Source organism: Vibrio neptunius (assembly GCF_000967495.1).
In the GTDB taxonomy this organism is placed as follows: domain Bacteria; phylum Pseudomonadota; class Gammaproteobacteria; order Enterobacterales; family Vibrionaceae; genus Vibrio; species Vibrio neptunius.
The window spans coordinates 1-55,875 of record NZ_JXXU01000009.1; the positions used below are offsets into that span (position 1 = coordinate 1).

Below are 55,875 nucleotides of genomic sequence, written 5' to 3' on the forward strand. Positions count from 1 at the left end.
CAATGTGTCTCCTTGTCGAATACTGAGAAGGTAGCAATCATTCCAATAAGAGTTTGTAATCAGTCCCTCGAAAAGGGGGAAATCATACTTATTTAGTCCTTTTGGTGTGTGTCCTGAATTTAGAATTTATAGCTACTTATCGATTGCAAAAAAGTACGAACGTGCTAAAAATAATAAGAATAAATAAGTGAGAGTAAGATGAGCAAAGGTAAAGTAACCCGAGACAATATCTTGAGTAAGGCATTTGAACTGGCGAGTGAAAATGGGCTGGAAAGCCTGACGATCGGTGAATTAGCTAAGCAATGTGGGATGTCTAAAAGTGGTTTGTTTGCCCATTTTAACTCCAAAGATAACTTACAGATCGCGGTTTTGGAGCATGCGAACCTGATTTTTACCCAACGGGTGATTACGCCAGCGAGAGAGCAAAGTGCCCGTAGCCAAGAGCAGAAGATTCGGACCCTGTTGGATAACTGGCTGGGCTGGAATCATTCTTTTCAGGGCAGTTGCATGTTTTTGGATGCATGGAAAGAAACCAACTCAGAAACGAATCTAACGCAGAAAGCGCTGAAAAAAACCATCGCAACTTGGATAGAATACTTGCGAATTCAAGTGGCGAAAGGGGTCGAAAATGGTGAATTTCATCAGGATCTTGAACCCAAACAGGCCACTTTTGAATTGTATGGCTTGTATTTAAGTGCTCACCTGTTTTATTCAATACACGGGGAGCAGGAGAGCTATCAACATTTCTGGCAAGGCGTTGAACGCATGATAACAAGCTGGAAATAAGCATTTGCAGGCTGAGTTTAGGCTCAGCCAATAATTTAACTAAAAATAGCACGGTCGTTCGCTTTTGTAAGGCGGACCCGAAAAGGATAACGACCATGAGTGAGAAGATTTATTTTAATACCTCGAACAAGTTTAGTGTTAAGAAGAGTTTGGTTAACCTGACGACACGCTTACACCACACATTGGCACCAAGTCATGCAAAGCAAACGGCGCGTAAACTTCTATTAACACCTGCGAGAACCAAGCCAAAAAATGCTCAACCTCAAGGTTTAGTTATAGGTGAAGTCCAATCTAAAGAAGGACCACTTAAAACATATCAACTTGGTCAGGGCCCAGTTTGGGTACTGACTCACGGCTGGTCTGGTACGGCGAGCCAATTTTTTCCACTGATGGAACATATTGCGTCGCAGGGATACACCGCACTGGCTTACGATCATCCCGGGCATGGTGAAAGTGGTGGCTTGTACGGGCATATTCCGGCGTTTGTTCATGGCTTGGAGGCAATTCTTGATAGCGTGGATGAAGTGGCGGGTTTAGCGGGGCACAGTATGGGTACCGCTTCGGCGATTGAGTGTCACCATCAGAAACTGGTCGACAAGCCATTACTGCTTATTGCTCCGGTATTGGACTACCTGGATAACCTGTTTGGCAGTGTCGCCCGTTCTGGCTACTCGGTGCGTTTGTTCAGTGCGGTGGTGTCGGAAGTGGAAGAGCAATACCGCTATCCAATTCAGTCGATTGACCCTTACAGCAAGCTCAAGTTACGTCAATCGAAAACCATCATAGTGCATGACGAAGGAGACAAATTTACCAAGTTCTCTGTATCGCAGAAAGCGGCGCAGGAGATGGATAATGTCACCTTGGTGGCGACTCAGGGGCAAGGGCATGGGAGAGTAATGAAATGCGCTCAAGTCATGCAAAGTTTTGATGAGTTGATTGCGTAGTAGACAAATTGGTTATAAATAAAACTCCTTTTATTTCATTATGTTAAAAACCTTAACCATGTTTTTGATATGGTTAACAATTTAGAAATGAAAAGTATTTCCTCATGCATATCTGTGGGACCATTTGCATTGCCATCTGGCCCTCATGAGGAAATATAATAATGAATAGAAATGATAGTGTTCCATTGCCCACAAATACCCGGGAGTGGCTGTTAAACCGCAACAGTCTGATTGTTCTCGCCAATATTGTCTTATTTGCAACGCTTTACCTGACACTGCCCTTCGAACCTCAGGTCGTGCTTGGTCTTAGCATGCTAACGTTTGTTGCCATTCTTTGGCTGACTGAAGCGTTGCACGTTACCGTTACCGCTATTCTGGTGCCCGTTATGGCGGTTTTATTTGGTGTGTTTGATACTCAAACGGCCCTAAATAATTTTGCCAATTCCATCATCTTCTTGTTCCTTGGTGGTTTTGCATTAGCTGCGGCGATGCATCGTCAGGGGCTAGATAAAGTCATTGCTGATAAAGTGTTGATCATAGCTAAAGGCAAGATGAGCGTTGCCGTCTTTATGCTGTTTGGTGTGACGGCTGCGTTGTCCATGTGGATCAGTAATACGGCGACCACAGCGATGATGTTGCCGCTAGTGCTCGGTGTCTTGAGTAAAGTCAATTCCGAAAGTGGTCACAAAACTTATGTATTTGTCCTACTCGGAATCGCTTACAGCGCCAGTATCGGCGGTATCGCGACCATCGTTGGCAGCCCACCGAATGCTATTGCAGCGGCCGAAGTGGGGCTGAGTTTTACAGATTGGATGCGCTTTGGCCTGCCGACTGCCATCATCTTGCTGCCTATCGCTGTCGCAGTCTTGTTCTTGGTACTGAAGCCAGACCTGAACGGCCAATTTGAACTTAACGATGCTCCAGTCAACTGGGATAAAGGTAAAATTGTCACCTTAGGTATTTTTGCCGTAACGGTTTGCCTGTGGATTTTCAGTAAGCCAATCAATGCGTTGATTGGTGGTTACGCTAAGTTCGACACGGTTGTCGCTTTGGGTGCGATTGTCGCGGTTAACTTTGCTCGAGTAGTGCATTGGAAAGATATCGAGAAGACGGCAGACTGGGGAGTACTGTTGTTGTTTGGTGGCGGTATCTGTCTTAGCAACGTACTGAAGGCAACCGGCACTAGCGTATTCTTAGCCAACGGTTTGAGTGAATTGATTTCACACCTAGGCATCTTCTTTATTGTTGCGGTGATTGCTGTATTTGTGGTCTTTCTGACAGAGTTTGCTAGCAACACCGCCAGTGCGGCGCTGCTTATCCCCGTATTCGCCAGCGTGGCAGAAGCGTTCGGATTGTCGCCTGTGGTGCTTTCGGTATTGATCGCCGTGGCGGCCTCTTGTGCCTTTATGCTGCCCGTTGCTACTCCGCCCAATGCTATTGTATTTGGCTCGGGTCACGTTAAGCAAAGCGAAATGATGCGTGTTGGCCTGATCCTCAATATCGCGTGTATTGTCGTACTGACCTTTATCGCCATGACATTCTGGGCATAAGTCAACGAAGTACCTCTCTTAAAGCCTTGAGCGTATCTTGGCTAGGCTTTTCCCTTAAAAATCACTGCCTCTCGATAATAAGAGGCAGTGATTTATCTCCTTGATTGTATAAAGTTAGTGAATGCTCTGACTTATGTGATTCATGTCTTAGCTCTGACCAGAATGGATTGAAGATTGTTCAGTAAAAAGTAGCATGCGGCGTTTTGTAAAATAAAACGCTTAGTTGGTTTTGCAACAGCTAAACGTGTTACGAGCAAACTTAGGAACAACAGCATGTCTATGTACGATTTTTCCCAACATTATTTTCCAGAACGATTAAAAGAGTCTGGCGCGCTAGAAGGTCGCCCTCAGGACCTGATAGTTCAAGTACATCGCCGTATAGAGACGTTTAATTCATTAGGCAATGAACGATACCCTTTTGTTATGGAGCGTGTTGCCTACAAGTTGGTTGGGTATGCAGTTCAATGTGAAATCTTTGGTTGCGCACATCACCAAGTAAAGTGGCTACTGAAAGAGGCGGTTAATGCCTACCGTGCGCACTTTAATATGGAGCGTCTGCCGGGTAAGCAAGTCACTTTTGAACTGTTTGGTAAGACTCGCCGCGCTACCAGCGAAGAAAAGTCACACTATACACGTAATGCTCTATGGTTAAATGCCGTCTGTCTTGCTGAGTTGGTCGGCGATAAACCAGCCCTGGCAGATTTATTGGCTTACCCTACAGAGAACTTTCTAAACGTGGGCAGCATTTCGCCCGTTAAAACAACGGTTCATTTTGTCGACCTAGTTAAAACGTTTTTTGGCCGAGAGCAGGATACTCAAGTAAAAAGTGACGTTTTCAACCGCTATAATGCTCTGGCTCAGCCAGGTGTAATTACATCAATTGATACGGAATTGGCTGAAACTTATGCTTGGTTTATGAAGATACCGCTTTTTCAGCTGGTCGGTTATTTATGGGGTGCTCAGCAGGAATCGTTGGAGGACATCGTTCAAGCCGCGATGCAAGCTAACTACGATTACTTTAGCGAAATTGCACCAGAGCCTGGAGAATGTAAAGGAGAAGATTCCCTTGAGCTTAATGATCATTATGCACGATTGCATATTCATATACTGGCATTTTTACGTGTTATTTACCAACAGAAAGGGCAAGTCGTGGATATTAAATCACCATTCTTACCTTTGTGGTTAATTAAAGGCGAAGGCCCTAGCCTAGCAATGCTCAATCAAGAGCCACCTGTTTTCGACTTAGCTATGTTTCAGCATAAGTGAATAAGAATACCTGCCACCTAGAATATGGGCACTAGGTGACTGGTAGTGGGCCTGTTTATGGTTAGTTGCAGTAAGGTGTGTGTCCCAAATCTATTGTGTGTCCCAAATCTATTGGTGTGTCCCGAATCTAGAATCTTGGAATCTATTGGTGTGTGTCCCGAATCTATAGAATCTATAATCTATCAATTATTTCTTAATTATTTTGCCCTCTTCAACCTAACGTCCACTTTTAAGCCCTTTTGGCGGTAGAGAGTCGAGTTACAGAACTTAACGTCACCAGACATTTTTGCTATGGCGCTGGTGACGAAACTTAGCCCTAATCCATTGCCCTCTGTTGAGCGACTCGCTTCCTGTCTGAAGAACTTTTGCCCGAGCTTAGTTAAGCTTTGCGCTTCCACACCGCCACCCTGATCAGCAATGGATAAGATGATGTGATCATTGTCGGCATACGTAGTGATTTCAATGCATCCTTCTACTGGTGAGAACTTGGCAGCGTTATCGATAAGATTGCAAATCACCTGAAACAGCAGCTCATCGTTTGCCATAACTTGTAAATCGGGCCCTAGGTTTAGCGTCAGGTCGAGTTGTTTTTCTTCCATAACCGGCTCATAAAGCTCTTGGACACTATTGATGACGGTGCTGATATGATTGGTCTGGATGTCGAGTGTTTCACTACCTCGTTCAAGGCGGTTGATTCGCAGCAGTGTATTAAAGGTGTGAACCAGCTTTCCGAGTGTGATTTCCAAATCAATCAACTGAGGGTTTTCAGCCGCTAACCTTTGCACTTTGTTGTACACCGCGGTGATCGGAGTACGTAAATCATGGGCAATGTTATTTGCTTGCTCGCGTGTGGTATTGACCTGCTCTTCAATGCTATCTAGCATCAAGTTAATCTGTTGGCTGGTTTCTGCGAGTGGGCCACTAAGTTGATCAATTTCAATCCGTTGTTTAAGGCTGTTGGTCTGTTGAATTTTTTGGCTGGTGGCATTGATGTCGGTCAAGCGTGCTTTGATATTACGTAGCATCAGCATGGTGACCAGATAACCCACCACCAGAACGGCCCCTATGCTCATCAATAGTAAGTTGATCGTGTTGGTAAAAGAGTCGAAGTAGTCCAAATTGAGTGAGATATACATCACTTGCCATTGTGATTGGCTAGGTAGCAGTAGCATGATGGTCGTGTCATTATTGATCGGATGAGCAAGTGCAGGCTGCTCAACATCGGGGTTACTTCGCAGCAGTTCGAGCATTTTATGTTCGGCTTCTGCATCGTCTAAGCCGCTGAAGGTGATTCCAAAACGTACCTCAGATAATGAAAGTGCGTCGGCGTCTTGATCATCATGTGCAATCATGCCGAGCTCATCAAGTAGAGAGGCTTCACCTGCAGCCAGCTCCCAATCTTGTGGAAAGAACTCTTCACCGAGCACGTCGCTGAGTTGTTTATTGCTGACGATAGGACCAAGTTGATAATAAAACAGGGGGTTACCTTCCTGTCGAATCAGCTCTTTCAGCACGATCGATTGCCCTTCGTCATACCAGAGGTCTTCGACCATTCGAGCTTCTGACTCCAGCAAAGGATAGGCCCCCACATCGAGCACCCAGCTGCTGAGTTCTTTTTTGGCAAACAGAATGCTCAGAATTCCGGCCATCACCAGAACGCCATAAAAAGAGAGGAACTTTTTAAACGGATCAGTCAGGAACATCGTTTTTTACCTGAAGAATATAACCCGCGCCACGCACGGTATGGAGTAGGGGAGTGTGGCCATCAAGGTCGATTTTCTTTCTCAATCGACTGATATGAACATCGATGACATTGGTTTGCGGGTCAAAACTGAAGCTCCAGACTTTTTCCAGTAACATGGTTCGGGTGATGACTCTCCCTGCATTGCTCATCAAGTACTGGAGGATCTGAAATTCTCGATTGTTAAAGCTTATTTCTGTGTTGCCACGTTTTGCCTGACGGGATAACAAATCCAGCTCCAAATCGTCGATCACTAACACCCTGCGATCGGATTTGTCAGTCGTCGCTCCTGCTCTTATCGCAAGTAGCTCAACTCTAGCCAGTAGCTCTGAAAAAGCGAACGGCTTCACCAGATAATCGTCGCAGCCATTGCGTAGCCCGTTAACTCGTTCTTCAACACTGTCCAAGGCGCTGAGAATGAGGATAGGTGTCTCTTTACCGCTGGAACGAATCGCTTTCACCATTTGTAAGCCATCCACTTCCGGCATCATGCGGTCGGTGATGATGACATCGTAGTCAGACTGCATGACACTGATCAGGCCCAGCTTGCCATTTTCAACCACGTCGATCTGATGACCACTTTGGGTAAAGCTTTGACGCAAAAAATCGGCCTGTTCCTGATTGTCTTCAACGAGTAATAGTTTCATCTATGGGTTCACTCACTGCTTTGCCCTGACGGTGGTCAGGGCTTGAGATATCATCGACTTAATATACGCTGATGATCAAATAATCTTAAATTATAGTTCTGCCATGTTATGCATTTCGACATGCTCGTCATACATTTCCATGTCATCCCAAGACTCTGGGCTAATAGAAGTGACTTTGAGTGTGTTGGCGTCGATTTGGAGCATCGTTGCTTCCTCAGCGTAAGCTTTGTCCATGATCATCACTTGATAAACGACACCGACCGGCTGATATTCTTTAAACGCTTCGCCAATCTGTCCACGAAAGTTGTTCTCTACAAAGGTCAGAACGTCCAGCAGGTTGTATTTGGCGGAGCGGGTGTCGACCACCTGACTCGCACCGCCTTGGCCATCGAGTTTGACAAGCTTCGGCGGGTTGCTTTCCTCGACCTGAGCCACGTATTGGTCTTTGCCATTTTCATCGACCGCTAAAGCGATGTACTCATACTTAGCTGGGTGTTCACGTTTGATTTGCTGCAATGCTTCGACTGCGCTGACCGCAGGACCGTGTTGAATCTCGTTCGCCATCGCTGGCGTGATCATGGTGAGTGAAAGACAAATGAAAGCAATGGATGATTTGAACATAATGTAATCCTTGTTAGGTAGTGGATGTTGTGTAGACCGAAACAAGATTACGTTGCAGACCTTAACCCCTTCTAACCTGAACATTACAAATAATTCATCTAACTGATGATTTGTTGCAGGCTAGACAGTGAAAGAATAATTGCTCAACTTTTGACTTCGCTCAAAGTCTGTTATGGCGAAAAAGAGACGTGCTACTCATACTTAAGGGGTATAAATACGGAGTGCAAGTGATGAAAAATGAACTCGACCCGACCAAGATACTTCACGCGTATGAGACGGTGATGTCGAACGGGACGCCGACTGAATATGGCAAGATGTATGAAGGGATAGAAGCCTTCTCCGACTACGATGGGTACAGTGTGTATTTACGTGGTAACGGCGTTGAGCTTAAGATCGGCTTCCACAATACCTATCATTTGGATTACGATCAGGAGCATCTGCGTGACTCCTTCCTCAAGAAAGTCGCCACACTCGCAAAGTAATGTAGCAATGATACGGAAGGCCACGAAATTGAAGTGATCCATCAAGTGGGACAACTCGGTTAAGTGGCTTGTAAGGCCTGACTTCGATTCAATCGCAGTCAGGCTTTTTCGTTTTGCCATGAAGCGATTCGTCATTTTGGTGTGTGTCCCGAATCTATCGCCCGAATCTATCGGTGTGTGTCCTGAATCTATAGTGTCAATCTATCAAATCTAACAAAGTACTGATTTCTGAACAGTTAATCGGCCTGCGCGCTGAAAGCGTTGACTCTTCTGAACCCCAGCGATATCCTGCAAAAGCACTGGCAAAATCCAGTGCCAGGATTGAACCCCTGCAAAAAAACACTCAACACATAGTTGGCAATTGAAAGGTTGCCTATCGCTATGTGAGCTTCGGCACATCCGTCGAAACTCGAATTGCTTGCTTTTTGCGCAATTCGACGCGGTATTACGGTGGGCTGGGCGAGGCAGCTTCGGCTGGCCGTTTCTGAGTGTTGCGGTAGGTTCAACCTTGTTCAGTTCACCACCCTTTATTATGGGGTCTCTGTGTGGTGATGGAAATGTTTTCCTGTTGGAGGTTACCATGCCAAAGCTCACAGCTGATCATGTTCTGAAAGTCCTCAATTCTATTTGCTATCGCATTCACACCGAGCCTGAATCGATTCGCTCCCATATGCGTGATTTATCGACGCTGCTCAATGGTGCTGACCCTAAACAAGCGTCCAAATATAGCTGGCTCGAAGCGTTTATTAGACAAGCACAACTCAACCGCTTCACTGAGCACTGTTCCCCATCTCCTAGCACTCCCGATCTTTGTTTAATCAAGATGCAGAACCAAAATGCGTATAATTTATGTTTTACCCAAGATGTCGATCAATGTATTTGTCGTTTGCAGTCTTTGTGTGCACAACCGATTGAGCTGGTGGCGCATGGGAAGGCGAAACTGAGCCCAGATGTGCTGCTTGAGGTACTGTCTGAACCGCAGATCCAGAAGAACCGTTGGTTTCCATTGAGCGATAGTCAGCGAGACGGCATCGTGAAAACGCTTAAGCCAGAGCAAAGCCTTATCTCGCGTTGATTGGGTATCAACAAGGAGGTGTGGCATCATAGACTTGTGGAGAATTGTGGTGTGTGTCCTGAATTTAACTGCTGAATTTAGAGGAGAATTTGAACTTGAAAACAGTTTGCATTGCACTAAGTATGTTGCTTGTTTCTTCGTTTGCATCTGCAGCCAGCGTCCCTAGTTTTGAGGGGCATTATGAGCGATATCACAATGACCAATTGGATACTGACACAGCCTTTATTGATTTAACTAAGGTGGATTCGAACACATATGAACTATCAGGGACATCAGTTTGGGTCGGTGACTCTTCCTCCGGTCTTGTAAATTTTGGAGAAATCGACGGTGTCGCAACGTTAAAAGGCAATCAAATAGACTATGACGCTGACGGCTGTACTCTCCGCATTTTATTAGATCAAGAGACACTAGTAGTGAGCAAAGACAATGGTTGTGGCGGGTTAAATGTCTCCTTTAATGGGACCTATCTGAGGCTCTCAGAGAGTCAGTAGCTGTATAAAAAAACGTTCGTACTTGTGTGCGCTTGCCCAGGATAGGTTGCTTGCTTTTATAGGGTCTGTCTTTGGTGAGTGGAACCACACCGATAAGAGAAGCTGGCTTTTTGCTGGCGATATAACTGAACTCAGGAACGCTGCAAACCAGTTTTTTTGGTGTGTGTCCCTAATCTACTAATCTAGCTATTTTGGTGTGTGTCCCTAATCTAGATTCTATAAGGTTTTAGAACAGAGCTAGATGCTGGTCACTACTTAACGCGGCGTTAATCGCTATAATGTTTTGATTTTATGAGGAATATTATGATGTTAGGAAGTTGCCAATGTAAGTCGGTTCAGTTTAGAGTAACAGGTGATTTTAAGCGCATTGTAAATTGTCACTGTACATTGTGTCGAAAAATGAATGGTGCAGCATTCTCAACTTATGTTGCTGTATTGACGACTGATTTTGACCTGATTAGTGGCAATTTGGTCTCTTGTGATGTCACAGAGAATGCGCGTAAACATTTCTGTGGGCAATGTGGTACTCCAATTTTCAATTCAAACCCAAGATACGCCGGTTTAAACATTCTGCATTTAGGTAGTCTCGATACGGAGTCTCCGCAGGAACTTAAACCAGAGGTCAATATTTATGATGAGTCAAAAGTGAGCTGGTTAGACTATCTCTCTGATTTACCCGCGTTCAAAAAAGCAATGAGCTGAAGTATAAGCGCATTAAAGGCAACGTTCGTACCCCACGCGCGTTGGGTGCTCAGCCCAAAAACTCACTAAGGAAAACAGATGTATAAGGGAAGTTGTTTGTGCGGTTCAATCCAATTTGAACTTGATGGTAATGTAACGGATATTATTCACTGTCATTGCTCGTTGTGTCGCAAAGCAAGCGGAAGTGCTTACGCGACGAATGGTTTCATTAATGCTCAGGATCTGAAGTTAACAGACAGTGGTGAGACGCTTACCTTTTATGAGAGCAGCGAAGGGAAGCGAAAGTACTTTTGTAAAGCGTGTGGCGCCCCTATCTATAGTTCAAACGCTAAATCTCCTGAGTTATATCGTCTCCGTTTAGGGGCACTAGATAGTGAAATAGCAGAACGCCCTATCTCTCACAATTTTGTGACATCAAAAGCGAACTGGGAAGACCTAAGTGCGGAATTACCCCATTACGAGAGGCATGAGCCCGGGCGAAAGTAGAGTGTAAAAACTCGCCCCAAATTTAAGTCGTCTCTTAACACTTAGCAGTTTTGGTTTATATCAGTCTGAGTGCTTACGATTTAAATAAGGCGGTATACGCTAGAAAGGCGATATGTTAATCAAGGAAAGTTAAATATGAAGCTATTTAAGCTACTTGTTCCTTTACTGATGTTTCCATTTTCACCCTACGCTCAGTCATTTGAAGAAAAGTCAGTAGAGAATTTTTTAACCCTAAGTGAATTTTCATCTGTTGGTGAATTTGAACAATATATTGATACCTATGTACAAGATTGTTTAGATCATAGCTATGGTGGCTCCCTTTCGGTGAGATGTTTTATCCGTTACGAAGTTTGGGATCGGGAACTGAACAACTATTATCGACGCCTTTATAGAAGCTTAAGCGTAGATGGCAAAGAGCGTTTGAAAAATAGCCAGTTATCATGGTTAAAAACGAGGGATACGGTGATTGAGTTTAATAGCTTTTTACTGGATCAAAGATATAAAAACAAATCTGGTACTATGTACATCGCAATGAGAGCAGGGGATGCAGATCAAGCTATAAGTCCAATGATTAAACACAGAGCATTACTGCTTAAGTCTTGGTTAGCGGCCCAAAGTCAACATTAATACAACAAGCCATTGCAGTTGTTATTCAATACTTAGCGTATTTGGATTAGTTTAAATTTCGGTCTTTGGCCGCTGTATGGTTATTCAGCGAGAGTGCTTTCGTAACCTCATTGGTTGTCTAGCTCCCTGCACAAACGAATATATTATCAAAATAGTTAACTTATTGAGGAATTATAATGAATAAGAATGAAGTTAAATCTCGATATGAAATATCAACGCCGAGTTATGGTGATGGGTACAATGTGTCGTTGAAATTAGGCGGTGAGACCTTGTTGGTTGGGCTTATCCCTAATAAAGAAGACGCGGCGACAAGGATTGATCAGATTAGACAATTTGGTAGTGCTGAACTGAATTTCTATGTATTGGAAATGGAAGGTGAAGAGTGTTTTTATTTTAAGTTGAGCATGAGTGACAAGTTATATCGAGGGGATATTTTGGCTTCAAGTGATATGTTCGATTCTAGAAGTGACGTGGAAGCTTTAATTAAAAAGGTGATGCGTGAATCTCAAACCACGGTGATTATTGATTCTACTGAAGTTTGAAACGTCCATCAGCAATAAGCCAGCGTTTAGTATTGGCAATGACTGTTCACTGAAACCGTTGTGCTGCGGTTGGAGCTGGCGATATGTTCTAGGAGAAAATTGATGATTAGGGAAATCAAAAAAGCAGACTTTGAGCAATTTTGGCCAACATTTTCAGCGGTGATTCAGGCTCAAGAGACCTACGCTTTCGACCCAGATATGACGCTAGAACAGGCATTTATCCTCTGGTGTGAAACGCCATTAAAAGCCTTTGCGTTCGTAGAGAATGACGTCGTTCTGGGCACGTATTACATCAAACAAAATGCAATGGGTCCAAGCAGTCATATATGTAATTGTGGGTACATGGTTTCAAGTCAAGCGAGAGGTAAGGGCATTGCTCGCCTTATGTGCGAACACTCTCAGGAAATGGCGTTGGAGCTAGGTTTTGACGCAATGCAATTTAACAGCGTCGTTTCGACAAATGAAGTCGCCGTGAAGCTTTGGCAGAAACTAGGGTTCCGTATCATCGGCACCATACCACACGCTTATAAACATGCCCTTCTGGGTTTGGTTGATAGTTATGTTATGTATAAATGGCTACGTGCATAACAAGTCAGAGGACTCGCAATGCGAGGCATTCTATTGATGCAAGGCTCTATTGGAGCATGAAAGGCGGCCAATAATTATTGGCCGCCAGTTGAGATGCCTCGACTGTTAGTCTTCTTCAGCTAGGCTGACATCTTCAGAATAGTCTTCAGTGGCGTCTGGCTTACTGCGACCATTGAGAGTGTGGAAACGCTTACGACCACGCGCTAACTGTACGTACTTGAGCCAGACTCGCTCTAGTTTGGATTTGGCTTTACCAGGGTTTTCTATCACCTTAATAAAGTGCTTTTCCTCGGCGTTTTCTGGTTCCAGAGTTCCCATTTCCAAACCCTGCATCGTATCCCCATAAAGCGTTAGGATTTCCTCTTCTGCAAGCGTAAAATCTCCAGACTTAGCAAATCCTCGTGGGAACTTTGTGTTGTCATAAAAACGTTTTTTGCCGTGACGAAATAGAGTGTCAGACATTGTGGTAGCCTCTATAAACCTACTTGGTTGAACTAAAACGAAAAGTAGGCGTAAATTTAACAAAAGAAAAACAAAACCTTTTTATCGTCTCAATTAAACACTTTTATGAAGGTTAGGTAACAGTTTGTTGAATGGAAAACAAAGTGAAACCGATGAATACTAACCTTTCATTCTCTGAACTGAGGTATTTCGATGGACGTCAAAGTCTTTAAAACATTTTTAGAACTGGCCAATGTGCGTCACTTCGGACGTGCAGCCGAGAACCTATACATTACTCAGGCAGCGGTGAGTGCACGGATCAAGCAACTGGAAAGCTATTTTGATACTCAGTTGTTTATTCGTGATAGGAACAACATCAAACTGACGTCCTCTGGTGAACGTTTGGTGAGCTATGCCGAAGTGATGGTCGCAACCTTGCAACAAGCAAAGCTAGAGCTGTCATTGGAAAGTGGCAAGGGGTTGCAACTAACGATGGGGGGAACCCCAAATGTCTGGGATGCCTACTTGCAAAACTGCCTGAGTATTGTCACGGATTCGTTTGGTGGTTACGGCTTTATGGCTGAAGTGATGGGGCGAGAGGCTCTGAATCGCTGCTTGCAAGAGAGAACACTGGATATGGCGTTTGCGTTTGACCAGATTAAAGCGGATGAATTGCACTGTAAAAAGGTCGCCGATATCGTTTTGGTTCTGGTCTCAACACAAGAGCAAACGTTAGACAGTGTATTTGAAGATAAGTATGTTTACGTCGATTGGGGAACCAAGTTTGCATCTGAACATGCTGAGCGACATCCTAAAATTCCAGCCCCTTATTTGAGAACGTCAACCGCGCGGATTGCAATGGATTTCATTCTTGAAAAGGGAGGAAGTGCTTACTTACCTATCTCATTAGTTGAGCCCTTTATTGCCAGTGGTCAACTGTTTAAAGTAGCGGGTGTTGAGGATTGGTACCGACCTATCTACCTAAGTTACCGTAAAGCGAGCTCTTCGGTCGAAGCGATTGGGCAGGTAGAGAAATTGGTGAAAGACATTGACCCGATCACGGCGTACTCATTACAACAAATGGCGGATTTGCCGATCGATGAATAGACAAAGCCCTCAGTTGAGGGCTTTATGGTTAATGAGTTACACCAACTCAGTCAATTGCTTCAGTGCATCTTCACGTGCTATGGCTGCGGTATCTTCGCCCATGTTAAGTGCTTCAGCGTAGACAAACTCAACATCGGTAATGCCAATGAACCCCAGCATTGTGGTCAGATAGCTTTCGATCGAGTTGCGTGGAGAATCTTTGTGTAGACCACCACGAGTGGTCACAACAATCACTCTCTTGTTCTCGATTAAACCCACAGGGCCAGTCTCGGTGTAAGAGAAGGTCACGCCAGCACGAGCAATCAGATCGAACCAGTTTTTTAGCTGAGTCGGTACCATGAAATTGTACATAGGTGCACCGATGACAAGGGTATCTGCGGCTTTGAGTTCGTCAATCAACTGGTTAGAGATCTCCAGTATTGCTTTAAGCTCATCTGACAGATCATTACCGTCGCTGCGCAGTGCGGTTGCAACATTCATATCAAGTACCGGTAAAGGCGTTGCGGCCAGATCGCGTTGAATAAGGTTTGATTTGCCTTCAAGCGCCTGATCGATCAATTGGTTTGATTGAGAGTGAGGGCCCAGAATGCTGGATTTAACAACAAGTGTATTAGTCATAATCATGTTTCTCGTCTAGTCAGGCTGGATTCAATCGAGCCCTGGTGTCTGTTGCTATTGAGTTTAGGTTCAAGCACGGCGAGAAAAAATCCACTCTCTTCGAGCGAGACATTCGAAATTTTTGAATGACTTTGTTGCATCGATAAAGCGGATTATTTTGAGGTTTCGTTTAACCAATGCACTCATCACGAGCGGCTTGATCTCGTGGCAAGAAATGCGAATAAAGCGGCTGTGTTGACTGACATATGCTTCAATCACAGCCTTATTAACCGTTACTGCTTGCAGCATGCGCTTTATTGGGAACGTTAGCTCGTAAACATCCCATTTAGTGTTGGGAAGTTTTTCAGGTTAGGGAAGATCTCGGACAGGATATTTTCCGATACGCCCAACCAACTTCCGAATGCGGCAGCGTACTGGTCAACCGACGTCGTTGGGATCAGCCGGCCGTTTCCTGCATCCTGGCCGTGGCCAAGTGTTGGAGGAGGAACCGTACCTAAAATTTGTCTGCCCTGAACGGCACCACCGACAACAAAATGATGGCCACCCCAGCCATGATCGGTGCCATCATCGTTGACGGCAAGTGTCCGACCAAAATCAGATGCCGTAAACAGCGTGACTTGTTTTTCCAATCCGAGTTCCTGTAAAGCAGCATAGAACGCGGTGATCGCTTTACTCAATTGTTGTTGCAGTTGGGGTAGGGTTGTTGCTTGATTAGAGTGAGTATCAAATCCACCAAGTCCAACAGAGAACAGTTGCCGAGATACCCCCAATTGATGTCTGGCTGCCATAGTGTTGGCGACACTCTGTAGCTGAGTGCCCAGCTCGGTATCGGGAAAATGAGTACTAAGTTGGATATCTCGCGTGGCGCGGTTGTAGCTTTGGTTGGCATCAAAAGACTGGGTCATTTTGCTGGCCAGATCTTGTTGGATCGGGTTGGCCGAAGTGAAATTGGCAGAGCGAAAATGTTGGATCAAATGCGCTCGCAATTCGTCGTCCGTTTCTTCTATCAGCTCGGGTTGTATTGCTTGACCACCCTCAACCCGATACGGGTAACTTTTGATGCCAGTGAGCATTAACTCTCCGGCATCTGTAGAGATGTTATTGAACGGCGTGTTGGGTGTTGAACCTAACTGAATCAAGGCATCACTCATACGCCCTCCCCAGCCATAGCGGGCACCTTCTGGTGAACCGGACATCCAAGTTGATTGCTGATCATTGTGGGAAAATAGCCTTGCGGGTTGAAGATCAGGAACCTTAGCGAAACGGGTGGCATCAGTCGGTTGTATCAAAGGGCCTACGTTGGCCATGATCGCTGCATTGCCTCGCTCATACAAGGCGTGAAGTTCAGACAACTCAGGTGGTAGAGCAAACTGCTGGCTGCCTTGGACATTGCTAAGTGGCAGGAGATCGTTTCTCGAACGTCTTGTTGTCGGGCTCATCAAAGCACGACGAATGCTCGCCCAATGGTTATAGTTTTGCTTGTCATATGGGATGACCACATCGTGGTTATCCATGCCGCCGTAGAGGAAAACGCACACTAGGGCTTTGTAGTCGCCAGTTGTATCGGCTTTTGCTACAGAGCTGCCCAGAGATGTTAGCAGGCTGGCGAAGGAAGTCATACAAGGTGTCACTGCGGCTGTAGCCAGACTGCCTTTTAGAAATTTTCTCCGATTCATCATCTAATCTTCCCTATCGTTGAAACAAGTAGTCTGGTGAGGTCATGACCATCAAGATTGCAAGTTGTACGCGCATCAATCGATCTTCTTCCTCTTCCAAGTAGTCAATGGCCGTTGCGATCGAACGCTTGGTCTCGTCCGACAAGCGATGGCCTGTCAGAAGTAGGTCAAGGTGTGAGACCAAGAGGTTAGGCTGGCTAGCAAGCTGATATTCATGAGTGTAATAGGCGCGAAAGCTTTGCTTAATTTGCGCCCGACTGACCTGTTTTCCTTCCTCTGCCAGTGATGCTTGTTCGTCATCAATATCTTCTTCCATTAAGTTATTGAAAATAAAGTGAGTGAGGAAATTGCTGTAACCAGACAAGCTGGATGCATTGATAAGCTGCATTTCCGGTGCAGTGAGACCCATTTCCGCACTCTTACTGCCCGGAGGCACGTACCCTGGGCGGAAAAAATTGAACACAGAAGGTGAGCGATACGGATGCTGTGAGAGGGCCTCAACGCCTTCCGTTGACCAGAGGTCGAGTTTAAATTGTGGGGTGACTTGTCTAATCTCAAACGCTCGTGCCCACTGGGTAAACGCCAACAATGGCTCTCTAATTTTTCCGTGATGCAGTGAGACTGGTCGTTGGGCTTCGGTATCAAAAAGCACAGCTGCTAAGGTCGCTTTCAGATCGCCTCGTTGTCGACTACCAACGATTTGTCCATCCGGTAACATATACCAGCCAGCGTCAAAGGTATCCGCCACTCGTTTGACATAGTGGGTGGAAGGATTACTGGTGGTAAAACGTTTAATGAGCTGAGTACTGAAAAAGGGGGCGACATTGGGGTGATGAAAGATATGATCAAGAGCTTGTTGTACCGATTGTTCAGCTGACGTGTTGGCCGCTATGGTATAGCCAAGAAAGTGTTTCTCCTCGCTAGAGTGGTATTGACGACGAATGGTCATTGGTTTTGGAGCAGCGTCCATCCATGCTTCAAAGCGCTCTTCTTCATCAAAGTGAGAAGGAACATTGAGATCAAAGCCGGTAAACACCTTGGCTAAACCCGTAATATCCAGATTGCTGTAGGCTTCTATCGCTTTCCCCTGATTGTTGATCTTTTCGCTACCATCTTGATTGAGGAGTGTGACGCCAATCGTGAACAATTGCAGTAGCTCTCGGGCATAGTTTTCATCTGGCATTCGACCTGTTGCCACGTCTGCTTTCTTGCTGCCCATATAAGTTAAGTAGTAGCCCATGGTTGCAGAATAGGTGATGTCACTCAGCAACTGGCGAAAATTGCCAAAGGCATGCTTGATTAATAAATCTTCATAGCTTGCAATGGCTGTCGGAGTTTCTGCCAGTACTTCCCCACCTTTTGTTGAAACGACAAAAATTTCGGACAGTGCAAAGGCCATTCTCTGGCGAAGCTGATCATTCGCCGTGATCGCGTTAGTCCAGAAGCCGAAGGTGGGAGATTCCAAAACGAAAGCATTGAGTTCTTCACCATGATCAGCATGAGCAATCGCCAGTTGAACGTGAGGCATCAAATAGCTAGGCTGAGTATTGAGTTGATTGATGAACCACTGCGATTGGCTTTTCTTGCATAACGCGTTGATATCTTGGCGCTTTGCACCAAACGTTACTTGATTTAAAAAACTCACTGATTGAGAAATTTGATCGGTTTGACATTGCCAATAGGCTTGATTTTGATCCACAGAGGACATGATTGAGCTTGCAGCTTGTTCACCTTGCGCGCTGTGGCTGGTTACAGTGAACAAAGCGCTAATCACTATTAACGTCGAGATTGGGTAAAACTTCGACACGGGCGAATACTCCTTTCCATGAGGCCAGAAAGGAGTATAAGTATCTGGTGTATGACTTTGGTTTACATATCTCAGGCACTAACCATACAAATTTGTATGGTTAGTGGAAAATTGGATGTTAAATACTGTCCCTGGCGTGTCAGGCAATAGAGTGATGGAGGCACCATGAAGATGAGCGATACTTTGCACCAAACTGAGTCCCAACCCATTGCTGGCGTCGCTGCGGCTGAGGTCAGCGGTATAAAAACGTTCAAAGATCCGCTGTCTGTGTTGATCAGCGATGCCCGGGCCGTTATCACCTAGCTGGAGGACCACTCCCGATTCTGAAGGTTGAAGGTGTACCCAGACCTGACCGTTGTTTTTGCTGTACTTTACGTTGTTTTCGAACAAATTGATCATCATCTGATTGAGTAATTCTGCATCACCCGAAACGCTGATTGCGGGCACAATGGCACTGGTGAGTTGTAGATTATGATCCTCAAAAACCGGTTGATAACTGTCGACGAGATTTTCAATCAACTCAGAAAGGTTGATATCGGTAAAATGAGATTTGCGCTTGCCCGAGTCAATCTCACTCAGGCGGAGTAAGCTGTTAAAGGTTTTTAACATAGCGGCGACTTGCGATTGGGCTTTTTCTATGTGTTGTTCAGCCCCGTCACTGTCCATCTGCATCAGCTGTAATTGATTCGCGAGTCGAGTCAGTGGCGTTTTTAAATCATGTGCGATACCGACCGTAACGTCTTCGATATTGGTATTGAGGTGCTCTATCCTCTCCAGCATTTGATTAATGTTTTCAGACAAACGATCGAATTCATCTGTACTTGTGGAGACAGGCAACCGCTCAGTGTGATGGGTGCTGCTAATGGTCTCCAGATTGTCTGAGAGATCATCAAGGCGTTGGTATACTTTTCGACTGAGTAGATAAGCGATCAATACGGATAACGGCAACGCCGTCACACAGACCCAAATTAACCCTTCAGACATAGTTTCGAGAATCGATCGGTAATCTAAGCTGGTGCTGGCTCCGACCACCAGAACAAAATCACTGTTGAGCTTGTGTTGCAGTGTTCTGATCTCATACACCGCGTCAATTAGCTGATCTTCTTCATCAAAGTGAGAAACATCGAAAGTGTACCAGTGCCATCCAGAGGGCGACTCGCTCAGTGGTGTAAAACCATAATCTTTACCGTGTGCTCTAAGATAAACCACATACTGATTTCGTTGCATTCTCTCATGCCAAAATTCTGGGTCATTGAGATCTTCGAAATCCATATCAAGCTCTTCAATCAGCCAATCTACGCCATTTTCTGTCGTTTCTTCTACCAACCATTGATAGGTATCGCTTTGCTCTTGCTTATCCAACTGGTTGGTATTGTATAAAAATGTGCCACCGATAATACCTAATAGGATCAGAGCTGAAACAAAGAACAGTGCAGAAGAAGTGAGTGTGTATCTGAAAACAGAGGAACGCCAAATGTTGGCAACAGCAGGCTTAGAACGAGAGGACATAGCCAGCTCCGCGCACCGTTTTAATCAGTTCAGTATTGAAGGCTTTATCGACTTTGTGTCTTAGACGGCTAACATGGGTTTGGACCAAACTGGTGTTGGGGTCAAACTGAAAGCCCCAAACTTGTTCCAGCAACATAGTCCGGGTGACCAATTCACCTTGATTGACCATCAGCAATTCCAGAATCTGGTACTCGCGTGGCAGAAGATCGAGTTCTTGACCTGAATGACTCACTTTGCGGCTGATTTTATCCAGCGTGAGAGGGCCAGCGGTTAGCTGAGTAGAGGTTGGGTTGACGGGCTGGCGGCGTGCTAGTGCTTTGACGCGAGCATTTAACTCTTCGAAGGCAAAAGGTTTAACCATATAGTCATCGGCACCAGCTTCAAGGCCAGCAACGCGATCACCAATGCTGTCTTTTGCAGTAAGGATAAGAATCGGAGAATGCACCTGGCTTTGTCTGAGTACGCGTATGGCGTCAATGCCATCCATGCTAGGCAGCATGCGGTCAAAAATGATGACATCGAAAGACTCACTCGCGGCGCGAACGAGTCCGGTTTTCGCATCAGGTTCGTGACAAAGAGAGTGGCCTTGTTCTGTTAAGCCTTTATGTATGAACTCAGCAATCTCAGTGTCATCTTCAACCAGCAGCAATTTCATGTGTTTTGTATTCCTTCAATCCACTGTTTACATAAATTGAATCAATGAATGAAGGTTGCGTCCACTTATTTGTGTGATTGAAGGAGCGTTCCTGAAGTGACATTACATATTACAAGTCCATCAGGCTTTCAATCGACTCCTCAATCGAGAGATTGTGATAAGAGCGTATAGTCTGACCATCTGTCGCATCAATCAATATAGTATTGATTGCTGACTGGCCATGCTGTTCAATGACGTTCAGGCTCTGTTCGACGTTGTCATACGTTAGGGTGAGATTATCTTTTAGCACTATAGTGCAAGTGTGCAGATTCATAGCCAACTTCCTTATTATTTGTATCGACTGCATTCTAACTCTAGAAGAGTTTAAACTGATAGCAAATTCGATTAACTTCCGAAAATGGCTAGTATTAAAAAGTGAGCCGATTAGACTCGCGGTAAGAGTTTGAAAGATGTCGGGAAGAAGAATGTGAACGGATTGTCATCCATATCATTGCAAGAGTGTCAAAGTGCTCGTCAGGCCAGAGATGCACGTTTCGATGGCCGTTTCTATGTGGCGGTAAAAACCACAGGTATTTTTTGTCGACCCATATGCCCCGCCAACTTACCCAAGGAAGAAAATGTTGAGTACTTCGTCGAAAAAGCGCAGGCGCTTCAAGCGGGTTATCGGCCTTGTTTGCGTTGTCGCCCAGACAGTGCGCCAAGTTCTTGGGCTTGGAAAGGGGTGGAAACGACGTTTCTTCGTGCTTTGAAAATGATTGAGCAAGGCGAGTTACAAACGTCTAGCTTGGTTGAGTTGGCCGAACGTCTTGGCATTAGCGATCGCTATATGAGACAGCTGTTTCAAGACCATCTTGGGATGGCGCCAAAACAGTACGCGCTTTACCATCAGTTGATGTTTGCTAAACAACTGCTTCATTCCAGTTCCATGTCGGTGACGGATATTGCGTTCGCGAGTGGGTTCAACAGCGTACGTCGATTCAATGATGCATTTAAGCAGGTTATTAAGCTGACCCCGACTCAGGTCAGAAAAGATCAGGCTGTGTCTGTGGTAGAAAGTAGCTACATCGACCTCGCGTTTAAAGGACCTTTAGATTGGCAACACATGCTGGATTTTTACCGCCTGCGAGCTATTGACGGATTAGAGCATGTTAGCGACGAACGTTATCAGAGAAAGTTTGAGATTGAAGGGGCGAACGGTTGGTGTTCGATTCGCTATCTTAAGCCCGGAATTATGCGCGTTGAGTTTGAGTTGTCTGATACCCGTCGCCTCAAAGCCTTAGTGAATCAATTGCGCAGAGTGTTTGACCTTGATACGGATATCTTGACCATTGAACAGACATTGAATGCGGTCAATCCAAACCTAATATTGCGTAGTGGAATTCGTATTCCCGGAGTCTGGAACACTTGGGAAGGCGGTGTTCGTGCCATTTTGGGCCAACAAGTGTCGATCAAGGCCGCCATAGGGCAACTCAATTTACTCGTTAAAACCTTACAACCCAGAGGTGTGACACATTTTCCCACACCACAGGAAGTGGCCCTTGCTGATTTATCTTTTTTACGTATGCCGCAAAGCCGCAAAGAGACATTGGCCCGTTTTGCGCAGTTTATGGTAGAAAACCCCGAAGCGAGTCTAGAACAATGGCTTGATGTCAAAGGTATTGGTCCATGGACAGTTAATTACGCACGGTTGAGAGGAGCCTCCGATCCCAATTGCTTCCTAGATGGTGATTTGGTCGTCAAAAAAGCCCTGCATCAGTTCCCTGAACTGGATGCTGAACGCGTATCTCCATGGGGGAGTTATGCCACATTCCATTGCTGGAGCCACGCATGAACAAGAGTTACACCTATTTAAAAACACCGCTTGGGCAGATGACGATTCAGGCTAATGAGCAAGGTTTGTTAGGGGGTTGGTTTGAGACTCAGACCACACAACCTGAAAAGTTAGGCAAAAACGATAAAGAACATCCTATACTTATTAAAGCAATCAAACAGTTAGACGAGTATTTTGCTGGCCATCGACAGGCATTTGATCTCCCACTAGCAGCACAAGGAACGGTATTTCAGCAGCAGGTGTGGAAAGCATTAACAACCATACCTTTTGGCGAGACTTGGAGTTACCAGCAGTTGGCCGATGCGATTGGTAACCCAAAAGCCGTGAGAGCGGTGGGGTTGGCAAACGGTAAGAACCCGATATCTGTGATTGTCCCATGCCATAGGGTGATTGGTAAGAGCGGTAAGCTAACCGGCTATGCGGGCGGGCTGGAACGGAAAGCAGCATTGTTAAAAATAGAGCATTGGGAACCTGAGTAATGCGGTTAGAAAAAGGATTATTTTCCTTGCTAGTAATGCTTTTGCTGCAAGGGTGTTTTGAAGAAAAACTTGATCGAATGATCAACAAGCAAACCTATGAGTTTGAAGGGGTATATGAAAATCTGTATACCCAGGATTTATTGATGTTCAAAGATGCGATGGTCACGATCAGCCGGGTGGGTGCGCCTGATGTCATCAAATCTTTTGAGGTCGACGATAATTTCCTGACCATAACCATGCGCAATAACTCCAAAGAAAAACGTGAAGACATCGTTATGCGCATTCATGGTAATAATGAAGCATTGACGTGCAGTGTTTGTGCAAGATACCAGCTTGCTAGTGTGTGGCAGAGACGATTGGATTAACTATAACGAGTGAATCGGCCATTGAAAAGGACAGCCTTCGGGCTGTCCTCTTTACATTGAATAATGCTCAGGAAATTTAGAATAACGCTGAATTAAGCATTAAATGGAGGGCAATACTCACGGCGTAACCTATGGCTATGACGGGGGCCCATTTTAGATGGCCAAAGAAGGTATACTTGCCATGCGCGGCTCCCATAAGCGCAACCCCGGCCGCAGAGCCAATGGAAAGCAAACTACCACCAACACCTGCGGTCAGCGTGACCAATAGCCAGTTACCCATCGACATCGTTGGTTCCATGGTCAGGACGGCAAACATCACCGGGATGTTATCGACAATAGCAGACAAGATCCCCACCATAACATTGGCCCAGATTGGATCCCACTGGGTGTACATTACCTCAGAAACCAATCCTAAGTAGCCGAGTAAGCTCAAGCCGCCGACGCACATCACTACCCCATAGAAGAAGAGTAACGTGTCCCACTCGGCATGAGAGACTCGTCTAAACACATCGAACGGGACAACCGAGCCGAGCCGTTTCAGCGCCGTGTCATCACGATTGGCAATCGCAAGGGCTGCTTTCTTATGGAGCGATGCTTTAAGAGTCTTACGCAAGAAAAACCCGAAAAACTGTAGATAAGCCAGCCCCATCATCATGCCAATGACAGGTGGGAAGTGCAGCACAGCATGGAACGCAACTGCAGTCGCAATTGTCAGTATAAACAACCCGACAATCCGGCGGGCACCACGTTTTAACTCTACATGCTGGTGGACGACATTCGGTGTCGTACTTGGCACAAACATCGACATGATGATGGCAGGGACAACGTAGTTGGCAATGGAAGGCAAGAACAAAGGCATAAACTCAGAGAAGGAGACATAACCTGCCTGCCACACCATCAATGTTGTGATATCACCAAATGGACTGAAGGCCCCGCCAGCGTTGGCCGCGACCACAATATTAATACACGCCAGATTGATAAATTTAGGGTTGTCTCCCGCGACTTTCATCACAACCGCACACATCAACAAAGCCGTAGTCAGGTTGTCGGCAATCGGAGAAATAAAGAACGCCAGAATACCGGTTAACCAAAACAACGACTTGTAATTAAAACCTTTTCCGACCATCCACGCTTGCAACGCATCGAACAGCCGCCGCTCTTCCATCGCGCTGATATAGGTCATGGCCACCAGTAAGAACAGCAATAACTCTGCGTACTCGAGTAGGTTGTGTTCCAGTGCTGATTTGGCAACTTCGATATGACCATGTTGCGAGTAGACATAACCAATCATGGCCCAGATGAGGCCCGCTGCTAGCAGGACAGGTTTGGACTTTCGAAGCGAGAGGTATTCTTCCAGCATCACCAGCGCATAGGCACAAGTGAAAATCAGGATGGCCACATAGCCGATGGTAGATTGAGTTAAGGGCAACGTTTCTTGAGGGCTGTTGGCGGCAAAAGTCGTAAAGGGAAGTAATACAAGGGCGACAAAAGCGAGCCACTGCAATTTCATACTTTCACTCCTTGAAAGAAGATGGTTGTTATGGTGGAGCCATTCTAAAGAGGTTTTGACTATGGGTATGTGAGATAGGTTTGATCTGATTGAATTGTCGTCAGTTTTTAACCGTCAATGCCAGTGATATCAAGCTGGTTATTCGACATTTTAGACATTGATATGCACCAGTATTACCAAGCAAACTCAAATGAAATGGAAATAGGGAAAAGGTTAGAGTGACGATTGGCTCACTGTTCGCAGGTTATCAACCAGTTCAACCATTCAGCGTGTTTTATAATGTTAAAGATATTAATTCTCATTGGTGAATTTGTTAGGATAGGCCACTTCTAACCCACTATGATTGAGAACCACGATGACGACAGGTAAGTCCACGGAACGACCTTCTAATGCGTTTAGTCGGATCAGTAAAGTACTGTCGTTCATTCATCAGCACATCAATGAGCCGTTATCCCTAGATGATATTGCCCGTCAAAGCTGTTGGTCACGCTGGCAACTGCAACGAGTATTCCAGACAGAAACAGGTATAGCGGTAGCGACTTATGTCCGAGAACTCAAGCTCAGTCAGGCAGCAGAAAGGTTGATTGACACGTCAGATAGGGTAATTGACATCGCTCTAGAGCTTGGCTTTAGTTCAGAAATTAGCTTCAGTCGTTCGTTCAAGCAAGTATTTGGCCTTAGCCCTCGAGCGTATCGTAAACAAGGGCTCCGAACCGGTTTGCGCAAGCCCATTGAGGTTTCTCGACGTGCAACGCAAGAGGCCAGCCCGCTTTTTGTTGAAGTAAGAGTGGAGTCCAAAAATGCATTTCTCCTCAAAGGACTCCATGAAGACATTAATGGGTTGTTCTCCCTTAACCCTGACTTTCAACAAAAAGTCCCTGCGTTGTGGCATCGACTAGAGCAAACCCTGCCAAGTGAAGCTGACCGTTCTCTTGCCTTGACCGGTGTGATTGATATTACCCAAAGCCAGTTCGACGGCAGTAACATCCAATATTGGGCAGGAGTGGAAATAACCGATGATTGGTGGCTACCCCAATTACCCTCTGTGCTCTCTCCAGAACTGAGCACCTTGGGGGTGCCCGCGCAAACATACGCCGTGGTCAAACATCGTGGGCCAGTGGTGTATTTGCCCAAAACACTAGAGTGGTTCTTGCTCAATTGGTTACCTCACTCTGGTTATCGGGGTATTGATGGTTACGAACTTGAATGCTATCCCGCCAATTACCATCAACAAGATCCCCATGCTGTCATGGAATATTGGATCCCAGTTGAACGGCTATCACCATAACTCTTAGTGATGGTTTTATAAATTAATTTGGTAAAGATGCACCAAATTGTTAACTTTCCTGTTTCTCAGGTTTGTAGAATGCAAATGATATTTATTCTTAATAAGAAAAAGCATTGTTACTTGAGGGACACATGACAACTCCAACAAATTTTAAGCGCTCAACACTTGCTGTAGCGCTGCTTAGCGCCTTTTCAGCCTCCGTTATGGCTGCGGATGAAGTCAGTCAAGATACAACGGAACTAGAAACCATCACTGTGATGGGTAAAGCCTACCGTAATACGGCGACCAAAACATCGTTAGAACCGGAAGAAACACCTCAAAGCATCGCTATTGTTGAAGCAGAGCAGCTTGAACAGCGTGGTGTGACTTCCATCAATCAAGCACTGCGATACGTTCCTGGTGTTGCAACTGAGAACCGAGGTAGCTCGGTGACCATGTTTGATGATTTCACCCTCCGTGGTTTCCAGACAAAAAACCTCAATTACTATGACGGCTTGTCATTGCTTTACCTAACGGGTTGGAACTTACAGCCTCAAGTAGATCCAATTGCTCTTCAGCAAGTGGAGGTATTTAAAGGCCCAACGTCGGTACTCTACGGTGCGATGCCTCCCGGCGGTATGGTCAACTTGATAGCCAAAACACCCCAACAGGAAGCTTCAACCGCAGTGGATGTTGCTACCGGTTCAAGAAATCTGATGCGAGCATCGATAGATACGACAGGTCAAATTGGTGACAGTGATTTCTCCTATCGCTTAATTGCACTGGCACGTAAACAAGACAGCCAAGTGGATAATGCCGAAGAAGAGCGTTACGTGTTGGCTCCAAGCTTGGATTGGCAGGCAACAGACAAAACCTTGATCAACGTTAATGTTTATTATCAGAACGATCCTTCAATGGGGATTAACTCTTCTATGCCGCTTGAGGTATTGGAAAAGAGTGCTCCATCGGTGTCGATGGGGGATGTGAGCTGGAGTCAGTTTGAACGTGAAGTCTTAATGGTGGGTTACAAGATCAACCACGAATTCAATTCAAACTGGACGTTCCTACAAAATGCTCGCTTCACCGATGCCAGTTTGTATCAAGAGAACACCTACCATACAGCGGGCCTAAACGCTGATGGAACCCTGACACGAACGCCTTATTCGACAGACGAAGAGCTCAAAGGATTTGTGATGGATAACCAAGTGTCTGGTACGGTCGATATAGCGGGTATTGAAAACAACCTGCTATTTGGTATCGACTACCAATCTATGGATGGCAACACGGTGTATTCTGATTACAGTGTTGCCGCGACCAGTGGATTCGGAAAGTTTGATCCGCTCAACCCAAACAACAATCTGTTGGATCGCGATGATCTAACCAAATCGAGAGAAGCTCGCGATGACAGTAACGCTAAGCAACTCGGCCTTTACTTCCAAGATCAGGTTCGTCTTGATCAACTGGTATTGATTGGTGGTGGTCGCTTCGATCAGTACGAGTCAGAAAGCGTCTACTACTCGACAAAGTCTGATCATAATCATTTCACGTATCGCGTCGGCGCACTGTATGAGCTAGACAATGGCCTGTCACCGTTTGCAAGCTATGCGACCAGTTTTGAACCTGCGCCAGGTGTGGATAAAAACAACCAAGCTTTTGATCCTGAAACGGGCGAGCAAGCGGAAGTTGGTGTGAAATACATGTCATCGGATATGTCTAAAACAGTAACGGCATCGTTCTTCCATATCACCAAGAAGAACATGTTAATGACGGATCCAAGCAACGTATATGGTCCTCGTATTCAAGTGGGAGAGGCGGTGTCTCAGGGGATAGAGTTGCAAGGTCGTTGGTATGCATCCGAGAGTCTGGATATTGCGGCATCCTATACCTATCTTGATATGGAAATTACTCAAGATTCGGGTAATGACCTAGAAGGTACTACGCCAATTTATGTCCCCGAGCACAGTGCCAATCTCTGGGCAAACTACAAGGTGTCTACTGGCCTACTGACGGGGACTCGTATCAGTGGTGGTGCACGTTATGTGGGTGAAATGGAAATGAATGCGACCAACACTCAGGGCAAAGTGCCATCGTACACCGCGGTAGATATGTCTGTTGGGTATGATTTAGGTCAGGCAAGTGAATCTCTTACTGGAGCAACGGCGAACGTAATTGTGAATAACGTCTTTGATAAAGAGTACTACGCCTGCTATGACAAATATAACTGCTGGTTTGGTGCAGAGCAGTCTATTGAAGTCAACGTTAAATACGAGTTTTGATCGCTGTTTATCAAGGATAAAAGCAGCGCATACGCTGCTTTTTTTATTTCGAGAGTTGAATAAAATTTGTACAGCGGTGGGTTGGCAAATTGTTTGCGGTGAATATCACAAAACCACACTAAAGCTCAAAGCCTGAAGTGGGCGAATAAACGGGTTAAATCGTCAAAATGAAGGGGGAATCTGGTTATATGATTATCTGAGAGTTATTTTTACTATTCAATGTGCGGTAAATGGTGGTCATTTCCACATTAGATAAGCCTCTTCCTCATCGCTATAGTGATATTCGCTTTTATTGATATGAGGTCTTGATTATGTATGGTTTTTCCAATAATGATTCAACGCCAAAGCATCCCTTGTGCATTGGCAAAGTGAAAGAAATTCACTCAGAGGGTAATCGAGTGAAAGTAGAGCTTTGTAATAAAGCTGATAAGCAATCTGTCTGGGCGGTGTTGGGCCGGAATTTTACTGATTCAGAAATTCAGTTAGCAATAGATAAGCAATTCGAATGCCGGATTGATTTGGTTGGCGGTGAAGCAGGTATCCCTATTCTGACCGATATTTGCTTCTCGTTGGTGTTTGAAGAAGAGCTCATCATCAGAGCCAACCGAGTTATTGTGGAAGGGAAAGAGGAAGTGAAGTTGGTATCCGGTGAAACTGAAACCCTATTCAGTGGCAATGATGGTCGGATTACGACCAAAGCGAAACAGATCACGTACCAATTTGAATAGGGTATTTAAAAAGCCCCTCTTGATACGTTTAACGTTGTCACAGTTTTTGATTGGATAATGGTGTACCAGTTTGTCGATTGTTAACCACTGCCTCTTCTCTGCTTTAGCCGAGAGGAGGCACATCAAGCCAATATAACCATCAATCTTGTTTGAGTGTGGCATACGAATCAGATATTTCGACAATACTTGGATGCTTGAGAGAGGGATATGAAAAGTTACGAAGATATTTACTACATTTCTACAATGGTTGCTTTTCAAGAACATTTTCTAGAACTCCAAGTCACAAAAAGTACAGGTCGACGCAAGCATACTTATAAAAAGCTCAATTATGATGACGGTCCAGTTTTTTTTGTAAATGGCTTTAAAGGCTATATCCCTTTCTATCTGACAGATGGTCAATTTGATGGTATCTACCCAGTGGTATCCGAGAAAATCGCGTCTGTTATTCAAGAGTACAATATTGATGGTTTCCAGCTCTTTCCTGCGGTCATTATCGGTGATGATGGCAAGTGGCATGAAAAATTTTACTTTTTTAACTTTTATGCCCCTTTAGACTGTGTCGATTTTGAAAATAGTGATGTCGATGAATATAAGCCCAATGCAAAATACAATGAGGTGGTAAGTTACAAATTGCTGAGCGATGTGTTGGATTGTATACCAGAGGAAAACCGGCTGATTATCAAACTTGCTCGTGTCGAAGGAGGCGCATTGATTTTCCACGAAAAAATAGTCAATGCATTAGCCAAGTTTAATATTGAAGCTTTTCAATTCTTTAAGCTTAGCAATTATCGCAAAGGAATGGAGTTTGAATAAGATTCCCGTATAAACAAGGGGCAGATTGCCTCACCTGTTAAAGCAAATTATCATCACCTGAACCTATCCCGTTCGTCACGTGACACGACACTACGAACATAGACCGCTAACGTATGACGAGCTTTTCAATGAAAGATGTCACTATTACTCCCCAGATACAGCAGGTACCGGAAGCGGTGAAAACTGTTCTGAAACAGTTTAACAGCTACGACGAACCATGCTTGGTGTTACTGTATTGCGATGCCGAACAAGAGGTGGTGAATGCCGCCTTTAAACAAGTGCTTGAACAAAACCGTTGTGAAGCCTCCAACTGGATTAGTCTTGAGAAGCATCTTCGCTTTTGTCACCTGTTCTGCAATTACCAAAACGCCAATTTTTTTGCTTTTGATTTGACAGATATCCTGAGTCAGCAAGGTTATAAAGCCAAAGTATCGCTGTTTCGACATCATTGCCTCTGTCAGCCCGAAGATACCTACCGATGGAACGTTACCCAATTGCTGGACCTGTTGGAAACAGACGATCTCGTTGCGATTAATGATTTTTGCGATACTCGCCATTGGCAAGGTATCAGTCAGTACATCGACGCAGACCGAGAAGCCCGCGTTATAGCAGAAGAAGGGGAAGATGAGGCTGAAGTTCTCTCTCCTGATCCTCACGGTGAGGAAATCCCGGCGCCTTTGCAGCAGATATCGCCTTTCATCCTTCACCTCCCTCAGGGAGAAGCGTTGTGGCACTACGTGCTAACCGGAGAGTTTGATGCTCCGATGCCATTAGAAGAATGCCTGCTTGATCTAGATTCGGTCTTAGTGGTCTTACATGCCAAAAAACATAGTCCTAGCTTTTACCGCCACCTCCTTCGCACTTGTGATTATGATAGTGTGCCGCCACCACAGCATGAGATCTTAGCGTGTTTGAGTGATGCATTAAGACCGCTGTACCAAGTGTTGTTAGCCGAACGGCATGACCAGCATCATCAAGACTGCTTTTTACGTGTATTGGATATTTTCTTCCACCTATTCGACCAGCAAGACTTGCCAAATGTCTGGCGGGAGATCCTGACTAAAGACGAAGAGACGGCGTGCCTCAGTGCTTTAGAATTTGAGCGTAGATACACCCAACCAAGTGAGGCTCTAGATAATGCGATCTGCCCGAGGGCCAAAAGGAACATTGATCACCTCATTGATTCACTGGATCATTTCTATACGTGTGATCACGACGAATATCAAGAGATAGAGCGCGTATTTGGCTCAAATCGTCATGCATTTGACCACCAGCAGTGGCAGCGCGACGAGGAAGAACAGCAAACAAGATGTCGTTTAATCGGCGCGATTTTACTTAATTTGAATCACGATGTAGAGCTGTTTGATGGTGATACCGATGCGCTACTTAAATGGGTCAGTGGTGGCCTGCATCAGGATGTGTATAGTGAGATTAAGCGTCATTGTGGTCGCCAACCGGAGCATTTGCAAGCGTGGCTAATCAACGAAAGCAATAATGGGTTTACTGCGCTTGTTGAGGAGCTGAGCTCAATACTTAAGCACGAGATGGATAGAGACGCTCAATCTGAACTCGGCGTTATCCAGCCGAAATATGATATTTTCTCGTCAATCGGTCCATTCCGCCTAATGCTAGCGACCTGTTACTGGCTCTATAAGGCCAATCAGGATTCGTTTGCCAAACGCGTCATTCTACTGAGTATGGAGTTAGCGCCACAGGCGACTATCGAGAGTATGTCTCGCCTTTATCGAAACGGTTTCCAAGGGTTTGCCTTACCCGAACTACGGCGTACTTTCCTTACGACTTTACATGAGATGGGGGTACCTGATGCTGACCTTAGTGCGTTTCACATCAGTATCGCCGTCCAATATGATGAAAGCGAGTTGGAGGCCTTGGTCCACCGCTATGTGGAATGCGACCACAGTGAGCGAAACAGATGGAACTTGGCGATCAATAAGCTTGGCTCTTATGAGCGTGATTACTTCTACCTTAACGTCCATCGCTTACACTCGGAGGTCAGCACGCCATTACGTGATTTTCGCCCAACGGTTGTCCGTGAGCTTATGTCTGTTGTGGTCAAAGATGGACATGATGTTGATGTCCACACCCTTGCTGATGCCGCGCTTCGCTTCTTAGATGGTGAGTTGAGCTTTCGTTGCTACCAGCGCCTCACTCACGAGTACGTGGATGTTGAACAGTTTGATCTTCCACCGTACTGCTACAGAAAAAACGCGCCTAAGATTTTGCCGCAGATCCTTGTAGACCCCGACCTCACCAGCCAGCTACGTTGGATACAATTGTTCTGCTGTCAGTCCACGGCCCTAAAATTCATTGGGTTGACGTTTTTCCGTCGTCACTCAACACACAACAACCCGTTGCAAACCCAACTGCTAGAACAGGTGTTCTTTGAGCAGCTTTTGCATGAAGATGCCTTATCATTTTCCGATCGCCAAACGATCGAACTTGACGATTTGACGCCAGAGTGGCTCGAATATTGGCATCAATATCAGCGACAAATGGCCCGCAAAATCAAACGCCTATAACCCGTACAGGAGGAAATGACCATGATAGATATGCAGGGCATTTTGAGTGAGTATCTGCCACTTCAACTGATCCATGTTGGTGATGTGTATGCCGACAAAGACGGTGACCCCGATGCGTGGTTAAATGAGTATGACTTCAGCTGGCAGCCGATTAGCGACAACCGCTCACATCCACATCTCTTTCTTGGTGAAGAAGTGGTGTGTTTTGAGCCTGAAAGTGACCAAGATAAAGCTGAAAATCTAAACCGACGCACAGGTGGTCAGCCCCTTCGGATGCCCAAAATTTCAACCTGTTCTGGGCGATACACGTTATTGTTGGACAATGAACTCGCCGCCGAACTCGAGTTTTCTGACAAACTAGGCATTACGTTTTCAGCAGCCGAGGTGCGTGATGCAGCGGGCCACTTGCACACTGATTTCACGGCGCTGTCATTCCATAAGGTACTGTTTTATCATCGTTTTGAAACTCGTTTTCGCCACATACCAAGCGCACAGCGCTTATTGGTGTGTATTGAGCTCAATCAGTCGTCATCGACGTTTTTGATCCACCAATCCTTACTTGAACGCTGGCAACAAAAAGGCGTTGAAGAAGTGAACTATGATATAGCTCCTGAACATCAAAGCCTGAAAAAGCTGATGGAGAAAGACCATTATTGGGGCTATTGCACGCGTTGGTTTACCAACCTAGACGATTTCCAACAAAATCGTCATGGACATATTGATGATCTGGTTTAGGAAAAGCGTGCGTAAGCTTTTTATTTAACGACTACTAAAACTCGATTTTTTCTGTGATTGATGATGTCGATTAGGCGAGGTGCATCGACTCTGGTCACCACGAATGTATCAGATAGGGTGAGGCAGCGGCGTTGATATTGCGCTACTCACCTCGCCTTAACAGGGCCAACATCGTCTATTACTGAACGATTCGATCTATGGTTACCGTCACTTTAGGCGCAATGATCAACACCATGGTAGGAACTAAAATCATTGTTATTGCAAGAGTTTGCAACCATAAGGGCAATTGAATATCTAAGGTTGAAAGTGTAAATATCACCAGTGTGACAATCGGATAAATACACACCCAAGTTAAAAAGATCCTCAATAACTTTTTCTTCATCGTGGGCCCATTAATTTGTTGATTTCATTGAAATAGCCGGGAAGAATTTCTGATAAGCAGGTCCCCCCTTTTTTGGTTAGTGCTATCTTCTTAGCTCTTTTATCGGTGGGATCGCTACTTGAAGTGAGTAATCCATCGTCAATCAACTTTTTTAATGCTCTTGTCAGTACAGGCTTGGACACATCTAAGCGTGATGCTATTTCATGCGCATAGAGGCTCGTTCTGTCGGGTTCGCGATCGATTACAATCAGTATTAAAAACTTCAGCTGAGTAAGACCATGAGCAGAAAAATAAGTTTCTAGATTTCTCACTAGAAGGCTTGCTTGTCGCATGATGTTAAGCGCTTCAGCGATGGAGTTCTTCTCGTGGCTTGTTAAATCACTGGTGTATTTATCAAGCATGGCTTTGGTTGGAAGTTCCTTTAGAAAAAACATACCTTACCTTTAGGCGAGTTTAACAAGTTTAGTGATTTCAGGGGGGGTCGCTAACCAATCACCGTAGGCCTTAAAAACCGCTTTTGTATAGTCCATGTCATGGTGAAGTTGTAACGCACTGTCATCCCTCCACTCCTCATACAAACACAAACTGCCCGCTTTATCCTCATGAAGCGTGAATTCTAAGCAGCCAGGTTCATTTCGAGTCTGCGATATAATGTCTTTAATTGCTTGTTTTGATACCTCAAAGTACTCGGGCTTTGGTGTGATCTTGGCGAAGATAAACGTATGTTCATTCATAAATAATTTCCTCATTAGCTATTTAGTTAGCATGGTAACTATATGGCTAATCAGGTCGATTGACAAGGTCTATACAAGAATTAAATAGGATTTAATACGCTTGGCATGTTTAACTCATGGTTGAACATTGCGGCTTTGGGGCGAGTTTCTCCAATCCACTTTTGAGTCACAGTGTGGTGGCGCTAGCATAAAAAATGCCCCGTGTGTAAACACGGGGCATAGATTTAAGTGAGGGGAATAAGCAAATTAAGCGTTGGCTTTTTTCAGGTGCACTTTTTCTTCTTGCTCACCCGCCATTGGGTCGTTGAAGCGCGATTCATCCAGAGCGCCCTCCGACTTAGCGACGATAACCGTTACTGCGCTGTCACCTGTGATGTTCACAGCAGTACGGATCATGTCTAATAGGCGGTCAACACCCATGATCAGAGCGATACCTTCGAGTGGTAGACCAACTTGGTTAAGCACCATCGCGAGCATCACTAGGCCAACCCCTGGCACACCTGCTGTACCGATAGAAGCTAGCGTTGCCGTTAAGATCACCATCAGGTAATCACCCATGGTTAGGTCAATGTTGAACGCTTGAGCAATAAAGGCAGTTGCGACACCTTGCATGATGGCCGTACCGTCCATATTCACAGTCGCACCGAGTGGCACGGTGAACGAAGAAATACGGTTATCAACTCCCATGCGGTTCTTAACCGTTTCCATCGTGACAGGAATTGTCGCGTTAGAAGATGCTGTTGAGAAGGCAAACATGATTGCGTCTTCCATCTTCTTCAAGAAGGTGATTGGGTTAAGACCTGTAAAGCCTTTCAGCATCAGGCTGTAGGTGACCAAACCATGAATCACGAGCGTACCTGCTAGAACCAGGAAGTACTCCGCTAAGTTGAGAATGGCACTCAGACCTAGACCTGTGAACAGCTTCGCCATCAGGAAGAACACACCGTAAGGGGCTAGGTTCATGAGTAGCGCAACCAGCTTCATGATCACGTCGTTAAGATCAGCAAAGATGGCGGCAATACGCTCACCCGATTTGCCCGCGGCACTGATCGCGATACCAAACAGTACAGCAAATACGATGACCTGTAGGGTTTTTCCTTCCGCCATTGCACTGATCGGGTTGGTTGGGAACATGCCGATAATGACTTGGCCCAGAGACGGTGCTTCTGCGGATTTGAATGAACTCGCTGCGGTTAGATCGGCACCGGCACCAGGCTGAAATAGGTGACCCATAGTCAGTGCTAACGTAATCGCAATAGCGGTCGTAGTAATATAGAAGGCGAGTGTTTTACCACCCATGCGACCTAAGGTTGATAGGTCTTTCAGTGAGCTCGTACCACAAACCAGTGAAACAAACACCAGTGGGACAACAAGCATTTTTAAGCTGGCAACGAAAATCTGGCCACCAACTTCAAACAATCCATTGACGATGTATGTGTCGACAAATCCGTTGTCGGCAAAAAGGCTGCGAATCGCAAAACCTGTCAAGATACCCGCAACCATACCAATAATTACTCGGCTGGTTAACGACATTGGTTTCTTGGTATTCATAGTGAACACTCCTTATAGTTATGCACCTTGAGTTCACTTCAAGGCGAGCAGGAGGTTATCAGTCGAATCGAAAAATACGAACGTAAAATGCGTTGTCAGATTTGTAGATGTGATCTTTATCACTAGAGAGTACTGGTTATTAACAGTTTGATAACATTATCGATTAAATGTTTTGTCTGGCTGTTTTCAAATGTCACATCTTAGCCCGTCGGTGTTAAAAAAAACGCCATTCTCATTACATGTGGAATTGGGTGCATATTAAAATCAGATGATTTATTGCGTGCATAGATAATCAATAGTTATGCACTTTTTCGAGCGCGTAATAGATTGCCATTGAGCCCTTTTTATCGAAATGACACACGGTTTTCCTTTGCCATCACTTGTTTCTCGAGTGTTGCGCGTGGATAACCACCGTTATCGTGTTAATTATTCCCTTGTAAATGTTAGTCACTTCATATTCAACGGGTTTCTCACTGCTTTGACCGTGAATTTAGCCAATAACACCAATTTACCTAGGAATGTTCCCCTTAGCATAGAAGCTCGACGTCAGAGACAACAATAAAATAAAGGAATAATTACAATGTCAGAGCTAAGTTACGCCAACAGAGGAGCGGCCAGCAATGGTCTTCCGATGGCAATTAATACTTCTAATTCGTTCCCACATAACTCTGTTGATAGAAAGGGAGTAGATTACCCTCTACTCGGTTTATCACCTTCAATACAGAGAATCCAAAGTCAGATTGAATTCGCGGCTAAAACCAACTATCCAGTATTTATTAGTGGGGAGACAGGAACAGAAAAACGTTCTATTGCCTCGCTTATTCATCTCAACCGATTGGAGGGTAAGGGCCGCTTTATTCTTATTCCACCAACCATCCACAATCACTCACAATTTAAAGCGTACCTTGAGAATAGCTTAAATCGAGCCAAGCAAGGCACCTTATATCTCTCTGAAGTCGATGTCCTGGCACAGGAAAAAAAGGATTACCTGACTACCTTATTCAGTCAAGAGGAATTTCAAAGTTGCTTGACTGAGAAAAAAGTCCAGTTGATTGTCTCTTGTACCGAATCGATCAATAGTGCCCAAGGCAACCGGCAATTTTTGGCCAAGTTACTGGGGACAGAAGTGCCACATCTAGAGCTTTATATCCCGCCAGTTAGAGAGCGCAAGCAAGACCTTTCCAATCACATCGATCATATACTCCATAAACTTCAATCCTTTACCACAACGCGATTTACTCCTGAAGCGATTCAACTTCTCCACAATTATCATTGGCCAGGTAATGTTGATCAGTTGCAGCGCGTGATCGTGACGTTAGCGTCCTGTTGCGATCACCATATTGACATTGAAGATATTCGCAATCTGGCGCTTTTCCCTGAAAGCGAAACCTTCGACGTGGTGGAAGCGGTACTCAATCAAGAGTTTGGCGGTTTCCGTCATCTTCACCCAGGTTTACTGAAAGCGCTCAACTACATGAGCGAGAACTTCACCGAAGAGCTGACGCTAGCCGATCTTTCCAACGCGGCGTTTACCAGCCAATCACATCTATCTTATTTGTTCCGACAACACATTGGCTTTTCATTCAAATCCTTGTTAGTGCAAGTGCGGATTTGCTATGCCAAGCAGCTGATTGATGACACGCCAATGATGAAAGTCACCGAAGTCTGCCTGCAATCTGGGTTCGGCGACCTGAGTCATTTCGAAAAAATGTTCAAGAGAAATGTGGGTTGTACACCGCGCCAATACCGACAGAAAGAGCGAGAAAAAGCACGCCTCTTTGCGGCGAACTAAGTTGGTGAAAAGGCGGCAATTCTTGATGGATTTGACCAAGTTATCAAGCCGCCTTGTTCTTAATATGGAAAGCATAGAGACGAACATCAAGAGCCTCTGAAATGGAAATCAACATCGAGAAAATGCTGAGTCAATTCACCCCGACAACATCGCGCAATATGTACCTCAACATGGTCGCTGATTCGTTAGGGAAAGCATCACAAAATGCGACTCATGCTCAGCAGCAAATTCAGACCATAGTGGTCACTAATACGGCGTTAGGTTCCGGGTTGATTTATTCCATTGCAGCAAAAGGGTCTTAGTCAGTTTTGAGGTGCAATGCGGCACTTCTTAACCAGCAAAGGAGCATTTGATATGCCAGTAAATGATGCGGTCACCGATTCCGTGACGCAAGTAAACACCGAAGTAGTGGGTGACACCCCCGCTGTTGCGAGTGGAAACCTGTTGCTTTCTACCAGTCAGGCAATGGGTATCTCCGCACTCAACAGTACAGGGGCGAACCAACAAGCGACTTTGGTCCACCAGTCTTCGACAGTGCAGGGAGTGAACTCTTTGCTCGCTACAGGTACCGCGGTTATAGGCCGTAGTGTCGAACTCATCCTAGAACCTAGCGCAAGCTAATTAACTGAAATTAGGAGCAAATTATGCCAGTTAATGAACAAGTAACAGACTCAGTAACACAGGTGAACACGAAAGTTGTTGGTGAAACACCAGCAATGGCAATGGGTAACCTGCTGATGTCTACCAGCCACGCATTGAGTAATGCTGCTCACAACGCGACGGCTGCACAGCAGCAAGCACAAATCACTATGCAGGCTGCCACAGTACAGGGTGTGAACTCTTTGATGGCAATCGGTTCTTCGGTCATTGGCCGTGGTGCTGAAGGCATCATCGAAAAAGGCTAATTACAGCCAGGTTGAAAAACTAATTGTTAACAACAAATAAGGAACGAAACAATGCCAGTTAATGAACAAGTAACAGACTCAGTAACACAGGTGAACACAAAAGTGGTTGGTGAAACTCCAGCAATGGCAATGGGTAACTTGCTAATGTCTACCAGCCAAGCGTTAGGCACGGCAGCTCACAACGCGACAAGCGGCCAGCAGCAAGCTCAAATCACTATGCAGGCCGCAACGGTTCAAGGCGTTAACTCGCTGATGTCTATTGGTTCTTCGGTTGTTGGCCGAAGTGCAGAAGGCATCATTGAAAAAGACTCGTAATGCCATACGCACCTTTGTCAGTCTAATGGCTGGCAAAGGTGTACTTGAAGGAGATGTGAATGAAAACAGTAAACACACCCCCTGAACAGGCAGAGTCAGCATTCCATGCGGCGAATCAATCTGTGGCTCAGTCCACTGCTATGGCTCTTGCGGATGCAACCGACAATCTGCGTAACCTGAACACATTGAGTACCACGGCGATTGGCACAGCGTTAAGCCAACTTCTGGAAACGGGTGATCCTAAGTACATGGCCATCATCGACCAGGCCCAAAAAGTGGTGACGAATGGCGCCGAAAACTTCGGTGTTGTCGGCGATAAAGTAGCGACTGTGCTACACGATCGCTCTCAATAATGATTGCTGTTCTTCTCATTTCCATTTCAGGTTTGTGAGTTCAGCATTCGTTTCAGCGCCTGTTGAAGGCATCTCAAGGAGTGAATATGAAAGAGCAGGATACAAGATTCGAGAACGAGTTCGAACAGGAACTCTCGCAAAACGCGATTGACCAGTTTAATACCTTGCAGGCGTTCTCGTCTCAACCCACCAGCCTACTGGAAACCACATTGGCTGATACGCTGGGTTTGTCGATGCATAACGCTGTCAGTACTCAGCAACAGTCTCAAATGACCACCGCAGCTTCGGTGACGAACGCTTGTGCTCGATTACTGCAGACTCAAACACGGCCAACGGTTGAGGCGAAAGTTGAGCCCAAAACGGAGCCAGCGATTTTTGTTGATGCCAGTCATCGGTTAGGCAGAGAGGACGGTGGTAGTGAAGACATTCAGGAAGACGCTGAAGAGAAAAAACGCTCGTTCAGCTTGTTACGTTTTCTGAAGAGAAACAAAGGGGCGAACGATGACCAGCAATGACACCATGAAGTTTGATGTCAATGAGCAGCTCAAGCAGATTGAGTCGTTCACCGAGCGGCAACAACAGGATGTGCAAAAGTTGATTGCAGAATCGCAAAAGCGTTTTGGTTCAGGCCAAGTCAATGACTCCATCGATGAAGTGGAAAGCGCGGTCACGGGTATGTTGGATAACATCGAAGGCCAGCTTGAGCAGGAAATCAGCAAAATTAATCAGCAGTTGCAAGAGCTGCTGCCAAATGAAATTCAATAAGTGAGGTTATCATGCCGAAAAAAGTTAACGAGCAGATCACGGATTCTGTCACGCAAACCAATACTCAAGTGCTGGCGGGATCACCTGCTAATGCAATGGGTAACCTGTTTACCTCTATGGGGTTAGCGATGTCGAACTTGAACAACAATGCCACTTCAGCACAGCAACAGGCAAACATTGGTATGCAGGCGGCGACGGTGCAAGGTGTCAACGCACTCACGGCGATTGGCACGGCAGTTTTGGGTCGTGCAACGGAAGCGATCGTCGAAAAAGACGAAGAATAAGCCCCTAGCCAATGTGACTTTGTTGCTAAAAGTACCAGTCGACCCAACGGCCAATTCAGTTAATGACATTGGCCTTTTGTTTTAGGAGTGAGCCATGAGTGATAAAAACAGTGCAGAAGACCTCAAACAAGTGTCTGAAATGATCGATCAGCTGACAGAATCCGCCATGTCAGACACCATGGGTCTGCATATGCAAAACGCCGTCACTATACAGCAAGGCATGCAGGCGATTAGCAACGCTTCCACTTCGACAGCGTGCGCCTTGATCCTCAAAAAAGGCGGCTAACGGGTAAGCGCCAATGTCGAATGAGAGCACGACTGACAAGGCCAAACAATCGGTCGCTCAATCTACCGCCATTGCAGTGCAAGACGCTGCCGACAACTTGCGCAATCTCAATACCATCAGTACCACCGCTATCGGTGTTGCTCTATCCGAATTGCTCGCTACTGGCGACCCCAAATACGTTCAAGTGATCGAACAAGCTCAGAAAATCATGGAAAAAGGCACCGCTAACTTTGCCGAATTAGGTGACAAAGCGGCTGATGTGGCGAAGAAATTTGGTTAGCGGGTGCAAAAGCAATGAGGACAAAAACGCGTCGTTATCCTTTTAGCCTAGTTGTGTGGTCATGGGTAGGGTGGAGTGTCAACTCGCTGAATGCAAAACATCAATTAACGCCTAAGCCACAAAGAAACCTAGGTTAAGCTGAGAATGGCATATTAATACCTTGTAGAGTCTGGATTGGCATTCGAAAGGTAGGAAAGTCAATGCGGATTTTAGATATCGTTGTCATTGTCTGGTTAAGCTTTTTAACGCTTTATCAGTTCAATACGTTGTTCCAACTGCTTGTTGATAGTTGGTTATAGAATAAACCCATAGAGCGCCGTCTCTATGGGCTTTGATTTTATATGGGTTGACCTTATGAGTGATTGTTCAAGTCTTCTACAACACTCTCAGACATTGCTCTGGTGAAAGACTTAGCAGCGTGTTGGCAAAGTGAATTTTTTCATCACGCCACTTCAGCCCAGCTTCAGGACTTTCCTTGGATCTTCTGTCCGCTTCAAAATAACTGTGTCTTGGTAAACCATCGGCAGGTGTCATGACCATAGACTGCTCATTGACTCGCATTGTAAACAAGAATTGGCCGCGTTGACCCGATTGTGCGCCTGGATGGTGCAAGGTGGTATCGCAGCAGTAGCGCTTATCACGTAGTGCTCGGCAGGTGTATTCGAAGGCATCTTGTGTGCCGCGACCGGGGAAGGCGGTATAGATACTGATGCCATCTCGTTGCAAGACTTCACTGCCCGCTCCGAGCTGAACGGCGTATTGAACCAGCCTGAACCCTAATACCAAACCACCGACACTGTTGATACCGCTGTATTGAATCGCTCCAGCTAAATCTAGGCACAGACGGTCATCGTTTTCATACAGGTAAAGCTGCGGTGAAGCCCATTCGCTTTGAGGAATAAGCAGCTCAGTGATGTCAGGTTGATTCATGGTGGCCTCCGCCGTCAGTTGAAAATCATCAATACAATAATCTATACGAATGAAAATCATTATCAACTATTGAGGGCAAAAAATTTGCCTTGATTTCAATTTAAATCCGCCATATTCAGACCAGATGGAACGACGGAGAAACCAAGAATATTCACCATTGTTTCGCCTCGGTTTCACATCGGTTTGCCACAGTATTCAGGCCTTCACCCCGTTAGAGTGGAGCGAGCCGTGCGTCTTGCTACCCGCTCAACGTTTGAGCTGTGATGAGTCAACAAACGTCACATACAGGCGCGCTTCCAACCTTCCATTCAGTTAACAGGAATTTAAGATGCCAATTAATGCCATTCAACAAAAAGCACGTGAAATCAAACGTCGTATCGATAGTGAAATTACCGAAAAGTTTCTTGAAGTTGTGGCCGTGCCCACGGAAGCTGCTGCGTTAAGGGCCGACACAGAGCTGCGTACAAAAGCTGGGCTCAACACCAATAATATCTATTACCACTATTTAAAAGGTGGGGCTGCGTTAACCAAATTGGACACAGGTGGTCACCCCACCAGCGATTGGGATTTTCAGGTGATGCCGGACTTGGCCACCTATACCAAGTGGGCGACAGCTGCTAATCCAAACGCGGAGCTGGATACCGTCCACAATGCCATGGTCGAAGTCCTTGAGGATGCCGCGCGAGCTCTAACCGCGGGTGTTGCGCCAAATACGGTCACTGCCGCGATGAACACCACAATGAACAACTGGTTGAACGGTGAATTATTGGAGATCATTGAAGATGTCATCCGAGAGGAGACGGAGCTTGTTGGGCCAATAACGGTGGCTTATCGAGATAACCAAAGTCGATGCTACCAGGTCGGCCGAGACATGCGTTACTTACCTGAATGGGATATGCGCAACCATCGTTTGTTCAACAACAACAGCCAGAGAATTGAATTTGGTGTGGGTGATACGGTTTCCCACGCAATGACCAATAACATCAACGGGTATGGCTTTCAGCCGCAGTGTACGCCCACCATTTATGTCAACCATACCATCCCCGGCTTTTTGCTCTACCGTTTGGCCATTGTCTATGACTTCAGGATCACCCATGGCGGCAATACCGAGGATATCCGATTTAAATCTGAAGTCGTTGATTTATCGACACCACGCATGGGTAACCCTGAATCCTATATTTCAGCGAAGGATGAAGTGACGGTCTTACACGATGACCAGAACGGCGATTTTAAGATCCCGGGTTGGCGTTATATGTTGTTTGAAAACCTGCTGCTGATTGGCGAAATTGAACTAGGGGTCAGTGGTAGCCCACATAAAGAAGCAAAGAGAAAAAAGCGGGCTTCAGCCGCCTTGTTCGCCATTGCCGGTTTGAACAACAACCGAGCCAATCTTAAAGCCCTCGGCAACTCGGCAACCATTCAAGAAATTCCCAACCAGCAAAACGGAACACTCCGAAGAGGTATCGTCCCTCAGATAAAATATGATCTGCTGGGTAAAGTGAACCATTTTGCCGCTTCCGTTAATGAACAAGGACCGACAGATGACGTCATTGGCTACATTAACAAAGCCGTCGAGGGCAATTACGATTTAGCGATCACTGGGTCTGGATTGCAACTGACATCCGCCTGTAATGAAGAGAACGTCAACAAGTTGATGAAGAATCTGCCCAACTTGAAAGCCTGTATTCTGAATCCTTTGACTTTCTCTCAAGTCAATACGGCATTATCCATACTGCTCAAGCCAAAATCGCAAAAGGTTAATCCAAACGATAAATTCAAAGTGATTAATGATGCTCTGCTGAGTGCCTGGCTGCAACTCGACAGCAAAGCGTATTTTAAAGATATGGACTTTCCGCTGGGGATGGTCAAACTGACCGTTAATACCAATGCTTATAACGACATTAAAGGTCGAGCGGTTGACCTGAAAAGTAAAAAGTTTGGCACCACCCATATCCACAATGTCCGCGTGATTGAGACATTAAACTCGAAAGAAATTCTAGTGAGTTTCAATAGCCAGATTCAACAAGGCATGAATCAGCGCGTACTGAATCAAAACAACCGTGCCCATACGACCTATATCTGTTTTACACTGGATGCCAACCTAGATAACAATAATCCTTCGAACGACTATTACGAAGCTGTCGGAGATCGCAATAATGGCCCATGGACCGGACTGGATTCATGTGTGCCATACAAACTGAAGTCTGACAACTGTGAAGATTTATTGGCTATCTATTTGCAAACGATCATGCTGGTTCAAGTGCGCTACCCACTGATGGAGCTATATCGTCAATTGAAAGATTAAGAGTCATCGATGCCAGAAAACAAAAATCCGCCATTAACGGCGGATTTTTTATTGGGGTGAAAGCAACATCGCTTAACCGTGTGCAAACAAACATCTGTCATGGTGTCATTCAGTCGATTAAGCGGGATGGTCAAACGAGTGTGATGGCCACAATCTGAGTCGAACTTGAGGGAGGGAGCATAGTAAAAGCTGCATACATTGTGGACGAAAGCTCCGGCTGAGCAAGTCCGCGACGCATCGGGTGGCCTACTTCAGAATGCGGCTAGCAGAAAGCGTGGCTTCCCCTCTTTTTTCATATGGCTAAGCCGTGCGATCTGGGTACTGCCCGTTAAGCTAGTATCAAGGACATACGCACACTGAGTGTTGTTGTCGAGCAGCTCGAAGTGCTTGATGTCTGGGCCACTAAAGCTTCCCCATAACCCGACGAGTAGCATCACTTCATCTTGAGGTAAGGATTGACGTAAGGCGGTGACACGTTGGGCATCGTCGTAGAGTTTGTTGCGATCTTTCTTTGAAGCCAACTCGTCCTGATGAAGCACATGAAACTCGAACCAAAGGTTTTTACCCGGTGTCGCGATGCGCAGATCCGCTTTTGACGCGTAGCGCTTGTCGCAAGGCTCGACGGCAGACGATTTGCTGACAAACTTGAGGTACTCGTCACCGTGTTGATAGGGAGAGGCGAAATGGATGTCTTCGATATTCGAAGACTGAGCCAGTGACAGGCTGAGATCAAGAGTGAGCCAGGAATGAACAAAAGGTTTTGCCTGAGGCATGGCGATGACCTGATTCGCTTTGCTGAAATCGTGCTGACCGGCGAGATGGCTGAGTAGGGATTGCTGAATCATAAGGTTTCTCCGAAAAAGCGATGCGTTCAGAGTACCAATTGAAGTGGGTAAAAACTCGGGATAAGCCAGCATAGAGTAGGGGATGCTGGCGTTAGGTTGGGATTATGCGTTCTCTAGCCAGCGCTGTGCATCATCCAATTCATGGAGATAGACTCTGCTTTGGATGGCATGGTTAGCAAGGTTGTAGTCGTTCAAGAGTTCTGGACGAAAGGCGGTGCCGAGAGACAGGCATTGAATTTGCTGAGAGGGAGAAAAATAACTGAGTTGCTCAGACAAAATATCTGAAAGCTCAGGCTCTTCAATTCCCCCTTCAATGCATGACCACAAGGCTTTGACCACCGGATACATAGGTTTGCTTTTCTGTCTGGTGTCAGTGCTGTTGGCATAGTCTGCCTGCCATTGGAAAGTGGTACCAAATAGGAAGCAGCGAACCGTATGCATCAGCAGCCAGAAGTGATGTTGAACCTTGGCATCTTGTGTCGTCACCGACGTCAAATATTGATGCAGCGCAGCGACAAATTTGCTGGTAGCCAAGCTGTCGGCGTTGGTCATGGCCAGTAAGATGGCACGATTGATCTTGCCCGCGTATTTCTCTTCAGCTGTGGGCTGCCTTGGTGGTCGATTGACCTCTCGGGTTTGATAAGAGTAGTGGTAGCGGCCGGAAATCCCTTGTTGTCCGAGTCTGGAACCTCGCTCATTCAGTGCACCACCTTTGAGCCAATCTACATGGCTAAGAGGGTTAATCGGGCGTATCGACATCGGTTTACCAGCTTGTGAGTGTGGTGACCATTCAGGTAGATCGGATGAGCTGCCACAAGTTGGCGGTTCCTCTTGCACTGGGGAGGAAAGAGCCAGATAAGCCAGTTGGTACGCCAGCCGCTGGGCGAGGCCGGGTTCAGCTCCGGCCATTAATGCGGCGCTAAAGGCCGCATAATACATTTGGTCTGATCGCATTAAGAGTCCTCCCGGTTGGGATTATTCAGTGGGTGCGCTGAGGGCTTTAACGTCACTGTTAAACTGCGGCAGCGTTTCGACAAAGCGGTTGATGACCTGTTCTGCGACCGACTCTTTGACCGAAGGCTCACTGATGTAAGTATCCACTTCGGAGCGAATATGCCCGCCGTTTAACGCATCGCGATCCCTCTGATTGACGATGGCATTCACTGCCTGAGCAAAAGCGAACCCATCCGTTTTACTATAAATGCGATGCTGACTGCCTGTGTTGCCAGACTCTGGGTAGCGAGGGGCAGCATAAGACACCATGTAAGGCTGAGTATTTGGGTCGTTACCGATCAATTCTTCACACGAGAAGAGGACGAAATCCGTCGAACGGTAGTTGTCCATCACCTGATTGCAAATGGGCAGGTCGGCTTCGATAGCTAAGTTGTAGTCGCAGAAGAAGACATCGACACCTGGGATCAGGCTAGAGATCATAGTATCAAACGCGTTTTGCACACCTTCAGGCAGTTCATCTTGCTCTGGAACCTGAGTATAGTTCTGTGATTTCACCGAGTAGGAGCTTCGCCAGCGGGCGAGGAGTTGTTTCCCTTTATGCCCGTCTCGATATTTGTAAGCGACCTTGTAGCCGCTATCAAAATAATCTTCAACGTCTGGCTGGTCAGTCAGGAAGGCGAAGGTACGTCCGTCAGAAGCTTCGCAAAGGCGAAATAGTAGTTGTCTCATTGGTTTCTCCTGTTGAGTAGTTACCTCCGCAGAATAGGTTTTTCAGGCCTTGCATACTTGGTGCAATAGTTCACTCTTTTGGGGTTATTGATGATCCGTTGCACGCATGCAGGAACGCACCCCCGTTAGCCAGCGAAGATGGGGGCGTCGAGGCTGGTTATCAGGCTTTGAAAGGCCAGATAAATCTGGCGTTTTTCTCTTTTTCTCCGCCTCTTGAACGTCGAGGTTGTCTTGTGCTGGCATGGCGGGTTTCTGTTTATGAACGGCTGGTTCACTGGCGACAAACTCGAAGCGATAGGGGTAACCTGAATCGCTCGGATAGCTCGAAGGTTGGCACCAGTTGATCTCATTGACGCTCGCTGTGGCTTTTGCTTCGCTAGCGGCCGGTGGCGCAGTGCTTGGCTCGAGCCTGCTACGCTCACTACCAGATTTTGGGCGCGCGGGCTCGGATGGCTTTTTTAGATCATCGACCGGTGCCGCTGCATCGCCGGAATCGTTAGCAGCCTCAGGTTGTTCGTCGGTGCTGTTGGTAAACACACTTTCAGGCATGCTGGTCAGGCAACGCGCCAGATCTTGGACATAGCTTTGATAAGGGTTAAAGCTAGCATTAAATTCCGCCAGTTTACTCTCAGTGTTTGTCTTGCTTGTCACTTCTGCCGCCTCTTGCATTAGTGGTTCTTTTGCTGAAGATGAATCTTGGTTAGCCAGGGAAACGGGTGGTGTCTGTTCCGGTTCAGGTGGTGACGAAAAAACGGCGGCTTCCTGTGTAGACGTTTCTACTGGTTGAGTTTTATCGGCTTTACGATAGCGGGATTTAAGTCGGTAGCCACGAGGAACCCATACGACTCGGTGGCGTCGATATTTGCCCATGCTTCCCCCTTATGAGCAAGATTGGCGGGAGGTTCCCGCCAGAAACAGTTACACCAGTGTCTCCACCAGTGTGCTAAAGGTTTTGTTGATGATTTTCTGCACTTCGGACTTTGCGCTGATTTGCCAAGTCAGCATTTCGGCCTCAGCGATTTGCTTTTCACGCAGTATTTCTAGCTCAAATTCTTCGTTGGTTAAATCACCATTGTTTCTCGCGTCTATCAGCTCTTGCAAAGTCGCCTTTTGTTTATCCAGCGTCACGGTCAGTGCACTGGTCAGCAGGTTCTTGATCGGTGAATCTTCAATTTGGTTAGTCACTTGTTCAATGAGGTTATCTAGGCTTGGTGTCATTTTTCTACTCCTTGTATGAATTACTGTTTGGCAAGCTCACCACGTATTAATGCATCGATAAGCCGTTCGTATTGGTCTATTCGACGTTTGATAAGAAAATCGGACAAGGTTTGCTTTTTCTTGTGGGCTCTCATGTCCTGCTGCCAGAAATCAGCCAATATTTGAGCTTGTTTAATGGTCTCTTGATTTTGCTCACGCCTTTGTTGCCTGCGCTCTAATCCACGTACGCCCGCATCAATGTTGAGGTACTGAGGAGCGAAATCTTCGTAGCGGCGCTGGCTTTCAGGTAGCGCTTGCATGCTCAGGTAGAAGTAGTCGATATCGCGTTCGATACTTTGTGCCTGCTGAACAGTCTGAGGGTCGTAGGGAGCCACCAAGCGCAAGGTACAGCCACTTAGTAACATCAAACAGGCGGCGATCCAGCCGAGGTAATGGGTTTTCATTGTGTGTCCTTAGTTTTGCTAGTTTTTGGGTTTCACGCCATGATGACTTGAAAGCAGGGTGATTAGCTCAGGCTAAATGGCTGAATAATTGGGTTATTTGGCCGTGATTATTCGTTGTTGAGTGATAAGTTAAAAACAGGGCAAATCAGCAGGAAACACTATGTCAGACTTAATCAGTACACTTAAATTGATCAAAAAAGCCTACAAGCCGAAATTGCAAAAGCTCAAGATGACGCCAGAGCAAGTGAAGCAGAAGGTCAAAGTACATAACAAAGTCACGGCGGTACTCCAGGGAGCAGATAAATTGGAGTCTTTGCAGAAAGAGTCTCTCGAATTGGTCGCCAAATTGGTTAAAACTTTTGTTGAGCAGGCTCCTATGATGGCTAATCAGGCGCTCGCCCCGTTGAAGAAGCATCAGGAGCAGAATCAGACTGACGACGAACCCCATCAATCAGACGATCCAACAAAGTAAACAACACCTCAATGCTGTAACCCGCGATAAAGGCCAGCGCCATTGGCGACAGTGCCATGTCACCCATTTCCGGTTTGAGTAACCAGCCAGTTATCATTCCCGCTAAGCAGCCGAGGGTGAGGCGTAATCGATATCCCACTTCCCTGCTGGCAGTGTAGGTCAGTGTTCTCACTTGTTGCAGCAGGCTACGCAGGACAAAAATAAACGCCCCCAGCAGGCCATACATTAGTGGCAGAATGTAGTTTTGTAGCATTTGCAATACTGACTGAGCGGCAATCAGGTTGGCCGAATATTCAACTGGGGAATCTTCATTTTCGGTGCGCGTGGCATCGAGAGGGATGTTGCGGCCGCCTAACCAGATGTGATTCCAGTTCCTCAGTAGCTGATAGTTTGCTTCCATATCGGGCGGCATGGGCGAATTGAACGTGTCCGTTGAGCCGACTGAAGTAAGAAGGTTTTGCGTCAGAGCGTAGCCAAACAAGTAGTACATCTGCACGATCAGCAGGAAAATCAGGGTCAAGACGGTGTAGCGTCGATACCAAGTGATCACTCGTGAGGCGCCTGGCCGTTCGAGTTTACCCCCTTTAGTATCAGGCACTACAGCTTTGATGCTCTCGACCGTGACTGGGTAAACCTGCTTAGCTAAACGGTCGTAGCATTGCAGCAGTATAGTTTCATCCTCTACGCTCCAGTGACGAGTATCAATACGGTACTTGGCGCGATAGATGCCTTCGGCAATAGCGGGATCAATGGTGAGATCACCGTGGCGAGCAACGTATTGCAGTAACTGGATACCTTCACGGATCAGTTGTTGTAAATCAGACTCTGGGGTCGAATCCGGAGTCCGTGATTTTACTAGTGAATCACTCGCCAACGGCTATCTCCTCCGCTTAATAGTGATAACTGGAGACTTCTCTGTCCTGATAATCAATCAGCTTGCAACCGCCACCGTCGTTATTCCAAAGCGCGGTCGGGCTATTAAAGCTGTATTCATTATCTTCAAGTGACGCTTTATTGGTAAAAACGCGTAAGGAGGTCAGCGGGGCTAACTGAGTGTTTTCAGGAAATACAAAGCAATGCTCATTGCGCAGTGCTTCTAAACGCCACTGGCTAAGATCGACGGTATACTCAGACGTGTTGTGTATCTCAACGTATTCGTCCCCTTCGCTGCGAAACTCTCTGCCGTCATAATTGACGTGGCTGATGATGGCATGAGGGTGAGCTTTGTCGCCATAGACGAAGCTTGAAACCGTCTGGCCATGATGGTTAACCAAAGTCCCTAGGTCGCCTCGGTTGTTCCACACCGGTTGGTTAGAACTGAAGCTGTGCTCTGATTGACCCGAGGTATCAATTTTGATGTATTCGTAGGGCGATAAATAGGTATGCTCTGGGAAGATGTATTGCTGATCTGGTGACCCTGCTTGAATGTGCCAGCCACTGATGTCGGCGGTCATATCACCGCGATTGTAAATGGTGATGGACTCATCCAATGGAGAGCGGGTTCCTTTAAAATCCAGAGACGTAATGTCAATCTGATCGAGCACTTGCAGCTGGTTGAGTTTTTGCCAGCTCTCGTCCATGGCTTGTTGTGAAAGCTTTTCTGGCATGGACAGTTGATCGAGGACTTTAAGCACTTCCTGTTGAATGTATTGGGTATTGGCTGACACGTGTCACTCCTTGTTGATTGAGGCATTTAATGTGTCCAATTTAGCGAAATCCCCGACAGATACTCGGGGATTCCGAATCAGAAGTGCTGCTAATCGACGTTGCGCTATTTTTCGATAAACAGCAGGGTAATGATCAGCGAGAGCATGAGTAACAGCGGCCAGTACCACTGTTTGACCCGCAACCCTTGCTCATATTCCAATGCATGAATTTTCATCTCCGTGGTGTACGCAAGCGCGCCGATGGAGGTAAAAATAATCTGCAAGTAAGCGAGGAAATAGAAGTACTCGATAAAGATAACCCCCTGAGCATTCAACTCCTCTCGCAGTGCGACATGGGCAATGACCAAGATGAAAAACAGCGAAGCACAATATTGGAGAACGGTGGCAGTGTTAAACCCCCATAAGGCTTGCTGCTTTTCGTCTTTGGTCCATAGCAACAGCATGCAATAGGTCAGAAAGCTCACCACCAGCAGTGGCATGATATGGCTGATCAAAGGCCCGGTAATGCTCCTCTGTATGACCATGTTGTATTTCAAGTTGACGGTTTGATGCCCATTGTAGAGCTTGTCAGTTTGATAACTAAAGTAGCTTTGTAGCAGTTTCCAACTGCCAAAATCGTGTTCCGCCATTCTGATACCGGGCAGGTCTTCGGGTCGCATGGAAGGGTAGCTGTCAAACTGAGGAACCAACATCAGATAGCCTGAGTCTGGCCTCGGGATCATAGTCAGTTCGATCACTTCACGGTCGAACGGAAAAGACTCGTAATCAAAAGGCTGTTTAATAAGCGCGACAAACTGCCACAGCTGAAACCCTTCATTCTCCCGAATCAAAGACCAAGAGGTACTGAGCGAGTTGTTGATGTGCAGTGGAGGCTCATCGGTGACCTGATCAGAGGTGATGATTTTGCCGACGATGCTGACCTGATCCGCTTCGACCAAATCCAAGGATTCAACGGTTAAGTTAATCTGATGAACGTGATCCGAAGAAGCTTTCTGACCTGTTGGGTATTGGGTTTGCCATGCGAGGTAGGCACTTTCCTCATTGACTAATAGGGCTTCGCCTTTGCTGAGTGGTTTTGGCGCTAAAGCCTGATACCAAAGCAGAAGCAGGTATGACAACAGACACAGCGACAACACAGTAAACAAGCGCCGTAATTTGGCGCGTGATCCATCGGGAAAGCGCAGGGAAGCCACAAAAATGATTAAACCGGCAATCGTCAGAAACCAGATCAAATCATGGTAGCCCGCATGTGAGGTGGTCGATGCTCTGAGTTCATCGGCATCAATGATCAACCCAAGCTGCGCATCGAGTCCATCGATATCGCTCAATACCATCCACTCCTCACGTCCAGTCACTGGATGAGAAAAGGTGGACAGATCCCCTTTTGTCAGCTGCTCCGAGATAGAAGCGAGAAGTGGGTACTCAGCAGGGGCTAAGCTGTAGATATCTTTGCCAAGCACCGATTGGTTCGGGTACGCCAATATCTGACCCGTACGTGAAACCAACATACCAAAGCCTTGGCTGCCAAGATCGAGATTTAACACTTGCTTGGTTAAGCTACTGAGCGAGAAGTTAAGAAACACAATACCGTCAAAACCATTATCCATCTGTCCATCGTAGCTGGACTCAAACGGTACGATGAATTCCGCCAACCAGGTGTTGGCATTCGTGCCAAAGTAAGGCTCCATCCACATACTGCCTTTTGCCATCGGTTGATGGAACCAGAAAGTACGGGGGCCGTTGTTGACTTGGTCTGGCAAGGTGTAGTCATAACGCTCCGAGATCTGCTGATTGAGGCGATTGTCTCCGTTTTTTTGAAAGTACGGCGAATACAAAGGACTGGCAGGATCCGAATAACGGTTTTTGCGAAAGGCGACACCACCTCGGTGTGCACCTTGGGTTGTCATCACTGACTGAGTAATCAAATCGCGCAGTTCCTGATCATTGCGCTGCCGCTGTTTGAGCGCCGATGCGAGCAGTTCCGTTTTCTCGGACAACTCAGCTAAACGCTTATTTATCGCCTCAGTGGCGGCTTGGCTTTGTTCAACCAAGTGATGACGAATGTCCGTATCAACGTCGGCGTGCAACTGATAAAGCGTTATAGCGATAAAAGCCGCGACAGACCAGATTAGCGCCGTGATCCAGCGTAAATGGTAGTACTCAAGTTCGGAAGGTTTGATCATGATTCGTCTCCCGCTTCAATAGGGGGCTGTTGGCGCTTTTCCGTGAGTGCGATAAAGGTTTTCAAAAAGCTCTGACACAAAGCGCCGCTGACGATAAAAAAGCAAGCCACCATGGTGTAAATCGGCAATATAGCGTCGGCTTGACCTGAAGACGCGATGTAAGCGTTGGCGGTGGCGAGTATTTCGTCGACACCAATCGCCGATGCCGTCGTCGACGCCATTAGGATCACCAGAAAAAACTGATTCACCGCCGATAGCGAGAAGGGCTGCCCCTTGTGGCGTTTTTGTGTAGCCAAATCACAGCTGTAACCCATCACGGGGATCGCCAGAGCAATAATCGCTTTACCCAAAGCGGGGACATGCATTTCAAAGCCCATCATTTCCCAGCGAGAAGGGACGATTAGGGCGAGATAAAACAGCATGACGAAACTGGGGACATTACACAGCAACGACTGAGCCCCTTTCGCCAGCCACTTAATAGGTGCCTGAGTGTGATTGGTTCCGCGACTGAGCAGAGAGCCGACAGGGAAACCTATCGTCATTGCCGAAATAGCAATAAGAATATTCAGGCTGAAGGAGTAGGTGAGCGACAGCCACAAAGTCATATCCGATAGAATCATTGCAACGCTCCTTTGTTGTTGACGTCGGGCGATGCTTGTCGTTGGAGAAAATCGGAATAGCGAGTGAAAAGCTTGCCGACCAGATAGGCAAACAGCAGCACCTCAAGATAATAAAACAGAGCCAAAAGTGTCATCAGCAACACAGGGTAACCCGAGCTGGAGACCAAGGTGTTGACCACCAAAACCGCATTGGGTGAAGCGATAACACTTGCCATACCGGCTGCTTTGGCAAGATTGACCAAGTTAGCTTTGACCCCGGCACTGTGATGAAGATAGCGCTGAGTTAAGCCAAGCTGTGAAGTCGTATCTGCGGTCACTAGGTTGTTGATGCCGGAGGCGGTGTATAGCGCCAGCACCAACCAAGCCACACTGGCTCCGCTCAGTAGCCAGTGTTGGCCGTGTTCGTTCCAGAAAGACAACGCACCGAAGTAAATCAGGTAAAGCATCAAAATAGGCGGAATCGAGCTTTGCAGGTGTGTGAGAAAGGCGACAGGCTTAGCGACCCAGCGTTTGGCGCTGATGGTCATCTGCGTAAACCCCAAGGCCAACGCGATGGCCGTTAAGATCGAAGCCACAGTGAATAGTGCAGTGTGAAGCATAGACTGGATAAGCCGCTCAGTATCGAACTGGTCAAAAGGCCAAAACTGTTTATCACCTTGTTGCCCTAGCGAAATGACACTATCAAAGCAGAGTTTTTTCTTTGTCACCTGATCGCTATCCGCCTGACACACCAAATCGCCGTTCTCATCCACGGCGTTCCAGTTTTTGTGTTGCTGCGCGAGGTAGTCTTGTTCTGGTAGCTGCCATTGTTGGGCGAGACTCTTCAATCGACCATCTCTGATACGGCTTGCTACAAAGCGCGACAACCAGTGTGCGAGAGACTGCGACGCCGTATCTTTGCGAGTCACCATCGACCAGTGGATTGGCATGATGGTTTCGACATCAACACGATAGTCACGCCACTCTTTCTGCTTCGATAAGTGGAACAAAATGCCACTGTCGTAGGCCCATGCCTGACATTTGTTGGTCAAAAGTGCCAGTTTTGCATCTCGGTTGCTCATCAGAATAATGGGTTTGATGCGGTAATTCTGGACCAGAGACTTATTAAAATACGCCCCAGCGGTCAGGCAGACCGGCTGGCCGATCAAGTCTGTCCACTTTTCGACGCTGTTTGACTTGTGGGTCAGTGCGGTGACGCCACTTCGGAAATAGTGAGGCGTGATCATACGCACGCGCTGGCGACGTTGCATCGAGTCACCAACCGTGGCAATCAACATATCGACTTGCCCCTCATTAAGCTTTTGAAAACGGTTGGCACTCGTGACGGTTTTGAATTCCACCTCAACATTGAGCGCATCACCGATCATGTGTGCTAAGTCGGGTTCAAATCCAGCCGGTTGGTTACTGCTGTCGAGCATTCCCCAAGGTGGATAATCGGCTTTAACGCCAATCACAATCCGCTCAGATTGTTTAATTTTGCTCAGTAGCTCTTGCGCCTGAGCATGGAACGCCAGCAGCAAGCAGCCACCCATGACGAGAAAAAGGAAACGCATCATGCACGCCTCCTTGCGACGACCAATAAACCGTATCCCAGCGAAGCGGGCAGGAGATTGCACAGCAGATTATCTAGCAACGCCATCACAGAATTCTGGATGACAAAACGCTCTGGGAAAATACTTTCAGCAGTGACTTTCTCGACGTCAAAACCGGCTGCAATCAGTTCTGCCCTGATCTCATTTACAGTGTAAAGATGATAAAAAAGAGGGATTTTCCGACCGGATTGATAGCGATGATATTGAATATCGCCGGGCAAGTTTTGTTGCTTTCTCTGTCGCCATTGCAGAGTGAGGAAGCGCCGCCGCCGATTAGGCACAGATAAAATCAGTGAGCCATCTCGGTCCAGTTGTTTGTGGAACCATTTGAGTAACTTACCCCGTTCTTTCTGCTCTCGGATGTGGCTCATCACACCAAAAAGTAGCATACCTAATTGCACCGCTCCATTGCGCTCTTTCAAGTGTTGTTCAAGGTGATGTCGGTCACTGAACCAATCGGCGCGCTCAGAGAAAGGTTGTGTTGTCTGCTTAGCTTGTTGGACTGCTATGTCACTGATATCAAAGCCACAGAGATGTAAATTGGTCTGTTTCAGTATCGGATAACTGTAGCGCCCGTTTCCGCACCCATAGTCCAGCGCTAACGAATCCTGACCGAGAAACTGCGCGTGCTGAAAGAGGGTATTGAGGACTCGGATATTGGCTTTTGGATAGCGAGCCTGATAGAGGCCGATGCGATAATAGTCATCATAGGATTGGGCGATAGTTGTAGATTGGACATTGTTCATGAATAGACTCCTTTCTTCGCCTGAATGAATGTTGCGCAGGTTGCCCTGCGCAAGCCGTTTAAGCTGAATGAGTCTGGTAGGCGGACTCCAGTCTTTCGTCGTAATGGTTTTCCGCATAGCCGGGGCCATTGTAGTGGCGGGCAAACGTCGGCCAGTCGAGCGCTTGTATCGCTTGGTGCAGCTTAGCGTTGGATTTAATGAAATGAACAAAGGCCATCAGGTGATGGCGCTCCGCAAAGAACATGTCACGCACGAAGCTTTCAACATCGTCGTAGCCGGCGGCCTTGTGGTTAAAACCCATGATCTGGTAACGGCCGAACGACGCGGATTTCAGGGCTGCGGTTCTATCGAGATCCATAGCTTGCTTGAGGCGGTCATACTCTTTTTCCCCGCCCACATAGAGTGAGCGATCCCATTTGGGAGAAGAGATATTGGGGTGTGATTCATCGAATTGATGCTGACTGTATTTGGAGAACTGGTGCGCTTCAAACAAGATGCAAGGCGCACCAGACTCAAAGAACCCACTGCCTGAAGATTCAACATCTGAGACGGCTTTAATCGCCGCAACTTCACAGCCCAGGGCAGCGGCGGCGTCATGGTAGTCATCGTCAGTTAACCC

The 55,875-nt window shown here is 46.4% G+C and carries 63 protein-coding genes (1 of these 63 only partly in view); 35 read left to right on the plus strand and 28 right to left on the minus strand.

The features are described from left to right. The first annotated feature begins 198 nt into the window (after positions 1-198). The 4 genes from TW84_RS03460 (at position 199) to TW84_RS03475 (ending at position 4,546) form a co-directional block, all read left to right on the plus strand. On the plus strand, positions 199-786 hold the full coding sequence (locus TW84_RS03460; protein ID WP_045974291.1) for a TetR/AcrR family transcriptional regulator: 588 nt from the start codon (positions 199-201) through the stop codon (positions 784-786). A 95-nt stretch (positions 787-881) separates the two neighbouring features. Then, positions 882-1,730, plus strand: coding sequence for an alpha/beta fold hydrolase (locus tag TW84_RS03465; RefSeq protein ID WP_045974292.1), 849 nt, complete (start codon positions 882-884; stop codon positions 1,728-1,730). A 161-nt stretch (positions 1,731-1,891) separates the two neighbouring features. Further along, entirely contained in the window at positions 1,892-3,280 is a 1,389-nt protein-coding gene (locus tag TW84_RS03470; protein ID WP_045974293.1) for an SLC13 family permease, read from the plus strand. Positions 3,281-3,553: 273 nt separating this feature from the next. Then, positions 3,554-4,546 (plus strand): Imm49 family immunity protein, encoded by a 993-nt coding sequence (locus TW84_RS03475; protein ID WP_240478136.1) that lies wholly within the window; start codon positions 3,554-3,556, stop codon positions 4,544-4,546. 197 nt (positions 4,547-4,743) lie between these two features. Here TW84_RS03475 and TW84_RS03480 read toward each other — a convergent pair whose 3' ends face one another. The 3 genes from TW84_RS03480 to TW84_RS03490 all read right to left on the minus strand — a co-directional run bounded on the left by TW84_RS03480 (position 4,744) and on the right by TW84_RS03490 (position 7,555). Further along, the gene (locus TW84_RS03480; protein WP_045974294.1) at positions 4,744-6,249 is read right to left on the minus strand and encodes a sensor histidine kinase; all 1,506 of its coding nucleotides are present in this window, start codon (positions 6,247-6,249) and stop codon (positions 4,744-4,746) included. Then, the gene (locus TW84_RS03485; RefSeq protein WP_045974295.1) at positions 6,236-6,934 is read right to left on the minus strand and encodes a winged helix-turn-helix domain-containing protein; all 699 of its coding nucleotides are present in this window, start codon (positions 6,932-6,934) and stop codon (positions 6,236-6,238) included. The genes TW84_RS03480 and TW84_RS03485 overlap by 14 nt, the downstream gene beginning before the upstream one ends. A gap of 90 nt (positions 6,935-7,024) precedes the next feature. Further along, positions 7,025-7,555: a hypothetical protein gene (locus TW84_RS03490; RefSeq protein ID WP_045974296.1), complete on the minus strand. Its 531-nt coding sequence runs from the start codon at positions 7,553-7,555 to the stop codon at positions 7,025-7,027. 230 nt (positions 7,556-7,785) lie between these two features. On the opposite strand from TW84_RS03490, the gene TW84_RS03495 reads away from it, so the two are divergent. The 8 genes from TW84_RS03495 (at position 7,786) to TW84_RS03530 (ending at position 12,548) form a co-directional block, all read left to right on the plus strand. Next, positions 7,786-8,037 (plus strand): DUF3081 domain-containing protein, encoded by a 252-nt coding sequence (locus TW84_RS03495; protein ID WP_045974297.1) that lies wholly within the window; start codon positions 7,786-7,788, stop codon positions 8,035-8,037. 580 nt (positions 8,038-8,617) lie between these two features. Further along, positions 8,618-9,112, plus strand: coding sequence for a hypothetical protein (locus tag TW84_RS23710; RefSeq protein ID WP_052707877.1), 495 nt, complete (start codon positions 8,618-8,620; stop codon positions 9,110-9,112). A 95-nt stretch (positions 9,113-9,207) separates the two neighbouring features. Beyond that, entirely contained in the window at positions 9,208-9,603 is a 396-nt protein-coding gene (locus TW84_RS03505) for a hypothetical protein (protein WP_052707878.1), read from the plus strand. A 303-nt stretch (positions 9,604-9,906) separates the two neighbouring features. Next, positions 9,907-10,305, plus strand: a complete 399-nt coding sequence (locus tag TW84_RS03510; protein ID WP_045974298.1) for a GFA family protein — start codon at positions 9,907-9,909, stop codon at positions 10,303-10,305. A 78-nt stretch (positions 10,306-10,383) separates the two neighbouring features. Further along, positions 10,384-10,791, plus strand: coding sequence for a GFA family protein (locus TW84_RS03515; protein ID WP_045974299.1), 408 nt, complete (start codon positions 10,384-10,386; stop codon positions 10,789-10,791). Between the two features lie 135 nt (positions 10,792-10,926). After that, complete coding sequence (locus TW84_RS03520) at positions 10,927-11,418, plus strand: lysozyme inhibitor LprI family protein (RefSeq protein ID WP_045974300.1); 492 nt, start codon at positions 10,927-10,929, stop codon at positions 11,416-11,418. Positions 11,419-11,594: 176 nt separating this feature from the next. Beyond that, positions 11,595-11,960, plus strand: a complete 366-nt coding sequence (locus tag TW84_RS03525; protein ID WP_045974301.1) for a hypothetical protein — start codon at positions 11,595-11,597, stop codon at positions 11,958-11,960. A gap of 102 nt (positions 11,961-12,062) precedes the next feature. After that, on the plus strand, positions 12,063-12,548 hold the full coding sequence (locus TW84_RS03530) for a GNAT family N-acetyltransferase (RefSeq protein ID WP_045974302.1): 486 nt from the start codon (positions 12,063-12,065) through the stop codon (positions 12,546-12,548). Between the two features lie 105 nt (positions 12,549-12,653). Here TW84_RS03530 and TW84_RS03535 read toward each other — a convergent pair whose 3' ends face one another. After that, complete coding sequence (locus tag TW84_RS03535) at positions 12,654-13,010, minus strand: MaoP family protein (protein WP_045974303.1); 357 nt, start codon at positions 13,008-13,010, stop codon at positions 12,654-12,656. A 192-nt stretch (positions 13,011-13,202) separates the two neighbouring features. Here TW84_RS03535 and TW84_RS03540 point away from each other — a divergent pair, with 192 nt between their 5' ends. Then, entirely contained in the window at positions 13,203-14,096 is an 894-nt protein-coding gene (locus TW84_RS03540) for a LysR family transcriptional regulator (RefSeq protein ID WP_045974304.1), read from the plus strand. A gap of 36 nt (positions 14,097-14,132) precedes the next feature. Here the strand turns inward: TW84_RS03540 and TW84_RS03545 are convergent, their stop codons facing one another. From TW84_RS03545 to TW84_RS03575, 6 genes are all read right to left on the minus strand, one after another. Then, positions 14,133-14,714, minus strand: coding sequence for an FMN-dependent NADH-azoreductase (locus TW84_RS03545; protein WP_045974354.1), 582 nt, complete (start codon positions 14,712-14,714; stop codon positions 14,133-14,135). 305 nt (positions 14,715-15,019) lie between these two features. After that, positions 15,020-16,393 (minus strand): DUF1501 domain-containing protein, encoded by a 1,374-nt coding sequence (locus TW84_RS03555; protein ID WP_205622458.1) that lies wholly within the window; start codon positions 16,391-16,393, stop codon positions 15,020-15,022. 10 nt (positions 16,394-16,403) lie between these two features. Beyond that, the gene (locus TW84_RS03560) at positions 16,404-18,197 is read right to left on the minus strand and encodes a DUF1800 domain-containing protein (RefSeq protein ID WP_045974306.1); all 1,794 of its coding nucleotides are present in this window, start codon (positions 18,195-18,197) and stop codon (positions 16,404-16,406) included. A 78-nt stretch (positions 18,198-18,275) separates the two neighbouring features. Continuing rightward, positions 18,276-19,706 carry a sensor histidine kinase gene (locus TW84_RS03565; protein ID WP_045974307.1) on the minus strand — a complete coding sequence of 477 codons (1,431 nt, stop codon included), beginning with the start codon at positions 19,704-19,706 and terminating at the stop codon, positions 18,276-18,278. Continuing rightward, positions 19,690-20,361, minus strand: a complete 672-nt coding sequence (locus TW84_RS03570; protein WP_045974308.1) for a response regulator transcription factor — start codon at positions 20,359-20,361, stop codon at positions 19,690-19,692. The genes TW84_RS03565 and TW84_RS03570 overlap by 17 nt, the downstream gene beginning before the upstream one ends. A gap of 109 nt (positions 20,362-20,470) precedes the next feature. Then, positions 20,471-20,674: a hypothetical protein gene (locus TW84_RS03575; protein WP_045974309.1), complete on the minus strand. Its 204-nt coding sequence runs from the start codon at positions 20,672-20,674 to the stop codon at positions 20,471-20,473. Between the two features lie 153 nt (positions 20,675-20,827). On the opposite strand from TW84_RS03575, the gene TW84_RS03580 reads away from it, so the two are divergent. Genes TW84_RS03580 through TW84_RS03590 form a run of 3 tightly spaced genes read left to right on the plus strand, consistent with a single transcriptional unit; the run spans position 20,828 to position 23,036 of the window. After that, positions 20,828-22,192: an AlkA N-terminal domain-containing protein gene (locus TW84_RS03580; protein WP_045974310.1), complete on the plus strand. Its 1,365-nt coding sequence runs from the start codon at positions 20,828-20,830 to the stop codon at positions 22,190-22,192. Next, entirely contained in the window at positions 22,189-22,671 is a 483-nt protein-coding gene (locus TW84_RS03585; RefSeq protein WP_045974311.1) for a methylated-DNA--[protein]-cysteine S-methyltransferase, read from the plus strand. Before TW84_RS03580 ends, TW84_RS03585 begins: the two co-directional genes overlap by 4 nt. Further along, entirely contained in the window at positions 22,671-23,036 is a 366-nt protein-coding gene (locus tag TW84_RS03590) for a hypothetical protein (protein ID WP_045974312.1), read from the plus strand. Before TW84_RS03585 ends, TW84_RS03590 begins: the two co-directional genes overlap by 1 nt. Positions 23,037-23,112: 76 nt before the next feature. On the opposite strand, the gene nhaD is transcribed toward TW84_RS03590, so the two are convergent. After that, entirely contained in the window at positions 23,113-24,546 is a 1,434-nt protein-coding gene (gene nhaD / locus TW84_RS03595; protein ID WP_045974313.1) for a sodium:proton antiporter NhaD, read from the minus strand. A gap of 355 nt (positions 24,547-24,901) precedes the next feature. Between nhaD and TW84_RS03600 the strand changes: the two genes are divergently transcribed. The 6 genes from TW84_RS03600 to TW84_RS03625 all read left to right on the plus strand — a co-directional run bounded on the left by TW84_RS03600 (position 24,902) and on the right by TW84_RS03625 (position 32,905). Continuing rightward, complete coding sequence (locus TW84_RS03600; RefSeq protein ID WP_045974314.1) at positions 24,902-25,834, plus strand: AraC family transcriptional regulator; 933 nt, start codon at positions 24,902-24,904, stop codon at positions 25,832-25,834. A 131-nt stretch (positions 25,835-25,965) separates the two neighbouring features. Beyond that, positions 25,966-28,089: a TonB-dependent siderophore receptor gene (locus TW84_RS03605; RefSeq protein ID WP_045974315.1), complete on the plus strand. Its 2,124-nt coding sequence runs from the start codon at positions 25,966-25,968 to the stop codon at positions 28,087-28,089. Positions 28,090-28,400: 311 nt separating this feature from the next. Further along, a complete protein-coding gene (locus TW84_RS03610) occupies positions 28,401-28,817 on the plus strand; it encodes a hypothetical protein (protein WP_045974316.1) in 417 nt (138 codons plus the stop codon). A 207-nt stretch (positions 28,818-29,024) separates the two neighbouring features. Beyond that, complete coding sequence (locus TW84_RS03615; protein ID WP_045974317.1) at positions 29,025-29,630, plus strand: imm11 family protein; 606 nt, start codon at positions 29,025-29,027, stop codon at positions 29,628-29,630. Between the two features lie 128 nt (positions 29,631-29,758). After that, positions 29,759-32,170, plus strand: a complete 2,412-nt coding sequence (locus TW84_RS03620; protein ID WP_045974318.1) for a hypothetical protein — start codon at positions 29,759-29,761, stop codon at positions 32,168-32,170. 21 nt (positions 32,171-32,191) lie between these two features. Beyond that, positions 32,192-32,905: a hypothetical protein gene (locus tag TW84_RS03625; protein ID WP_045974319.1), complete on the plus strand. Its 714-nt coding sequence runs from the start codon at positions 32,192-32,194 to the stop codon at positions 32,903-32,905. Between the two features lie 378 nt (positions 32,906-33,283). On the opposite strand, the gene TW84_RS03635 is transcribed toward TW84_RS03625, so the two are convergent. From TW84_RS03635 to TW84_RS03645, 3 genes are all read right to left on the minus strand, one after another. After that, positions 33,284-33,721, minus strand: a complete 438-nt coding sequence (locus tag TW84_RS03635) for a MarR family winged helix-turn-helix transcriptional regulator (protein WP_045974321.1) — start codon at positions 33,719-33,721, stop codon at positions 33,284-33,286. Positions 33,722-33,730: 9 nt separating this feature from the next. Continuing rightward, positions 33,731-34,021, minus strand: a complete 291-nt coding sequence (locus TW84_RS03640; RefSeq protein ID WP_045974322.1) for a putative quinol monooxygenase — start codon at positions 34,019-34,021, stop codon at positions 33,731-33,733. Between the two features lie 246 nt (positions 34,022-34,267). After that, on the minus strand, positions 34,268-35,572 hold the full coding sequence (locus TW84_RS03645) for a dicarboxylate/amino acid:cation symporter (RefSeq protein ID WP_045974323.1): 1,305 nt from the start codon (positions 35,570-35,572) through the stop codon (positions 34,268-34,270). Between the two features lie 580 nt (positions 35,573-36,152). On the opposite strand from TW84_RS03645, the gene TW84_RS03650 reads away from it, so the two are divergent. The 11 genes from TW84_RS03650 (at position 36,153) to TW84_RS03700 (ending at position 40,552) form a co-directional block, all read left to right on the plus strand. Continuing rightward, on the plus strand, positions 36,153-37,364 hold the full coding sequence (locus TW84_RS03650) for an AraC family transcriptional regulator (protein ID WP_045974324.1): 1,212 nt from the start codon (positions 36,153-36,155) through the stop codon (positions 37,362-37,364). Positions 37,365-37,465: 101 nt separating this feature from the next. Further along, the gene (locus TW84_RS03655; RefSeq protein WP_006960107.1) at positions 37,466-37,666 is read left to right on the plus strand and encodes a RebB family R body protein; all 201 of its coding nucleotides are present in this window, start codon (positions 37,466-37,468) and stop codon (positions 37,664-37,666) included. A gap of 52 nt (positions 37,667-37,718) precedes the next feature. Next, positions 37,719-37,985, plus strand: coding sequence for a RebB family R body protein (locus TW84_RS03660; protein WP_006960108.1), 267 nt, complete (start codon positions 37,719-37,721; stop codon positions 37,983-37,985). Between the two features lie 23 nt (positions 37,986-38,008). Continuing rightward, on the plus strand, positions 38,009-38,269 hold the full coding sequence (locus TW84_RS03665) for a RebB family R body protein (protein WP_006960109.1): 261 nt from the start codon (positions 38,009-38,011) through the stop codon (positions 38,267-38,269). Positions 38,270-38,320: 51 nt separating this feature from the next. After that, complete coding sequence (locus TW84_RS03670) at positions 38,321-38,584, plus strand: RebB family R body protein (RefSeq protein ID WP_006960110.1); 264 nt, start codon at positions 38,321-38,323, stop codon at positions 38,582-38,584. 59 nt (positions 38,585-38,643) lie between these two features. After that, a complete protein-coding gene (locus TW84_RS03675; protein WP_045974325.1) occupies positions 38,644-38,937 on the plus strand; it encodes a RebB family R body protein in 294 nt (97 codons plus the stop codon). Positions 38,938-39,023: 86 nt separating this feature from the next. After that, positions 39,024-39,452 (plus strand): RebB family R body protein, encoded by a 429-nt coding sequence (locus tag TW84_RS03680; protein WP_045974326.1) that lies wholly within the window; start codon positions 39,024-39,026, stop codon positions 39,450-39,452. Then, positions 39,439-39,702, plus strand: a complete 264-nt coding sequence (locus tag TW84_RS03685; RefSeq protein WP_045974327.1) for a hypothetical protein — start codon at positions 39,439-39,441, stop codon at positions 39,700-39,702. Before TW84_RS03680 ends, TW84_RS03685 begins: the two co-directional genes overlap by 14 nt. A gap of 11 nt (positions 39,703-39,713) precedes the next feature. Beyond that, positions 39,714-39,986, plus strand: coding sequence for a RebB family R body protein (locus TW84_RS03690; RefSeq protein ID WP_019277222.1), 273 nt, complete (start codon positions 39,714-39,716; stop codon positions 39,984-39,986). A 94-nt stretch (positions 39,987-40,080) separates the two neighbouring features. Beyond that, positions 40,081-40,272, plus strand: coding sequence for a RebB family R body protein (locus TW84_RS03695; RefSeq protein WP_045974328.1), 192 nt, complete (start codon positions 40,081-40,083; stop codon positions 40,270-40,272). A gap of 13 nt (positions 40,273-40,285) precedes the next feature. Further along, positions 40,286-40,552, plus strand: a complete 267-nt coding sequence (locus TW84_RS03700; protein WP_045974329.1) for a hypothetical protein — start codon at positions 40,286-40,288, stop codon at positions 40,550-40,552. 375 nt (positions 40,553-40,927) lie between these two features. On the opposite strand, the gene TW84_RS03705 is transcribed toward TW84_RS03700, so the two are convergent. Continuing rightward, positions 40,928-41,482, minus strand: a complete 555-nt coding sequence (locus TW84_RS03705; RefSeq protein WP_045974356.1) for a hypothetical protein — start codon at positions 41,480-41,482, stop codon at positions 40,928-40,930. A gap of 328 nt (positions 41,483-41,810) precedes the next feature. Here TW84_RS03705 and TW84_RS03710 point away from each other — a divergent pair, with 328 nt between their 5' ends. Then, a complete protein-coding gene (locus TW84_RS03710; protein WP_045974330.1) occupies positions 41,811-43,787 on the plus strand; it encodes a hypothetical protein in 1,977 nt (658 codons plus the stop codon). A gap of 251 nt (positions 43,788-44,038) precedes the next feature. Here TW84_RS03710 and TW84_RS03715 read toward each other — a convergent pair whose 3' ends face one another. The 6 genes from TW84_RS03715 to TW84_RS03740 all read right to left on the minus strand — a co-directional run bounded on the left by TW84_RS03715 (position 44,039) and on the right by TW84_RS03740 (position 47,976). After that, complete coding sequence (locus TW84_RS03715; RefSeq protein ID WP_045974331.1) at positions 44,039-44,632, minus strand: hypothetical protein; 594 nt, start codon at positions 44,630-44,632, stop codon at positions 44,039-44,041. 102 nt (positions 44,633-44,734) lie between these two features. After that, positions 44,735-45,586, minus strand: a complete 852-nt coding sequence (locus TW84_RS03720) for a hypothetical protein (RefSeq protein WP_045974332.1) — start codon at positions 45,584-45,586, stop codon at positions 44,735-44,737. Between the two features lie 21 nt (positions 45,587-45,607). Further along, entirely contained in the window at positions 45,608-46,315 is a 708-nt protein-coding gene (locus TW84_RS03725) for a hypothetical protein (RefSeq protein ID WP_045974333.1), read from the minus strand. Between the two features lie 84 nt (positions 46,316-46,399). Beyond that, positions 46,400-47,185, minus strand: coding sequence for a hypothetical protein (locus TW84_RS03730; RefSeq protein WP_045974334.1), 786 nt, complete (start codon positions 47,183-47,185; stop codon positions 46,400-46,402). Between the two features lie 48 nt (positions 47,186-47,233). Continuing rightward, a complete protein-coding gene (locus TW84_RS03735; RefSeq protein WP_045974335.1) occupies positions 47,234-47,533 on the minus strand; it encodes a hypothetical protein in 300 nt (99 codons plus the stop codon). Positions 47,534-47,553: 20 nt separating this feature from the next. Next, entirely contained in the window at positions 47,554-47,976 is a 423-nt protein-coding gene (locus TW84_RS03740; protein ID WP_045974336.1) for a hypothetical protein, read from the minus strand. Positions 47,977-48,136: 160 nt separating this feature from the next. Here TW84_RS03740 and TW84_RS03745 point away from each other — a divergent pair, with 160 nt between their 5' ends. Beyond that, positions 48,137-48,448 carry a hypothetical protein gene (locus TW84_RS03745; RefSeq protein ID WP_045974337.1) on the plus strand — a complete coding sequence of 104 codons (312 nt, stop codon included), beginning with the start codon at positions 48,137-48,139 and terminating at the stop codon, positions 48,446-48,448. Here TW84_RS03745 and TW84_RS03750 read toward each other — a convergent pair. From TW84_RS03750 to TW84_RS03780, 7 genes are all read right to left on the minus strand, one after another. After that, the gene (locus TW84_RS03750) at positions 48,360-49,322 is read right to left on the minus strand and encodes a hypothetical protein (protein ID WP_045974338.1); all 963 of its coding nucleotides are present in this window, start codon (positions 49,320-49,322) and stop codon (positions 48,360-48,362) included. The genes TW84_RS03745 and TW84_RS03750 overlap by 89 nt on opposite strands. Before the next feature lie 16 nt (positions 49,323-49,338). Continuing rightward, entirely contained in the window at positions 49,339-50,115 is a 777-nt protein-coding gene (locus tag TW84_RS03755; protein ID WP_045974339.1) for a lamin tail domain-containing protein, read from the minus strand. A gap of 104 nt (positions 50,116-50,219) precedes the next feature. Continuing rightward, complete coding sequence (locus TW84_RS03760) at positions 50,220-52,298, minus strand: PDC sensor domain-containing protein (protein WP_045974340.1); 2,079 nt, start codon at positions 52,296-52,298, stop codon at positions 50,220-50,222. Beyond that, the gene (locus TW84_RS03765; protein WP_045974341.1) at positions 52,295-52,918 is read right to left on the minus strand and encodes a hypothetical protein; all 624 of its coding nucleotides are present in this window, start codon (positions 52,916-52,918) and stop codon (positions 52,295-52,297) included. The genes TW84_RS03760 and TW84_RS03765 overlap by 4 nt, the downstream gene beginning before the upstream one ends. Next, positions 52,915-54,474 carry a transporter substrate-binding domain-containing protein gene (locus TW84_RS03770; RefSeq protein ID WP_045974342.1) on the minus strand — a complete coding sequence of 520 codons (1,560 nt, stop codon included), beginning with the start codon at positions 54,472-54,474 and terminating at the stop codon, positions 52,915-52,917. The genes TW84_RS03765 and TW84_RS03770 overlap by 4 nt, the downstream gene beginning before the upstream one ends. Next, positions 54,471-55,256, minus strand: a complete 786-nt coding sequence (locus TW84_RS03775; RefSeq protein ID WP_045974343.1) for a class I SAM-dependent methyltransferase — start codon at positions 55,254-55,256, stop codon at positions 54,471-54,473. The genes TW84_RS03770 and TW84_RS03775 overlap by 4 nt, the downstream gene beginning before the upstream one ends. 58 nt (positions 55,257-55,314) lie before the next feature. Further along, on the minus strand, positions 55,315-55,875 hold the 3' portion of the coding sequence (locus TW84_RS03780) for an N-acetylmuramidase family protein (RefSeq protein ID WP_045974344.1). 330 nt of this gene lie beyond the right edge of the window; the window shows 561 of its 891 coding nt (coding positions 331-891); its start codon lies off the right edge, out of view; it ends in the stop codon at positions 55,315-55,317.

What these genes read in the sequence shown, in the direction of transcription:
- TW84_RS03460 (WP_045974291.1), top strand. Translation starts at nt 199, where the DNA reads ATGAGCAAAGGTAAAGTAACCCGAGACAATATCTTGAGTAAGGCATTT.
- TW84_RS03465 (WP_045974292.1), top strand. Translation starts at nt 882, where the DNA reads ATGAGTGAGAAGATTTATTTTAATACCTCGAACAAGTTTAGTGTTAAG.
- TW84_RS03470 (WP_045974293.1), top strand. Translation starts at nt 1,892, where the DNA reads ATGAATAGAAATGATAGTGTTCCATTGCCCACAAATACCCGGGAGTGG.
- TW84_RS03475 (WP_240478136.1), top strand. Translation starts at nt 3,554, where the DNA reads ATGTCTATGTACGATTTTTCCCAACATTATTTTCCAGAACGATTAAAA.
- TW84_RS03480 (WP_045974294.1), bottom strand. Translation starts at nt 6,249, where the DNA reads ATGTTCCTGACTGATCCGTTTAAAAAGTTCCTCTCTTTTTATGGCGTT.
- TW84_RS03485 (WP_045974295.1), bottom strand. Translation starts at nt 6,934, where the DNA reads ATGAAACTATTACTCGTTGAAGACAATCAGGAACAGGCCGATTTTTTG.
- TW84_RS03490 (WP_045974296.1), bottom strand. Translation starts at nt 7,555, where the DNA reads ATGTTCAAATCATCCATTGCTTTCATTTGTCTTTCACTCACCATGATC.
- TW84_RS03495 (WP_045974297.1), top strand. Translation starts at nt 7,786, where the DNA reads ATGAAAAATGAACTCGACCCGACCAAGATACTTCACGCGTATGAGACG.
- TW84_RS23710 (WP_052707877.1), top strand. Translation starts at nt 8,618, where the DNA reads ATGCCAAAGCTCACAGCTGATCATGTTCTGAAAGTCCTCAATTCTATT.
- TW84_RS03510 (WP_045974298.1), top strand. Translation starts at nt 9,907, where the DNA reads ATGATGTTAGGAAGTTGCCAATGTAAGTCGGTTCAGTTTAGAGTAACA.
- TW84_RS03515 (WP_045974299.1), top strand. Translation starts at nt 10,384, where the DNA reads ATGTATAAGGGAAGTTGTTTGTGCGGTTCAATCCAATTTGAACTTGAT.
- TW84_RS03520 (WP_045974300.1), top strand. Translation starts at nt 10,927, where the DNA reads ATGAAGCTATTTAAGCTACTTGTTCCTTTACTGATGTTTCCATTTTCA.
- TW84_RS03525 (WP_045974301.1), top strand. Translation starts at nt 11,595, where the DNA reads ATGAATAAGAATGAAGTTAAATCTCGATATGAAATATCAACGCCGAGT.
- TW84_RS03530 (WP_045974302.1), top strand. Translation starts at nt 12,063, where the DNA reads ATGATTAGGGAAATCAAAAAAGCAGACTTTGAGCAATTTTGGCCAACA.
- TW84_RS03535 (WP_045974303.1), bottom strand. Translation starts at nt 13,010, where the DNA reads ATGTCTGACACTCTATTTCGTCACGGCAAAAAACGTTTTTATGACAAC.
- TW84_RS03540 (WP_045974304.1), top strand. Translation starts at nt 13,203, where the DNA reads ATGGACGTCAAAGTCTTTAAAACATTTTTAGAACTGGCCAATGTGCGT.
- TW84_RS03545 (WP_045974354.1), bottom strand. Translation starts at nt 14,714, where the DNA reads ATGACTAATACACTTGTTGTTAAATCCAGCATTCTGGGCCCTCACTCT.
- TW84_RS03555 (WP_205622458.1), bottom strand. Translation starts at nt 16,393, where the DNA reads ATGATGAATCGGAGAAAATTTCTAAAAGGCAGTCTGGCTACAGCCGCA.
- TW84_RS03565 (WP_045974307.1), bottom strand. Translation starts at nt 19,706, where the DNA reads ATGTCCTCTCGTTCTAAGCCTGCTGTTGCCAACATTTGGCGTTCCTCT.
- TW84_RS03570 (WP_045974308.1), bottom strand. Translation starts at nt 20,361, where the DNA reads ATGAAATTGCTGCTGGTTGAAGATGACACTGAGATTGCTGAGTTCATA.
- TW84_RS03575 (WP_045974309.1), bottom strand. Translation starts at nt 20,674, where the DNA reads ATGAATCTGCACACTTGCACTATAGTGCTAAAAGATAATCTCACCCTA.
- TW84_RS03585 (WP_045974311.1), top strand. Translation starts at nt 22,189, where the DNA reads ATGAACAAGAGTTACACCTATTTAAAAACACCGCTTGGGCAGATGACG.
- TW84_RS03590 (WP_045974312.1), top strand. Translation starts at nt 22,671, where the DNA reads ATGCGGTTAGAAAAAGGATTATTTTCCTTGCTAGTAATGCTTTTGCTG.
- nhaD (WP_045974313.1), bottom strand. Translation starts at nt 24,546, where the DNA reads ATGAAATTGCAGTGGCTCGCTTTTGTCGCCCTTGTATTACTTCCCTTT.
- TW84_RS03600 (WP_045974314.1), top strand. Translation starts at nt 24,902, where the DNA reads ATGACGACAGGTAAGTCCACGGAACGACCTTCTAATGCGTTTAGTCGG.
- TW84_RS03605 (WP_045974315.1), top strand. Translation starts at nt 25,966, where the DNA reads ATGACAACTCCAACAAATTTTAAGCGCTCAACACTTGCTGTAGCGCTG.
- TW84_RS03610 (WP_045974316.1), top strand. Translation starts at nt 28,401, where the DNA reads ATGTATGGTTTTTCCAATAATGATTCAACGCCAAAGCATCCCTTGTGC.
- TW84_RS03615 (WP_045974317.1), top strand. Translation starts at nt 29,025, where the DNA reads ATGAAAAGTTACGAAGATATTTACTACATTTCTACAATGGTTGCTTTT.
- TW84_RS03620 (WP_045974318.1), top strand. Translation starts at nt 29,759, where the DNA reads ATGAAAGATGTCACTATTACTCCCCAGATACAGCAGGTACCGGAAGCG.
- TW84_RS03625 (WP_045974319.1), top strand. Translation starts at nt 32,192, where the DNA reads ATGATAGATATGCAGGGCATTTTGAGTGAGTATCTGCCACTTCAACTG.
- TW84_RS03635 (WP_045974321.1), bottom strand. Translation starts at nt 33,721, where the DNA reads ATGTTTTTTCTAAAGGAACTTCCAACCAAAGCCATGCTTGATAAATAC.
- TW84_RS03640 (WP_045974322.1), bottom strand. Translation starts at nt 34,021, where the DNA reads ATGAATGAACATACGTTTATCTTCGCCAAGATCACACCAAAGCCCGAG.
- TW84_RS03645 (WP_045974323.1), bottom strand. Translation starts at nt 35,572, where the DNA reads ATGAATACCAAGAAACCAATGTCGTTAACCAGCCGAGTAATTATTGGT.
- TW84_RS03650 (WP_045974324.1), top strand. Translation starts at nt 36,153, where the DNA reads ATGTCAGAGCTAAGTTACGCCAACAGAGGAGCGGCCAGCAATGGTCTT.
- TW84_RS03655 (WP_006960107.1), top strand. Translation starts at nt 37,466, where the DNA reads ATGGAAATCAACATCGAGAAAATGCTGAGTCAATTCACCCCGACAACA.
- TW84_RS03660 (WP_006960108.1), top strand. Translation starts at nt 37,719, where the DNA reads ATGCCAGTAAATGATGCGGTCACCGATTCCGTGACGCAAGTAAACACC.
- TW84_RS03665 (WP_006960109.1), top strand. Translation starts at nt 38,009, where the DNA reads ATGCCAGTTAATGAACAAGTAACAGACTCAGTAACACAGGTGAACACG.
- TW84_RS03670 (WP_006960110.1), top strand. Translation starts at nt 38,321, where the DNA reads ATGCCAGTTAATGAACAAGTAACAGACTCAGTAACACAGGTGAACACA.
- TW84_RS03675 (WP_045974325.1), top strand. Translation starts at nt 38,644, where the DNA reads ATGAAAACAGTAAACACACCCCCTGAACAGGCAGAGTCAGCATTCCAT.
- TW84_RS03680 (WP_045974326.1), top strand. Translation starts at nt 39,024, where the DNA reads ATGAAAGAGCAGGATACAAGATTCGAGAACGAGTTCGAACAGGAACTC.
- TW84_RS03685 (WP_045974327.1), top strand. Translation starts at nt 39,439, where the DNA reads ATGACCAGCAATGACACCATGAAGTTTGATGTCAATGAGCAGCTCAAG.
- TW84_RS03690 (WP_019277222.1), top strand. Translation starts at nt 39,714, where the DNA reads ATGCCGAAAAAAGTTAACGAGCAGATCACGGATTCTGTCACGCAAACC.
- TW84_RS03695 (WP_045974328.1), top strand. Translation starts at nt 40,081, where the DNA reads ATGAGTGATAAAAACAGTGCAGAAGACCTCAAACAAGTGTCTGAAATG.
- TW84_RS03700 (WP_045974329.1), top strand. Translation starts at nt 40,286, where the DNA reads ATGTCGAATGAGAGCACGACTGACAAGGCCAAACAATCGGTCGCTCAA.
- TW84_RS03705 (WP_045974356.1), bottom strand. Translation starts at nt 41,482, where the DNA reads ATGAATCAACCTGACATCACTGAGCTGCTTATTCCTCAAAGCGAATGG.
- TW84_RS03710 (WP_045974330.1), top strand. Translation starts at nt 41,811, where the DNA reads ATGCCAATTAATGCCATTCAACAAAAAGCACGTGAAATCAAACGTCGT.
- TW84_RS03715 (WP_045974331.1), bottom strand. Translation starts at nt 44,632, where the DNA reads ATGATTCAGCAATCCCTACTCAGCCATCTCGCCGGTCAGCACGATTTC.
- TW84_RS03720 (WP_045974332.1), bottom strand. Translation starts at nt 45,586, where the DNA reads ATGCGATCAGACCAAATGTATTATGCGGCCTTTAGCGCCGCATTAATG.
- TW84_RS03725 (WP_045974333.1), bottom strand. Translation starts at nt 46,315, where the DNA reads ATGAGACAACTACTATTTCGCCTTTGCGAAGCTTCTGACGGACGTACC.
- TW84_RS03730 (WP_045974334.1), bottom strand. Translation starts at nt 47,185, where the DNA reads ATGGGCAAATATCGACGCCACCGAGTCGTATGGGTTCCTCGTGGCTAC.
- TW84_RS03735 (WP_045974335.1), bottom strand. Translation starts at nt 47,533, where the DNA reads ATGACACCAAGCCTAGATAACCTCATTGAACAAGTGACTAACCAAATT.
- TW84_RS03740 (WP_045974336.1), bottom strand. Translation starts at nt 47,976, where the DNA reads ATGAAAACCCATTACCTCGGCTGGATCGCCGCCTGTTTGATGTTACTA.
- TW84_RS03745 (WP_045974337.1), top strand. Translation starts at nt 48,137, where the DNA reads ATGTCAGACTTAATCAGTACACTTAAATTGATCAAAAAAGCCTACAAG.
- TW84_RS03760 (WP_045974340.1), bottom strand. Translation starts at nt 52,298, where the DNA reads ATGATCAAACCTTCCGAACTTGAGTACTACCATTTACGCTGGATCACG.
- TW84_RS03765 (WP_045974341.1), bottom strand. Translation starts at nt 52,918, where the DNA reads ATGATTCTATCGGATATGACTTTGTGGCTGTCGCTCACCTACTCCTTC.
- TW84_RS03770 (WP_045974342.1), bottom strand. Translation starts at nt 54,474, where the DNA reads ATGATGCGTTTCCTTTTTCTCGTCATGGGTGGCTGCTTGCTGCTGGCG.
- TW84_RS03775 (WP_045974343.1), bottom strand. Translation starts at nt 55,256, where the DNA reads ATGAACAATGTCCAATCTACAACTATCGCCCAATCCTATGATGACTAT.